This window comes from Haloplanus salinarum (genome assembly GCF_009762275.1).
GTDB classification, from domain to species: Archaea; Halobacteriota; Halobacteria; order Halobacteriales; family Haloferacaceae; genus Haloplanus; species Haloplanus salinarum.
On sequence record NZ_CP034345.1, the window covers coordinates 3,007,256 to 3,064,926 of the forward strand.

Sequence of the window (57,671 nt, forward strand, 5' to 3'; positions counted from 1 at the left end):
ACGTAGCCGCTTTGCTCGTTGATAATCCGCTCAACACGGCTCAACCCTCCGCCATCACCGCCTTCACCGCTTTCATCGTCTTCCTCAGTTTTCTCCTCGTCTCTACCTGCCTCGTCCTCACCTTCGTCGTCCTCGTCGGTTTCACCCGGCTCCGTCTCTTCATCCTCGGGCGGGATGTACTCGACACCGGGAATCTTCACGTGGTCATCCAGCAGTTCGATGTTTGCCGGGAGGTCGTCCGCTTCTGGGTTCTCGGGAAGCAGCCCGAATGCTTCGAGGAAGGCCCGGTCAACGGCGATGTACTTGTCGTATCGGTCGGTATCGCCGTACCATTTGGCGACGTGGGCGAAGACTTCGGCTTCCCGGTAGACGTCGTCATGGGCTGCGACCCGGTTAGTCACGTGATTCAACGGGCTGGCCGTGGCGGGACACGTTGCCGTCCCGTTGAAGTATTCGAGCACGGTCTCGAAGACGACGATGATCAGTTCACGGGGCGACTGTTCGCTCTCATCAATCCCGGTGTAGATCCGTTCGATAAACTGCTGGTTGAAGGGGTACAAGTCGCGGAAGCTGTCTTCGCACAAACCACACGACGCGCACAGTGAGCCCGGATCCGGGTCCAGCAAGGTGAAGTCGCCGGCGTCCCGGTCGTAGCGTACGCTGCCATCGTGGTGCTTGATGTAGCCGAGGTACGGCCGGATGAAGTCAACAGCCGTCTCGTCGTCGAGGAAGAGGACTTGGTTGGAGTTCTGTTTGTTCGTCCGGTAGAACCGGAACCGGTCCTCCGCGGTCCGTTTGTGGAGGACTGCCGTTGAATCACGGGTGCCAGCGACGATGAAATCCCAGTTATCACCGGGGTTGTCGCGTTCCATGAAGTTGCGGAGCTGCCGCGCCTGCATCCCGGTGATCGAGAAGTCCTCGAAGACAGCGACCGGCCGTTTGTCACCGTATTTCTCTTTGAACTTCTCACTGACTTCTTCCAGCAGATCAGTCAACGGCGGGGTATCGTACTGGTCGAGTAGTGCCTGCCAGAACCCGCTGCTCAGTTTCTCCGCTGGATGCCCCTCGAAGGCGTCGGCGTCCTCGTCGAAGACCTGGAGGAAGCTGTTCTGTTCGTATTCCTGCTCGGTCACCAAGTTCGGTTCTTCGCCGTACTGCCGAGGCTCAACCAACCGGTCGCGGATCCGTTCCGCCACGAACTCGACGATGGCGTCCTCTTGCTCCGGTGTCGTCGAGGTCTCGTAGCCGTCCCATCCAATCTCCAGCAACGCGGTGTAGGCGGCTTGGCTTGCGACCATCCGCGGCCGCTGTTTGATATCGTCTTCAAGCCGCTTGAACTGGGACGAGGTCTCCAACGTCTCGTCAAAGTGTTTCTGGTAGAAGTCAGGGATATCCTCCGTCAGCATCGACATCAAATCCGTGTCTTTGTCGACGCGGAGGATCGGACGGTCAGCGTCGTTCTCTAACCGATGGGTGAGCGCCACGCAGAGTTCCGATTTCCCGGTTCCGACCTCGCCCTCGATGACGACGGCGAAGTTCTTGTTGCGGCTTCCGGAGAAATCCTGGTAGACATCGTCCTCGGTGACGACTCGTTCCTCATCGGTTTCCAACGATGGGCCGTCGACACCGCCTTCAGTCTGGAAGAGTTCGATCGGGCGGTGCGTGAACCAGAACAGGTCCGGATTCTCGGCGCGGACGGCAGCAACCCGGCTGAACAGGCTGCGCAGGTCGGACTCATCCTTTTCGTGGAAGTGTGGGCAGAACAAATCGTCGGGAGGGGAGGATACAGTTTCGCTACTCATGACGTGATAACGATGGAGTTCGCTGATTGTTCGCGGCGGTCGTGCGTCGGCATCCGGTCGAAGGCGACAGCACCTTGATCACCGATCTCTGCTAGGCGGATCCGCTCCTCGTTCATCAGTTGGTAGAGGGAACGGCTGAGGATGGCGGGCACACCGCCAGTGTCGTCTGGAAGGTAGAGCAGGTTGTTCGACAGCCAGTCCAGATACGTCCGTACCTCGATGACGGGGTTGCCGTCGACCGTTCGGCCAGCGGCGTCATGTGCCCGTTTGATCGAGTGGGAGATGAGTGATGGGTCGGGGTAGACGGTGAACTCGTGTGTCTCATACTGGTGGAGCAGGCCAAGGTAGGTGGCAAGGCGGCCCCAGTTTTCCATCTTGTTCGGGTTCAGATCGATCCGGTCACCACGGTACGTCGGATAGTACTCCAAGGTGTCACGTTCCCAGCGGTCCATCTGCTTCCTGACTGCTTCGTCGTTGTCGTTGATCCGCTGGTAGTCTTTCTTGATGAGGTACGCGTAATTCAAGTGGAAGACGGCTTGCTTCCCCCAGTCAGGCGGTGTGAGAGATGACGCGAGATGTTCTAACGCGGTCAACTGGAAGTCTAGCGTCTCGTCGCCCGTGGACCACGTGTAGTCACGGACGGTGTACTCTTCGTCTTTGGAATCAAGCAGCCCTAACCGCTGTAACCCCTTTGCCCCTTCATCGACGGCAGCAGCACTCAGTCCGGTATCGTCGACAATTTCGTCGTCAGTCGTATTGCCGCGGTTGACTGATTCGTAGACCGGTTTGAGTGACCTGGGATTCTGGATGGTGTTGAGAAGATATCCTTGGCCAGGATCTGTCATTATGGGCTCCGTTGTAGCCACGCTTTGTAAGTTTGCCCTAGAGGAGTCGAATCGAGGTTACGTGCTTCGCGCCGCGCATCGCTCATCGACGCATCTTGGGCGACAGCAGCTGGATCGAACGCACGCGTGTTCTCCGCGACCGTAGAATTCAGGGAACGGACCACCGACATAGCCGTCGAGGAGTCCCATTCGATACGGCGACGCAGCCACGAGACCAAGTTCTGCAACGCGTGATCCTTCTTGGGACTGGTGCCAGGCCCGTCGTCGCTTCGGAACGCTGCTGCAATCGCGTCGTACAGTGGAAGGTACGGTGCATCGTTCAACAGGGAGAAGAGTTCGGTCGTCTGCGTCACGGTCTCACCGGCTACACGTTCATACAGGATAGCGTTGTCTTGGAGGAAGACGTTCCGTGTGTCGGTAAGCGGGAAATCGAATCCCTGGTCGTTGTACCACTGGCTCACGGCATCATACACATCGTCGTAAGGGCGTTGTGCGATGGCGAAGGGTTCGTGGTAGAGCGGGCGCAGCCCTTGCTGAGTTTGGAACTGTTTCTCGTCCGCAACGACGACCATCGTCCCTCTCTCCTGCCACCGGTTGATCAGGCCGCCGATCGAATGCTGCGTCTCATTCTCGTAGTACTGCGTCGTCAAAGCCGCTAACACTTGGTCCTCGTACTCGATGTTCTGGAGCAAGCTGTACTCATAGGAGAACAAGCCCCGTCCATCGCCGCTCTGAAGCTGCCGCCACCTCCAGGGATACGTGAACTCCTCGACACCGAGGCGATCGAGCGCGGGGAGACAGCGGAGCAGGCCGAACTGCGACCGTTGCTCGGTCGTGTCGTGGATGAGGAACACGCCCTGTTGGGAGAGGAACGATTGGATCGTCTCCCACTTCATCGATACTGCCTCATCATCTGTAACTGGGGAACGGCGGTCATGGTGTTTGTCCTAATGCCTCCGCGAGCAGCGTCCTGTTCAGCAAGTCGTTGTCGAGATAGGTGGCCGGTGTCCGCTCGATCAGGAGGCAGTTCTCACAATAGCCGCTACACTCGTCACAGTCAACCACGTTTCGGACCTCGTCGACGACAGCGTCCAAGTGCCGGTCAACCTGTGTCGCGATCCCGTTGCCACCCTGCCGGTTGTCGACGATGTAGACACGGACTTCGTCGCCGGTGGCCGTCACCTTCACGCGGAAATCGTCTTGGTCACTCTGGGTTTCGACGGCGACCGCTTTCGTCAACGCTTGTTCCAAGCTGATGAACAGTTGGGGCCACACCGCCTCGTCTTCCTGCTCCAACGCCTCATCCGGCAGGCGGTCAGCCACCGTTGCCTGGTCAAACGTGAGACAGATTCCCTGTGTGGCGTACTGTTTCCCGACAGGCGCGTACCGAGCATCACCGTCGTCGCTGTCAGGGATCCGTGCTTCAGACCTTTTGATCTCTTTCCCGGATCCCATCGTGTGCCGACGTTCGAACACTGGGATGAAGTCGATTACCTCGTAGCCGCCGACCGCGACGTCGCAGGGAAGGCCGAATATCGTGGCTTCTTCGCCTGCCGTTGTTTCGCCACGGCTCGTGATGTGGGTCGTCATAATGGGCGAGGTACTGTACTGGTCTTCGAACTGGCGGGCTTTCCGACAGTTGACTGCCTGGACACCGTGGACCGAAATCGCGTCTAACGGGCTGCCGCAGTGTGGGCACTGCTCTGCTGCTGTCCGGTAGCTTTCGAACGGCCGGGTACAGTCCTCGTTGGTACAGATCGCCACCGTCTGTAACGGTTCCTGCGTTCCTTCGACGTCCGACACTAGGTAGGTTGAGCCGTACAGGGTCATCACTGCCCCTCGCTCATTTTCCTCACCGGGGTAGAAGTCGTAGAGGCGGCCATCACCTTGGAATGAGATGCTTTCACTGCTGCCCTCGAACTGGACGGGGAACTGTTGGCCGAACTCGCGGTAGTTCGCTAAGTAGCCCAGCCGGTTGAGCCAGAAATCCAGGCGGTCATTCCCGTTACGCACGTCGTCGAGGTCGGTGCTGTCACTGAAGCTGCGGAGCTGGCCACAGGCTTGCTGTGTCCGTTTCCGGAAGCTCATCGGGCCGTCACTGGTGAAGACAGCGTCGAAGACCTCCAAGCCGCGTTGCCCGAACACTGGCTCGATATGGTCCCGCAACCGATCCGTCACGTCGTCGCGGACGAAGGTGCGTAGCTCGTCAAGATTCGCTTCCACCCGGTCGGCGAACTCGGCAACCGAGTCGACCGACTGATCAATCTGGTAGGTCTCCTCGAACGTGTCGCTGGGATGCAGGTTGCGGGCGAGATAGGCGATGACCTCGGTCACGACATGGCCGGCCAGGACTTCGTCGAAGTCGAACGGGTCCGGGACACGGACAGGGTCGAAGCTGCCGAAGAACCGGTCCAGGTCGTCGTAGTAGTGTGCGTCTACAGGATGGGTGCCGCGGACCGTGGTGGCTACCAGGGATTCGCTGCCGCGTGTCCGCCCGGTTCGGCCACTGCGTTGCACGTAGTTGGTCAAGGTTGGCGGTATCCCGACCTGTGCCACTGAATCCAGGGTGCCGATGTCCACGCCGAGTTCCATAGTTGGGGTCGCGCTGACGATGTTGACGTCCGGATCTGATTTCCGGAACCCTTCCTCGATGGCGCTCCGTAGTGTCGGTGGGACGTCCCCTTTATGGATTCCGACCGTGATGAAGTCCAACTCCATCGTCTCGACCTGGTCGCGCGGTACCGGCGGCCCTTCACTCGGGATGAGGGGTGCAAGGATGTCGTGGCCCCAGTGGTCGACCGGGTACTCCCAGTCTGTCTCGACGTCTGCCCAGCCGAGGAGGGTCATCGAGCCGTCGTCCTCGACACGGAACCGTTGGTGGACGTCGACCGTATTGGCGCAGGTCGGGCAGTGGGCAAGGCCGTCACCGTCACGGGGGACAGGTGACGCTGTGTAACAGTCGTCGCAGAACGTTACCTGGGGAACCAGTTGGAGGTCGGTCTTACTCGCGTAGTCGTGGACGATGAAGATGCCGCCGCCGCCATCACTGTAGCCGCCACGTGCTTCCAAATCGGCGATCTGGTCTTCTATGTACTCGAAGACGTCGTCCTCAGTTGCTTCATCCTTCCTCGCGTTGAGGATCGTGTTGCGGATGTCGTCCCACGTTTTAAGTTCAAGGACGTCGCCGTCCAGCAAGCCCTGCAACACGTCATCGACAACCTCGTCGATTTCCTGTTCGGTGAACCGGGTCTCGGACTCGAGTTTGTTGACCAACCGCTCCCGGGTGTACCCCTGGAACTTAATTCCGTGTTTCTGGAACTGAGGCGGGAACCGGCTGACGAAGAGATTGAACACCTCGTGGCCGATCGCTGCGGTCTTCGGATCGGGACAGGTATAGACCCAGGCAGGGGTGACAAGCGCTGCTTCACGGAGATGTTGGCACTGGGAGAGCCGTGCATTCGGCTCAATCACGTTCCACAGCTCAACGAGGATATCGTTTGCATCCGTTTCCCGGTCCGGTGTGTTCTGTCGCAGCGGCTGCCAGTATTTCTCCCGCAGTGTATCCAACACCGGGTAAAACAGTGACCGGGCCTCGGCTCGGCCACCTTCCTCGATCAACTGCTTCACGTACAGCGTCTCAGCGGTTAACCCGTACTCCGTCCCGATGATCTCGTTGCTGACCGATTCAGCTGTCGACCGTGAATCAGAGAAGACCAACGTCTTCTCGGACGGCATCGACCGGCACAACGACGTCAACATGAACGAGAGCAAGGTCGGCGTCGGCACCGTGATATCGGTCAACCGGAGCCGTGACGACGTACAGCCAGGACACGGCCCGTCCGTCCCGCCGCCGTAGACCGGTTGGAACACCTCGTCGTCCTCATCCCCATCCTCGTCTTCGTTGTCGGTGTCGGCTTCGACGAACGGGTGGTGGCAGGTCCGGCAGAACCGGAGTTCCCGTGTCTGGTGGCCCTCCGGACAGGACCGGCCACGGGTCACTTCCTCGCACGTCTGGCACCAGTAGACTTTCCGCGGCGGTTTGGCGAACATATGGTACTTCGCCGTCACCATCCCGGCTGCCCGGCCCAAGGCAAGCAGAGCTGACACCGCTTCTTCCGGGTTCGACGCACCTGCTTCCTCAAGCCGGTTCACGAGGTCAGCGTAGTGCTCGAACTCGACCTCGGTGGTCGACTCGTCCATGAACCACGATGCAACAGTCGCGACTTCCGGCACCGTATCACGGATAAACTGGAACCATCTGCCGCCGAGATCACCGTGCTCCACCACCTGTTCCGTCAAGGTATCCAGTTCCTCGGCGGCGATCCCGGGTGCTGTCCCACCGTTCTGGACAGCTCTCGCTGTATCGTCTTCCTGTTCGGTGTCGATGCAATCAGCGATCGGGGCGAACACCCAGTCTCGGTGCTGGTCCGGCACAGTCAACGGGTCTGGCCCTGCCAGGAGTCCGATCACTTCCAATGTAGTGACGGCACCGGTCAACTGGGGATAGCTGTCGCAGAACGTCTCTCGGTCGACGGCGTGGCGTTCGGTGAGGACGATTGTTTCCACGATGTCGCGGAGTGAGCACTCCGCAAACCGGTCGAAATCAGTCGTCCCGGTGACCGGGAAGTCGCGGGCGGTGAATCCGAGCTCGTTGACGTCGTCTCGATCCGTCCCGGTCAGGACGGATGCCAGGTCGCTGGGGTTCTCGATGGTGGCGGAGACCAGCGTGACCTGTGGGTCGTGCGCTGCGTAAAACTGTTTGAGGCGGCGAGTGAGCAGCCCGATACTTGATCCTGAGATCCCGCTCCATACGTGGGCTTCGTCGAAGACCAAGTGTTGGACCGGGCTTTTCTCCGGGCCTTGCCCCAGGATGTCACGGGTGGCCTCGTTGTTGCTGACGAACATGTAGTCGAGCGCTTCCGGGTTCGTCAGGAGGATGTCGACCCCGTCACGGATCTGCTCCCGGGTGATCTTGAGCCACGGATACGTCCAGTCCTCGCTGCCCGGTGTCCCATCGCTGGTCACCTGTAAATCGTCCTGCGTACGGGGGCACTCCAGACCGCGGACGTTGGCACCGATATCCAGGTCGAAGTCACGCGGTCCGACAGCTGCCGGCGTATCTCGGTCCCAGATCCCGATGGTGACGCGCTCTTCGCGTGGCAGTTCTTGGTTCACCGTGTCGATGTAGCGGAGGAACCGGTTGAGCTGGTCGACACCCAGCGTCTTCATCGGGTAGATGACAATCGATTTCAACCCGTCGTCGTCCGTCGCCACACAGTCATTGAGTACCGGGAGGAAGAACGACTCCGTTTTCCCGGTCGCTGTCGGCACAGCCAAGATATTGTCGTCGGGATCCGTCTCGATGGCCTCGATCGTGTCTGCCTGGTGCTGATAGAGCGACCCGGTACGGTCCCCACCGAACAACTCGTCGACGACCGCGTCGACAACCCGGTCATCGTAGCCGTACTGGTCCAGTAACTCGGTGGCTGGCCGCTCCGCTGTGGCTGGCGGTGAGACAAATTCGAGATACGGACCTTTGGTATCCACTAGTTCGTTGGAGACGAAGGAGGTAGCGTTGGTAACGCCTGAAATACGGTTGAGCTTGGTGAGTTTCCGATTCCACCACGTGATCTCGGAGGCACGATCCGTGGCGGTGGTAAACGCGTTCAACGGAGATGGCATTGACCGTATAAAGGTGGAGACGGCGACCCCTCAATAGACTTTGTGCTCATTCTTCGGATCCTCATCGACTGACGGGTCTTGTACCTGTACGCAGAGTGTTTAATAAACCAAAATTTATGCAATTGATATCTAAACTATCAGTCGACCCTCAAATGTCTGGAATGGTACCCCGTATTGAAGCCGAAGCAGATTGGTCTCAATGGCGGAAGGTAGTCAATCCAGACACATTGACAGATGTTCCTACTAAGCCAGGTATCTATAGAGTATCTCATCTACGATCAAACGCAATTTATCTATTTGCAAAAACCAATTCGAGTATCCGAGATAGGGTACGGAAATTAGGCTATGCTTTAGAAGAAAGCGAAAAACCGGACAACGAACCACACACTGCCGGACCAGCTCTATGGGAAATCCAGAGAGACATCGGAGACGAGTTTATCGTTTCATGGATGCTTTTGGATTCTCATTCATATGAAGATGTCATTGGGATATGGGCTGCATGTTTAGCACGCCATCATGCTATTACAGGACGGTCTCCAATAGCTAACTTTGGCAGTACAGCGAATATCAACGGTAAATATTCAGATTTGAATAATGATCAGTCAGTGAACTCTGGCTCCGACCAAGAATATCGAGAAGTCGATTACAATAAGATTACTTGGGAAAACTGGGACGACGTCACCTCAGACAATTGGATGGGACTGCCATGGAGTGAAGGATTCAACCCATCCGATATCCATAATGATCCTTTCCCCCGAAAACCTGGAGTCTTTCGAGTAAGAAGCGAAGATAGTAGTATACTATCATATATTGGAGCAGTAAGGAATATACACCAAAAAGTACAGTCAGATCAAGAGAATTTCCCACCGGACCCGAAGATCTCCTTTTTTGAGTTTAATATAGCGCCCACTTCGAAGAAAAATGAGATTCAAGCAATATTAATGGGTGCCAATTATCTTGCGGGGAAACCTCTACCGGATTCAGACTACGAAGGAATCTCGTTTGTCAACAAGGCTGCTAGGGATCTAATTGATCGATCCGAGGATGAACTTGTGGAACTGAAACAAGAACCATTAGACCATCAATCATTCACACAGGAAATGGTAGCAATAGCTAACGCAGGAGGGGGAGAAATATTTGTTGGGATATCAGATAATGTGGATCCAATAGGTGTAGAAGACATTGAAGATCTAGAGAGCCAAATTAGAAATTGGGCGACAGATACCATTAACCCGTCAATGCGGATCAAAACCCGAAGACCGACTATTGATGGGGAGACTATACTTTGGGTCAGAGTTCCGCCCGCTGAGAGAGCGATGTACAATGCAGGGGGTGTCTTCCGGCATCGACATGCGTCTGAAAAGGATGCTCTACATTGGAGGGACTTGGAGAAATTCTTAGTTGATAACCCTGACGTATTGCTAAGGATAATACAATCTTCGGACGTTAGCCTTCAAGACGTAGAATAAAAAGGTTCACTCTTGATCTACGCTCAGATGTGCAGTTGACGAGAACTCCACTGTTTTTAGCGCATCTACTGAAAACAACATTATGCGAGAATTTTGACATATCCTCTCCAAACAAATCCGGGTTCCGGTAACAGCTAGTCGATCAGCGGGCACCGACATCTCCAGAGCAAAGTTATTCAAATAGTCCTCTCTATCTCTTCAGCATACGAATCGATGACACGTTCTCTAACTGACTGGCGGATCGTCAACCTCGCCACTAATGCAATATAGCGACCATACAACGAACCCTGACCGGATCCCGGCTGAGGTCCGCCCCTTGATCCGCGGGATGTTGTTCAATCGCCAACTACTCGGCACCGATCACGACGGCGACTCGGTGACTGACGCAGTCAAATACACCAGCGAAGAGCAGAAACGCCGGCTGTCCACCCCGTACAACGGCGACGACCCGTTCGTAGACGACATCCTCGAGATTTTCGACTTCGACCCGCTCGATTTTCAGGTTGACAGCTGGCAGCTGATCAACGACTTCCACCAGCAACGGCACAACACGGGGCAGCCCCATGCCGCGATCCTGTCGGCTCCGACCGGGTTCGGGAAGACCGAGGCATTTCTCGGCCCGTTGTACCAACAGCTGCGGAACGGTGAGCAGGACACCACGGTCATCGTCTATCCGCGGCGGGCACTCCTCCAAGACCAGCTCGGCCGCATCCTGAAGCACGTCCACTCCATGCGTCCTGCCGGTGAGCAGGCACCGCTCTCCGTCGGTGTCTACATGGGTGGTATGCCCTACAGCGTGGATGAGGTCCGCGATGAGTACTTTGAATCCGAGAACGGACGGGAAACGTTCCAATTGGCGCACTGCTGGTGCGGCGATGAGAATACGACGAACGCGTTCACCTATGATGGGAGTTCGAGCTCCTACACCATTCGCTGCGAGGCGGACAACACCCACAGTTTCACCAACAACGAACTCGTCCTGAGCCGGCAGCGGATCAAGAATGGGGAAACCCCGGACATCCTGTTGACCACGTTGGAGTCGCTGGAACTCTTCGCGCTCAAACCGAACTACGACATCATCGACGACGTGGATACGTTCGTCCTGGACGAGGTCCACCTGTATACCCGGCTACGTGGTGCGCACGCGGCCAAGATCATCGACAACATCAACGACATCACGGACCAGCCCCTGCTCTGGATTGGGGCGAGCGCCACGATCGACAACGCTGACCGGTTCATCCGGAAACTGTTCGACTTCCCCTCCGGCCATTTAGCCACGGTCGACGTCCCTGAATCCGACCTCAAACAGGACCACGACGACAAGGAGCATTACTACTTCCTGTTATCACCGGAGGACGGGCCGGGTGCCTCCTCCATGATGATCCAGCAACTGCTGTTGATCGGGCATGGCCTCCTCCGCGACACCGACGGCAACGAGGGCAAAGCCCTGTCGTTCATCGACAGCATCAGCCAGGTCAACCAGAAGAAGGCCCAGCTCGACGACGCCGAACGCGGCAACGATAGCCAAGGCGAACCGCCTTTGTGGCACCACCATACCGATCGGTCGCCGCGCGGCCAGCAACCGGCGAATCCGGAAGCAGACTGGGCCGACATCGCCGACGCCATGGGCTACGACTTCATCGAGGACCGTGCCCTTGACTTCCTCCCGGTCTACTCCAAGATTGGGTTCGACGCGGAAGACGCCGCTGACAGCGATATCTTCCTCTCAACCTCGTTCCTCGAAGTCGGGATCGACATCGGCGAGATCAAGCACGTCACCCAGTACCGGACGCCGCAGAACCTGTCCTCCTTCGTCCAGCGGACCGGCCGCGCCGCTCGGGAGGAAGGGATGGATGCCCACATCTTCGTCTTCCTCTCCAACCTGACGAACGACGCCAACATGTTCTACCGAGCGGACCGCTTCCTCAGCTCCGAACTCCGCACCCCGCTCAAACCCGACAACGAGGTCATCGAGTGGATCCACACCACGCTCAACACCTACTACACCCGGGCCAGCGACATCGAAAACCGTCGCATCCGCCGCGGCGAAGAAGAAACCTTCCTCGAAGAGTTCCTTACCCAGGACAAGCAGTACCAGGAGTTCCACCAGTTACTGGTCAATCCCAGCGACTTCCTCCGCGCCGAATTCGACATCGACGAAACCGTTGAGCCGCTGACCACGGAGACGGGGATCGAGTCCTTCCGCGACATCCTCAACCAACGTGAAACCGAGCTGGAAGAGGAGTTTGCGGAGGTCGATGACCTGATCAATATCGACAGCGGTGAAATCACCCGCAGCGACAACGCCTTCGAACAGTACGTCGACGAAGTCCGGCAACGCACCCTCGAAGTCATCAGCCACTACGTCGACATCACCGACCAGTACCACGGCCACGTGGATGAGAGCGACGCCGCTGACCTTGTTGACGACCTGGACGAGCTCCGCGACGAGTTCGAGGAGCTACGTGAGGAGGCCCGTGACGGCTACCGCGGTGCTGAAACTGAACGCGTCGAACAGTACGAACAGCTCTTCGGCAGAATCATCTCGGCAGTCGGCGACCTCATCGGGCTCCGCGCCCAGGTCAACATCCACATCGATGACCGCCCCGAGGACGTCTCCCTTGACCGGATCACCGATCTCAGTGACGCCGTCGACATCCTGAGTTCGATCGCCGGTGATGGTCGACTTGAGGAGAATATCGACGAACGTTATCAGATATACTACCTACGCCGGGTCCTCGACCAACTCGGAGAGTACCGCGACCTCGAACGAGACCCTGAAGTCCGGGTGAACCGGCCGCATATGAGCCTTCACTACGTGAAGCATTTGCTCCGTGCGGCCTACTACCTCCACCGTTATCTCCAGATCACCGACCGCGCCTACCGCGATGAGATCTGGTACGTTCCGCCGTCGTACTTCGACAGTAGCGGCCAGTTCTTCACCGTGATCGGTCCCGACGGATTCGACGGCAACGAGGAAACCATCGACAGCCTCGTCCACTCCCACGCACCGTACCGCAGTGAATTCCAAAACGAATCCACCAATCTCCACGTCTTCCTCCCACCGACCAAAGTCGAGAACTACGGGGAACAGCCGACAGGCAATAAGGTCCGGTTCGACTTCAGTGACATCCCCGGCGACCGGCGGAACGGGATGCTGATTCCGGACTCCATCCAGCTCTCAGAGATTCCTGACGTCACCGGGCAACGCGCGCTCAACATCGTGGCCTACTGCCCGCAGTGCCTCACCCTGCTTGACGATCAACGGTGCGTCCGGCACAATGAGATTGCGTGGGGCAAAGTTCATGCCGAACCCCAGGTCCGGACCGTCGCCCGCGACACCGACGTTGAGGACGCGACCGGTAGCCTCGCGCTCGCCAGGCTCCGCGGCCAGGTCACCTTGGAAGGGGTTTCTCTCGACATCACACCGGCCCGGCCAATGGGTGATATGGGCATCCAGTTCACCGGTGACGACCGCATCCAACGCGAAATCGACAGTCCGGAGACGCCGCTGGGCTTCGACCTGAAGACACGCGGCCTCATCTACGACCTCACCGACTTCATCACCCACGTCGAGGATAACGAGGAACTCATCGCTGACGTCGCCCGGTACAAGAACCTGGAGGAAGTCCCAGTCGACGAATTAGCGTACCATACAGCTGCCCACTTCTTCCTCCACTTAGTCGCGGACGTCGGCGGTGTCAACCCGTCCATGCTGTTCTACGGCTTGGCTCCCGAGGAAGGCATCGTGTTCATCTTCGAACGGACGGAAGGCGGCCAAGGTATCGTCGACCTCGTCTACGATGAACTGGAGAACGACCCCGGCACTCTGCTCGAATCACTGATCCGCATCACCTACAACACACAGGTCATCAATGAAGAACTCTGGGCCGCCCCCGAGTTCGTCGACGATCTACCTAAGCACGGCGTCGATGAAGACGCTGTCCAACGCTGTGTCGACACGTATCTCGACGAGCAACTTGACATGGTCTTCCCCGAGATCAGGGATGAAGTGGTGCAGGAGGTTTTGTCGACCTGTGACCGGGCCGCCCAGCTCAGCGACGAGGAAACCATCCCTCTCCGCGACGCCTACACCGTGAAGCACACCGTGGCCGACGCCCAGCTGGAAGGCGCTGATGCCTTCCCCGAGGGACGCGTTGACGCACTGAACGTCGATCTGGCTGAGCTGTCCCGTGTCGAGTCACTGTTCTTTTCCCCGGATATCGACGGCTGTGTCGAAAATTTGCACACCGGGGAATGCATCTCTGGCCACGACCAAGAGGAAGTCCTGAGCCACGTCTTGTTGCAGGAACTCCGCCACCACCTCGTCGACTTCGTGGGCGCTGACGACGCCGTTGATGAAATGTTTGATCGTGAGCAAATCCCTGCAGGAGAAATCGATGACACGAGCATTTACTTTACCTTCTAACGAACTCGCCTACTTCATCGGGTATACCCTGATCCACGCAGACAGAGTCGTCCTCGTCTCCCCGTGGTTGAGTGATGTCGAACTTCGCTTCCCGGTGAACGACCAAACATCCAGCCGTGAACTCCTCCTCTCCGAAGCCGTTGCCGAACTCACCGATACCTCGATCACCTTCCTCATCAACGGCAATGAGGACCACAACGATTACATCAAATCCCGCGTCGAACGGAACGCTAAGGTTATTGATGTCTCTGATCTCCATGCAAAAGCCGTTATCACCGACGACTGGATCTATGCCGGCTCAGCTAACATTACTCGTCGCGGCCTCTTGGTCAATCGTGAACTCTGTAAGGTCGTTACCAACGCACATTCTGATGTCAACACCTACGTCAAGGAGGAACTTGACATCGACCTGTAGCACGTAGGGCAGGCAGCAAGATGTAACGTCTAAATCGGAGGTCGTAGATTCGTCGGGGTCAATATACCGTGGGCGGCGTAATATAGACATTATTGTCAACAATATTAGTATCTTGAAGAGTTTGTAGTCCCGGTGGAGAGCGTAGACGGAAGATAGTCAGCGTGCTATAAGAAACGATATACGTCCGTCAGCGCGCAGACGGCCGCCGCCCTGAGTTCGACTTCTGCCCGCATTCCTGCTTCGATCATAGTTCGTGTATGGACTAACTCGGCAAAATAATCCGAATACTCGAGTACACTATCGATGACTGTTCACCCTTTGAGGCAGGATTTTTCTAATTGGGGAAAGAGAGACAATCAAGGTGACTCGAATCGACAGCGACCTCCCTCGCACTCCTGTCCGAGAGTCCGTCTATAGAGCTCTTCCTCATTTGGAGCACATTACCATCCATTATGATCAGATAGATTTGACGACGAAGAATTGGAAGGATGAGGTCTTTGAGTTACCAGATTGGCGGGCTCCAGTGTTCCCTGACGAGCAAAAGAATAGCACTACCGTGAAGGATGTACTCGACTTCTTTTTTATAGGAAACAGTATTAATTTTGCTTTTAGGGATTTCGAAACTGGAGATAAATTTGTAGCCGAGTATAATGGCGTTGAATGGAGCGGCGCGTTTGGAATGTGGGCTTGCTTGAAGCGAGCTTATGACCGAGGGAAACCCGTTTTGTCAGGGAAGTATTTGATGAATCTAACTGAAGACGATGTCAGAGAACTCTTCCAATCGGCCAACGGTCGGCAGATACCACTTCTTGAGGAGCGACATCGAATTCTGCGATCAGTTGGTGAACAGCTGGTTAACCATTATGACGGGCGCTTTCATAATCTCCTAACAGAAGCACACCCGGTATTATTTGATGTTGAAAATGGAATTATAAATAAAATAACCCAAAACTTCCCTTCGTTTGATGATACTCATTCACTCAGTATCCGGGATAGTGTATTTCCCGTCCATTTTTATAAGCGAGCACAATTAGCCCTGGGAATGGCTTACGGACGATATAATGGGTCAGAGATATCTATTCTCGAAAATCCCTGCGAATTCACTGTTTTCCCTGACTACAATCTTCCAAATGTCCTACGGCATATGGACGTGATCTCGTATGATGACAGGCTAAGCCAACTTATCCACGACGGTGCTGTCTTACAGGGTGGTTCCCGGGAGGATATTGAGCTTCGGATTGCTACAGTTGTCTCAGCTGATCAATTAGTAACTAAACTGAACCAGCACCGAACTCGTTCCATCTCCTGCTTAGAAATGGACTTCAAACTATTCTCAATACGGGATGACGTGCAGGCCCCCGTTCACAAAACCAGAACTACAGATTACTAAATCAGGCTCGATAAATGGTCTTATCCTCGATCGTATCTGTTGTGTGGAAAATGTTATCGGCCTTGCTTGAAAACCTGAATCTGATGAGTGAGTCCACAGATGAGGAAGATCTCCCAGATGGCCTTTATTGGCTTGTGGATATTCCGCTGTTTATTGATGAAGAACGAATCGGCCAGTTCCACGATATTGTGGTACAGCCGCTAACAAGCAGTATATATCAGGAGCAGAAGGTAGAGTCGGAAGAGACAGAATCTTCCCAAACTGTCAAAAAAGGGGGCGCAAAGGGGGAAGGGAAAGCCAAAGGAAAAGTTGCGCCCCCAGGGCTATTGGAAATGCTAGCATCGGCGGATGTATCCCTCAAGACGACTCTCAAGGGACAGTATGAGAAACAAAGTTCGGAAAGTTATAGAACTGCGTACGAATTTACAGCAACCGCCCCACGCCAATTAGCAGAGATATCGATTCATTACGATAAATTTCGTCAAGATAGAATCCATATCAACCAGTTACCAAATGACCAAACTTGGAGGGCAAAAGAAGAGATCGACAAGACGCCTCGAGAACTTGTATATTTAGAATTGCCGAATGAAAAGGAGGCCAATCAAAACGAGGAGCTGGTTGAAACAAAGCTCGTACCAGTAGCCGCTGAATTTGAAGATGGAGCTGTTGAACCACTCTATGAAGAACTCATCGAGCATATTCACTCTGAAATTCTGGATCGTGCTAGCAGCGGCGACGACCAAGATATTGAATCGATCATGTCATATCCCGAGAGGACAGAGTTTGAAGATCCTCAAGAGCTTCAGGAACAACGACATGAATACTGGAACCAATTCCAGGAATTTTTCGAACCGAAGAAGGCAATGGAAGTGGTGGAATCCGCGGCTAAAGAGCATGGGCGAATTGACTGGATCGCATTTCGCCTTCCTCTGCAACAAAGCGGAGAAACTCTTCATTTACATCTTGAACCGAAGAAGCAGTATCCAAATGGGACCTTCGCGTACAATTTCATAAAGCGAGGTCAGAAACACGGGCTCCGTCTCGTTGGAACATTAAAATCGGAACCAGATATGAACGTCCTAGCTGTATATGAACGATGACTTATTTTCGATCTTTCGCTGCTGGCGACAGTACCTAAATCATTAGAGAGCACGAAGATCTTGCCATCCGCGAAACAGATCTCACAAAGTGGCTCTACGTGCATACCATCATCGGCGGGAAGGACAGCCCTCCTCATCGCGATTTGAACAGAATATCCCAGTTTCAACGGTTACACGGTCTTTTGTGTAGATGCTGTGCATCTCCTCTGTCCTTTCGCCGAAATTACCTTGTCTAGCACCACAGCCAGCGTAGCGACTGCCTCCCTGACCTATGATTTCACAATTCGATACTAAACGGATCACGAACTTCAAGGCAGCGTGACCTCATCCGTCTGAGGGAGTATAACAGTAGACTATGATATATGATTGAGTCGGTCCTGACTTGATCATCTGTCGCAGCCCGATAAGTCCACGTCGCTTAGATTCTGTTGCGGACCCATCAGCATCGTATTTCTGTATTTTCTGACGCCATTTTATATAGTCTATAATCAATTTTTGCCTGAGCAGCTGGAAATAGTGGTCTATTTTGTATTTTGGTATGGGGTTTTAAGTAGTAGCCGTCAAAAGTCTAGTATATGACATCCTCGGACGTTGGAAGTGATGGTCCCGACGACCGTCAATGGTCGTACGACACGCATGGCCGACTTGAACGGGTCAAGCGACACATCCGGGATAGCGACGAACTCTGTAAGAACGACCGAGAGGCCCTCCACTCATTTGAAGAGGCGATGCACTCGTACAATACCAAAGAATTCCGCTTTTCCGATGCGACAATTGGTGGCTATCTTGAACTTTGCTTCCGAATCGGCAAGGAAACAGACCTCCTCGCAGAAACAATCTATGGCGATGACGTCAGAGCGGCACTTGATGAGGTCACTATGGTCATTGAAGATATGGACGTCTCCGACGATTTTAAAGGATCCTTCCTGACTGCTCTACGCATCTACGGTGATATGATGACTGATGGTGATATGCCGGATCGGTTCAAAGAACTCACTCCGAGCAGCTACATCAATGATGATCCAACTCCCATGCGGACGAATATTCTCGAATGGCCGGACATCATCAAGATGGTTGAATCAACGGACAAGATCCGCGACAAAGCCCTTATTCTGACCGCGTGGAGTACAGGCCTTCGTCCAGAAGCCGAGTTGTGGAAGTTGCAATTCAAACAGATCAAGGACAAAGGAGATCATCTTATCATTTCTGTAACTGATGATACAAAAAATGATTACCACGGGACTCGAGACATCCACCTATACGCTGGATCAGCGATGCTGCGGAAGTGGTTATATCATAAACATCCGGCACACGAGAACGGCGGCCCAGATCCCGAAACCCGCGTCTGGACCTACCATAAGTCGGACAAGCCGATCCGATACCAAGCTATCTGGCGCGCAATCAAGGTCACTGGCGAAAGCGCGGGAATTGAAAAAGATTACAATCCCGAGCATATGCGCCGGTCTCGGGCCAGTTGCTTAGCCCGTCAACCGATGATCGATGAATATGATCTGCGGAATTTCTTCGGCTGGGGGATTCGCGGTAATTCAGCAGCACATTATATCGCAAAATTTGGCGAAGAAACCGCAAAGCACGTCGCGATGGCCGATGGACACAGCATAGAGAATTTTGAGGAACCGGACCCAATTGCCCCGCTCAACTGCCCAGAGTGCAGTCGATGGACGACAAGAAATCTCGATGTCTGTATCTGGTGTACGAATGAGATCCCTGAGGACCTACATGCGGTTCGGCACTCAGTCCAAGATCCGAAAGCTTCTGACGAGGATATCTTGGATATGTTGCTAGAGGACAAAATTAGTGTAGACGATCTTGAATCCCTTCGTCGTCTTGAGCCTGCAATTCGATCCCGACCAGATATCTTCGATGAACTTGATAGATTAATTAAGCTCGCAAAACGGGGAGTTGGAGATGATAAGAGTACAAAGTCGATTGCTGGACCACCGGGTTGGGTCGCTTGGATAGCTGGCAAAAGTGCTCACGCGGTTGAACGAACAGCGGCGAAGTGGGCAGCGGCAAAAGATCAGGCAATACGTCTTGATCCACAGTTTGCCTACTATCCACTTGCTCAGATGCCTACGCATCGAAAGGTCGGACTACTTGCAACATATCTCCTACTGGGTGGACTATGTTATCTGGTCATGCAACTAACCGGAGAGGCCACGGCGCTCCAGCATGGGGAACCAACGTCGCTACTCGCCGCGTTAGTCGCGCTTGTTATTGGAATAACTATTATCGATCGAAGCACTATGTCGGTTGACCAATCTGAATGCCCACGCTGAACCGGTGAGATTCAGAAGCGTTGCATCAAGTCAGTACGTCGCATTCAATTTGCCAATCTGAACAGAGATTGAACCCCTATTTCACGTGCTTCAGGTGGAGTTCGTAGAGTATCGAGGTATTTCGTGAGTTTATCGCTCTTAGGGACACTCCCTAAGGGGATATTCCCGGGTATCGGGAACGGCACCCGCGGCTCAATGGCGATCATGGTCGAACCACGTCAAAACGAGTTCCACCTGAAAGGAAGGTTAGGATGTGGTGTTTATAAACAACAGGGGCAAGAGATAGAGATGTCTCTCACAAACGGATTACCAGTGGATCTCGCGACGCACGAGACCGTCGTTTCGAGACCGTCCGAGAATTTCACGTGCCTCAAATCGGAGATTCGCGAACGCTTTAGGGTCTCGACCGGCACTGATCCACGCATCAAGACCCTCTTTAAGAACTTCTTGATAGTCGGGAGCACCGAACGAGGTGACAATTGCAAGTACAATATCAAAGCGGAGCGTACCATGGTCGGCCTCGCAAGCAGCCTCTTGGAACTCCACACCGTACTTATCCATCCATCGTTGAATAGCTGAGTCGGCCGATGAGCGAGTCTCGACATTTGCAAGACGGGCGATAGTATTGATTCCGTCAGCAACGAAGTTCTCGACTCGCTCGACGGTACCGGTAATCTCCTGTTTGATTTTCTCGGAGTAGAAGCGAACGAGCCCGTTGTCGTTGACAAAGAGATCACCTACCTCTTCTAGGGCACGATAGATTTGACTCACTGAATAATCTGTCTTATTTGCGATATCTTGGTAGTGAATCTCTCCACCGTCGGCAGCAACAGTCTTCATAAGGCTTCGAGCACTCGGAGAAATGTCTTGGAGAACGGTCATAATGAGATTTTCCTGCTCGGCTTCGAGTTGGGGTGTCGGGTCGGCAAAGAGACCGATCGAATCCTTGGACTCACGAATCTCAAAGTGGTCGTCCTCAACGAAGACTGTCGAGTCTGGAGAGGTTGGGATACCTGCCCACTGAAGCACATTAATCACCGTCTCGTCAAGTTCGCGTAGAAGGGTATCTCGGTTCGACCATGCGACGGATTCACCGTGGATCGAGGAGTGAAAAGCAACGCCGAACTTCGGCGAGGAAAGGGGATCATCATCGGACTCCTCACTGCGAACGTGTTTCGGATGATAGCACTTGGCGCGCTTGCCGTATTGGTGGTCGTTGATCAACTCCTTCGAAGAGGTAGTCGGGAGGTCAAAGGCGTGACGTTTCCCTACGACATCGGAGTTGTTACCCTTGTAGACCCACGCAGTACCCTTCTCCCTAGCGAGAAGGTGCATGATCTTGTAGAAGGCACCCGTCGATCGGACGAGTTTTTTGGCGAACTCTCGGTTCAATCGAACGTAGCGTTCGGCCGTGGCGATCTTCGAGTCAGGTCGAATCCGATTAAAATATCGACGAGAGATATTGAGACCGGCCTCGTTGGAGAGTATTTGAATGAACTTCTGCAAGAGGTAATGATATTCCTCGAATGAGAGGTATGATCCTTGGATATGAATATCGAGACCCTCGCCACCGCACCAAGGCCGGGACATGAGTTCGCCGTTCGGCTTCCTCTGCTCGTCCCACCGAGGCGAGAAGACGTAATCGGCGCTTTTCTCACCTGGACCTTCCGCATGAATCTGGTACTCGTAGGCGCGATCACCGCCAATTCCGTCGGACTCTCGAGGAGTCATACCTGTGTCGGAATTATAATCGAATCGCACGGTCCATGTGCCGTCGGAGAGGTTGGTTTCCGTCTCGACCCATCCGTTTTCAAATTCCTCCATAAGTTCACCGAGTGCCCGGTAGGGCGAGAGACCGTTATCAGTGAACCACCAGAACATATCAACCTCGTGGAATTTAGTCGCAACAAGACTCATGATGATCGCCCTCGACTCAGGAAATCAGTTCTCGTCCGATGAGAGTGAACACGTGGCGTAGAAGCACGTTCGTCGGACTCGCAGAGTACCTCCTCGCATTCGTCGAGCCACTTGCCTCCTTTATGCCGGTAGAGAGCTTTCACGGCTACAGGTACGACCCAAGGGGTACTGACTCCACCCTTGGGGCCCCGAGAAATCCAATTTGTATTTAAAGGTTGTCAACGACTACCATACACTCTCGCCCGATAAAATGAATTTAGTTTTACATTAGGTTCCATGTCTTTCACAAGGTATAGACGAAAGGAAAATGCCAGCACGTTGTATGGACGAAGACGAACATCCTAATCAAGAAAATACACGTGACTTTCATCTCGCACCGAAACAGAGAACCAGAATTGGTGACGACGTTGCATTTTCTAACGTATCTGCGCCCGGGAAGTATCTCAAAAATATTAGAAAAAACAAAGTCGAGAAATTACCCGAACGGATTGAACGGTTATTTACAGATATACGAATACTCGCTGGAGCTGATTTTTTTACAGAAGGATGGGAAGCAGAGATCTGGGAACGAGTAGATCTATCCGGTGATTGGAATTCTTGGGATTGGGAGTCAAACCTAGAAGAGTTGTTCTATGGGCAAGACCACGATTTCGAGCCTCGAGAACCTCCGATTGGCAACACTGACGAAAAAGATTTCAGCCAGACAACAGGGCCAATAAATTTTGGCATCGAACTAGGCCATTCACTACGACTTTTATCCAACTCATACCTATCCGAAGACGAACGGCTCGATCTGCTCGTTGGAATCTTCGTCGGGGTGATGCACCAGGATCCGATGCAACGCTATCCAGGTACAAAAAACACTATCGATGAACCAATAGAACTCGCTGATACGTTCAATCAAAAGCTAAAAGCGTGGGTTCTGATGGACAACCTATCGAGACAAAGCGCTGGATCACTCCAGTGGAATATTAAGACACGTGATAAGATTATTGCTGATTGTATTGATTCTGCGGGCCTTACACGGTCTTCTTCACTAGTTGACTATCTTCTTGACGAGGTTGATTTTTCTCCAGTTGAGGAAGAGCAAACGAATGAAGAGCGTAAACAGGAAATAAGAAAGGTTGAACAGCATCTTGAAGAACTAATTGAGAATACAGAAATCACTCGAATTGACGAACTTATTCAAGCAGTTTCCAAGAGTAAAGCCCTCCTAGCTGGTATGGACGCAAATGCCGAAAACATACTTGTAGAAATACATCTAAGTGAGGGAGCACAGTATCATGAAATCGATTACGATGGAAAAAATCTAAAGGTAATTACATCTTTGCTTGCCGGCGAGCATGAACACTCAGATGGCGGGAAGTATCAAGAATGGACACAGAGGCCACTCATACAGCGTATCTCGAAAGATTGGGAGCACACAAAGTGGAAGACAACCAAATTTGGAACACTAGTCGGATATATAACTGATGCAGACAAAGATCCGGGATTCCTCTACGACTATGCAATCGGAGAGAACGAACCGACTGCAGATGAGAGTGACATGATTGAGCAAGCTCTATCTGAATTGGAACTCTGATTATCGACAGCCTCGGTCTGTTCCGTTGTGATTAGCTTCACCTTGTCACTCGAGTCGTCGTAGGGATTAAACGTACCATCCGGTTCTGCCCCATCCACGACGGCGTGATTGAGTCATCCGAGGTAATCAGTAGCTATCGATGACTCTACCAGCGTAGAGCCGAAGCCGGACTCTCCGAGTGTTCAATCAAGCGACTCCTAGAGGCTCGTGACTACTGAAACGGAGGCTCACGATAATCAACTACGATCGTTTACCGCAGACTGATATGAGTCGCGTGCTGCATCCCAGTCCGTGTGTACGTACTGGAGTGTCGTTTCAAATTTCGCATGGCCTGCCATCATCCGCAAGTGATTGAGATCCATATCGGTCTGATTAGCCAAGTACGTGATTCGGGCATGTCGCAACCGATGTGCAGTCCAGAGATGCTGTTTGACATCCCCGCTTTCATCCCGGGTTAAGGGCTCTTGAATCCCCGCTCGACGTGCAGTATCTTTTACAATTCTGGACAAATACGACGGTGATAGGCTATTGCCTGATGAATCCACAAAGAAGAACTCTGAATCCTCAGTTGCATTGCTTCGAAGAGACCGCCATCGTTTGATTTGATAATCCAAGTCTTGGGACCACCACACACGCCGGTGATACAACTCTGGATGCTCCTTACGATTTAGCTTAGCCGATCGGACGGTGATCTCCCTATCGTCATCATCGACATTTCTGGTTTTCACCCTACTCATCTCATCGGAGCGGAGTGCAGTCTGCCAGAACAGCCGAAGAATGAGTTCGTTTCTAGTCTGTGTGAAATTCCGTTTTCCAGGGACGTGTTCAAACAACTTACGGACATCCGATGCACTTGGCGAAATGATGTCCATTTTGCCTTTCTGATCAAGAACCCGTACGTATTCAGAGAGATTCTGTATATTATAATCGCGTGGAAGTTTGATATTCTCTGTTGGATTATCGATCTCTGCTGTTTTCCGCGGATCGTTACGCTGGTAGATGTAGAATTTTGACACTGACGCTACCCGTCTTGTTATGGTCGTCTCAGCGTATTCTTCGCGAACTAATTCATCGATATAGATCCGAACATCGTTTTCGTCGACAGCTAGTGGATCTAATCCCTGCTTATCACAGAATCTCAACCACGCTTTGACACCCGCCTCAAGCCGCTCCTTTGTCCGGTCTTTATCAACATGAGTCGTAACCCATTGAGAATAATCTTCGAAATATTCGTGGTACTCATCTGAGAGCGTATCTTTGGTGCTGAATTGCCCCGAATCGTCCCTATTCATGGGTTAAATACTCCTCTACTTCCTCTCGCATTTCCACATCAGGATTCCGGATGTACCAGTGGCGGACACTGTCGATGATAACAGATTGAACGCGTGCTGATCCAACAGACTCTAAGTATTCTAATGCTTGCCAAACTTCGTGCTGATCTCGCTCGAAATAGTTCGAGATATCAACAACGATTCCAGACTTGTCCATATCCATCGGAATCTGATGTTCACGGATGAGTTCCAAGATGGCCCTGAGGTGTTCCTCACCTCGAACCTCTGGTAGCCTATCCTCACACTTCGCAGAGAGTTCTACAAGTTCATCCTGAGAGAGTTGATCGTCCTCAACACCCAACCCGTGGACGATCAATTCATCTATTTTCGAATTCACTGTCTCGATCTCGCCTTTCAATTCATCAAGCCCAAGCTCATCCAGATCAATATCTCTGGAACTTTCGCTCTGTAGTACCCACTCATCATCTATCGTGTTCTCAACGGATTCCCGAACTAAACCGCTGATAGTCCCATGATGGTGTTCTTCGGCGTATTCTCGCCACCGTTGCTTCTGTTCCGGCGGAAGACGCACACGTATGTATGGTGCCTCATCCTCGGTGTTGGCCATAGCGGCCGGTCGGCTTTGGGAGAAAAAAATGATGGGGTGATGCCCCCGATTAGTGTGATAACAACGTTGTTACTCTGAGCAGAACATCTGATTCGAGATTAGAAGAACAGCTATCCAAGCGGTGGCCAATCAAATCACTTCAGAGCTGTCGAACGTCTCGTCACGCTCGTACTCACAACTTTCAACAGAGCGTGAATTAGTCATTCAAACATACGCTCGATATACATTTCACCGCCCGCGACTGCATCGGCAGGGATTGTTGCAGAACCGTTTGATCGGTCCTCCAAGTCGAATCCACCTAATGCAGCACTTGGTGGATTCTCTTCGTTCAGGATGATCTCATCCACGATTCGTGTCTCATGCAGCCAGTTATCCGACTCAATCCCAGGGGTCGCAAATAATCGGATTACGTACTGGTACCCGGCAGAGACAAACGCCTGAGCTTGCCGGAGTTGATTCGTCGAAAAGCGGAAACTAACAGATTTAGATTCCGACGACAGGCCTGCAGCTTTGACTTCGACTGGGACGATATCCAGTGTCGGAGTAGCGTCTTGATCCTGTGTTGCAGTGGGCCCAAACGGGTCGATGAAATCGAACCCGAGCCCATACTCTTGTGTCGCGTTGAGGATCTGCACAAACGGATTATCCCACAGATTACTGTCTCCACTCCTGAACCGATCCAGGGACTGATACTCCTTCGCTGAAAACTCATGCTTGAAATACCGCTTTAGAGACCCATTCCAGCGGTTCTTGGTATGCCACTTGTACCCCGCGCTGTCTTGATCAGCTTCAAGCCCCGCAAGCTCGGTCAGCAAACAATCGAAGTCGTTTCTCTCTTCATCCAACCATCGACCGAGTCGCTGTAGAATATGGATAACCGCAGTTGCTTCAGCACGTTCTCCGCGTTCGCCGTAAATCTGGGGTGTATCCCCGTCACCACTCTTGTTACCGGAGCCACCACCGAACGTCGCTACTGTCGTGCGGCCTCGACCAGAGACCATCCCGTTGCTGAGGTCAAGATCGCCATCAAGTTGTGATTGCACCTCTCGAAACGCGTTTTGCTGGCGTTTTCGAGAGTCTACCTGTGAGGCCGGGACTTCCCCGTTGAGAATGAAGTCCCTGAGAGCAACCGCGACATCTTCTTTCCGACCCCCTGGAGCGTGCTCGCTCACAGTCTCAATAAGCGGTGTGAGTACTCGATCCTCGAAGGTTCCCTTTGCTGCGACGTCGAACCACCGATCAGCAGGCGAAAAATCAATATCTGATAGATTCGTCGACGCTGTCGGTGTATCTTCCCAAGCAATCGGATCATCCGTCTCGATGGACGGGAGTACGTCTTCAAGCGCTGCAATCGATGCCAAGTCGGCGTCTTCCCGCTCGTCACGAAGGATGCAGAACTGCTCGACTCTGGCACACCAGCGAGCGTGGTGGGACGGGATCCACCGCTCCGTGATAAGTCGTGAATTCGCAGCAATCCACTGGATGAACGAAGACACATCACCATCGTGTGCTGCAAGTGCATGCGACCACTCAACCCACTGCTCGTGATTGGTGTTTTGCTCTGCGATAACGGTCTCGAACAGCGGAGTAACGGTGTCGCTCTCTAGTTCCGATGGTAACCGGGTCCCTGCCTCAGACAAAAGGTCAATCGTCTCTGCCACCTGCGGAGACGGCGGTTCAGGCGTCTCCTCAATGTCAATCCCAATCAGGAACTGACTGCGGACCCATTGGATCGTGCCGGAATCTGTATCGGCTAAATTCGACCGGATCCGCTCCACGTTGTTTGGGGCGTCTCCACCGAGCACCTTGATTAATTCGTACAGTGCTTCGACGTCGCGGAGGAGTTCACGATGGTCCTGCACACCAAGTGCTGTCCGAACCAGATCGAGGTCGTGACCGCGTTGCTCCCACTCCCGTTCTAACTTCTCTGGACTCGGCAACGACGCCCTCAGTGCAGGCTGGATCTCCTCGTATCGACCTGGCATCTCGAAGAGGAATGCGATCCCCGCGGCAGTCGCTTCAACGATCTCCTGCGGATCAGAATCATGAATCTCGTCGTCGTTTAAGACGATCCCCAGCGGTGCGTCATCGTCATCTGAGACTCGATACAGCCGAGACCGGATATCGAAGAAGTCGTCCGTTTGCTCCTCGTGTAGCTGCGCACGAGCGAGATGGTCGATCGCCGTCTGGAATGTGTCTCGCGACTCACGGATTGTATCGGGGGCCGACCGATTCAGCGTTGCCAGAATCCATTCTGTCCGCCGCTCTAATTCCTGTTTCACTGGCTGTAACCCGTCTTCGGACAATCCGTTCAATTCACCAGCCTGTAGGATCGGCTGCTCAACGTCCAGTGACGAGACACCTAACGCATCTGCTAACGGCGTGAGGCCACCGCGGGTCGGCGGTTTCAGTAGATACAGATCTGAGTTCCTGACTTCTTGTTTCTCCCACTGTCGTAGCGACCGCTGCGTATGGTATTTGAACTTCAGCTCAGCCTCCCCTTCGTCCTGTATCTGCCCAATCGGAACAGCATACCACTCCTCGTTCCGGAACCGGAGTGGAAGATGCGTCAGTAACTCAGACTCCAAGACGCTCGGCACGTGTTCCACAGGATCAGCTAACGACTGCAGAATCGGATTCAGCAACTCAGTGTACACATACATCCACGCCGATTCCACACCGTCAGTCCGCATTCGAACAGGGTGCACATCGTCAAGCGAGTCCTCTGTAGCTAGCACTGCTTGGAGCTTCTGGAGCCTATCTGCCGCTTGAATCGCAGTTAGCTCATCAATCGGTTCGACACCGAGACACGAGAGCAGATCGTCGGATACCTGCGGGTCTGATTCCGAGTCACTCGGGACTGTCGGGAGAAGCTGTGTGACTTCACCGCGACCACCGTCTTGGACAGCCCACCGCAATCGCACAGCGTCTTCTTCCCACGCCTCGTCTACCCACCCTGAGAACTGATCATCGAACACCGGGTCCCAACACGCTGTGTTTCGAAGCTGCCAGTTGAAGACCGTCGGCATCGTTTCGGACCACGGCCGCTGAATGTGATTGTTCCCACCATCACAATACCAGCCAGTTTCCAGCACAGTTTCCCGTAACGTGCCCTCGTGTCGCTCTAACCACTGAATGAGCCCAGCGGGATCAGCAGTCACCCACTGCAGATCCGTGCTCCATACCCACGAACTAATACGCGATCCGTACCCTCGATCCACAGTATACGGCCGACCGTGACACTGGCTACTCGTGTGCTTCCCGGTCTGGACCGAGTGATTCCCAAATCCAGTGACGAACGAAAGGTACGCTGGAGAATTGAGGTCCTGACCGTCTTCAATAAGCTCTCGCTGTAACGCTACCACATCCGACCGGTACGAGTCTGCTTCAGGGAGCCTCCATTCGCGCGGGTCCCACGACGCTTTCGTCACACCTTCGTTCGGCCGTTGTAATCCAGGCCCGTGATGACATAGAGCACTCACGTTCGGCGTGACGCTAACACCGAAGAGGGACAGTGTCCTCGCAAGCCCCCTGGCTGCAGTCACCGGGTCTGCGGTCTCCATCTGCGCGTACACTGGTTCCCAAACCGGATCGAACGGCCCAGGGAGTGTTGTCTCCCCGGCTCCGAGCGGGGCACCGGACGGCTCTGAAAGGATGGACGACTTGGCATCATCCTCGCTCCGGGCAAGTACCGTATCAAGACTCAAGGACGGATTCTGTAGCACATCGGTCTCAGGGTCATCCAGTTCCTCATTCAGAAACGGCCACCACTGCGGGCCGAACTCACAGGCACCTAACGGCACGTCAGCTCGCTCCGCTTCTGACAGTGATGCCCACATGAGTGAAGCCTGTCGAAGCCGGAACCGCGTCCGCAACCGGTCGTACTCCCCGTTTTTCAATATGGTTTCTAACAACTCGTGCGCGACGTACCCATCGGGAAGTGCGTTCAGGTCTGCGGCGGTGAACTCATCGACACGCTCCGCGAGAAACCGAAGCGCAGTCGCAGATACCCGATTATTCTGTTCACGCTCGAAACTGGCAACGAGCGACCGGAAATACTCCTGCCGGTCAGTCTGGTACTTCCGGATTCCCCAAGACTCCCCTGCCTCATCGAGTAATGCGTTAATCCGGTCATCGGTCTCAGCGAGTTCAGCGAGGAAGAACACAGTGAACTGCCCGTCGTCCGGCGGAGCAATGACGTCCGTCGTGTCATTGGGAACGTTCCATAGAATCGTTCGAGACAGCGGCTGCCGCCGATCCCCTTCCGACCGAACCTGTTGATTCTCGATCTGCAGCAACATCCTCTTCTGAGACTCCTCCTCAACGCCCTCCGACTCATCCTCAGGTTCTGACTGCTTCAGTTGACACGGTAAGAGATACACACCGTCCAACGCACGCCGATTCGCTCCAAGTAAATCACTGATCTCTGAACTCGACACCGGCTCGAAATACCGAGCTGTCGCCCGAAGTATCGCGTCAGCTGGATCAGCCGCACACTGTACCCCTGACTCACCGTCACTGGCACGGTCACTCCGTGCGAGCGCCGCAGAAACCAACTCGACCCACCGATCTCGTAACCGCGCCGTCACAGTAGCCTCGTTCTCGTCAGTCACACGAAGTAAACTCTCAATGCGATTCACCAGTCGATCGCCTGACGCGTCCCGAAGCTGTGACAGCCCCCAGATTCGATCCGCGGCTGGCATTGCAACTGACACGCGGCCGTCCCCAAGACTTCCGAACGGCCGATCGTCCGTTTTCAACGCCGGCGCTCCCGCTACCGGCAACTGATCACTCAACAAGTACACCGCACGCATTCCATCCCACCCATCGCTCGACCAATCTAACAACAACGAATTCGAATCCGTAGCCCCAGCCTCGTCCGTGTCAGATTGAATCTGCGCCGGGGCCTCAGAAGGCCCACCGGCAATCGGAATACACTCGGCCTCCCACACCCTGTCCAACAGCTGCTGTCGAAGATAGCCGAGCAACTCATCAGCCTCGGTCGGTCGCGAGTCCGGTTCCCACTCGTCTTCCTGTGTCTGGTCTGGCAGCAACACCCACGGATACAGACTCAACCAGTCATACTCCGGTTCAGTGACTTCCGCCGTCTGCTCGGCAACGCGCCCGACAAGCTCCGTTGCCTCCTCGAATACACGGCGATTATAATCCACGTAGCGCTGGGACACGTCCTTGATATTCTGCCGATTCGGCGTCACCGAAAACTCGCCGTGTAACGAAAACGACAACCCGGGATTCCGCTGACTAATTGGGTAATATAGGTACAACGAGTAATTCTTCAGCGAATGCGACTTCCCGTCCCTAAACCGGTCCCTCTCGATAACAGGCCAATCGTCACTCGGACGTGGAACCAGAACCCGCGTCCCGTGATCCCGCTCGCCGGCCGGTAACCGGAACCCGTCGAACACATGGACTGTCTCCTCCTCTGTCCCATCTCGATCAACCTGCGTGACTCGCCATTCCGTATGTTGCACGGAATCGCCACTCAGAACACCGGGTTCCGGCTCTATCTCCCACGAAATGTGCTCGTCAACCTCGTTGTCCGAGACGCGGACTGCGTTCACCTCGTCGATCGTGCCGAAATGAACCAGCGTCTCCGGATCAAGCGATCCGGACCGCGTTCCGTCTACATACCACCAGACACGTTCCGGAGGCGTAGTGGCAATCCCCGACTCCTCAACAGCATCATCTGGCAATTCACTCACCGTGTCCACGTCGTAGAGTTCCGTCACGATCTCTCGCCAATTCTCGTCCGCAAACTCGACGAACACCGCAGTCGAAAACTCCCCACCGTACTCCGCTACGGTATCATTCGGGGCCGGAACTCGGTCATCCCCGTGGACTAAATAGTCGGCAAGACCAGCGAGTTCGCTTCGCCGCGCCGACAGCGACAACGGGATCGGATACGCGAACAGAAACAACTGCATCAATGCCCGCCGGTTATCCGCACTCAAATCGCCCGGAGACTTCCCGTTCCGGTTCCGACTCAAATCAATATCAACCGGGAATACATCAGTGTTGAATTCCTCATCCAGCCCGTCCACGCCGTGATCGTACCCGATCGTATTCAAAATCGCAGCCAGTAGATATGCCTTCGAAAACCGAACGCGAAGCGCTTGCTTCTCACCCGACGCGTCAGGCGTCTCCGTCCACACTTCGAACGATTCCCCTTTCCCGAGGATCGACTTGAGACCGATCCCCATCTTTCCAATCTCATCAGGCGTGTCCTTCGACGTCTTTCCGATACCGGTCGCCGCCTCTTCGACCGACCGGTTGTGGAAGTTAAAACTCCGCCCGTTATTCGCAATTAGTAACCCCTCATCCGTGACAGCGATAAACACCTGCCCATCATCCGCGTACTGCGCTTCGTCCCGTGCATTCTGCAGTAGCTCAAGAATCTCCCGATTCGGGTGATCCTCCGCAATCGTCCGCTCCGATTGCCCTAACGACGTATCTTTCCGAAACGCGCTCCGCAAATTCGGCTGCCCATCGAGGATTTCAAGCGAGTCATCACGAAGATCAGTAACCAAGTCCTCCCAATACCCTGCCCAGTGACTCCGCAACCCTTCGTTCGTCCTCGGATTTTTCCCCAACGAATCGAACGTCTCGCTCATTCCTTACGACGTAACAGGCATACCTGATTAGAGTGTTGCTGCCCGCCTCACTAAGCGATCTTCTTCCGTGGGCTTCTGGTGTAGAATCTACCTCGTCGGGTTTTGTTGAAATCTTCACTCAGTATAGGTTCTGGTGGTCGTGCTGGATACAGAGCGCGTATATAGCGGGTCAGACTCCGCGACAGAGGTGGCGCCCAGTACAACGTATTCATTGTAAACGAGGTTGGATTCCGGATCACTGGGCAGACCCGACGATGCGAGGCGACTACTCGCCCTCGGGTAACTGCTCTAAGCGCGATTTGACCCGTTCGGCGGCTGGATCCCGGAGTTCTCGAAAGAGTTCGAGACTCCGCTGGAAGTAGGCTCGGGCGTCCTTGTACTGGCCCAATTCTTCGACGACCACTCCAAGATTGTTGAGGTTCCAAGCTTCGCCTTGGCGGTCACCGGTGTCGCGGCAGATGTCGAGGCTCTGGTGGTGGTACCGGCGGGCCTCCTCGTACTCCTCCAGATGCCGGGCGACCGCCCCAAGGTTGTCGAGACTGTTGGCTTCGCCTTGGCGGTCACCGGTGTCGCGGCAGATGTCGAGGCTCTGGTGGTGGTACCGGCGGGCCTCCTCGTACTCCTCCAGATGCCGGGCGACCGCCCCAAGGTTGTCGAGACTGTTGGCTTCGCCTTGGCGGTCGCCGAGGTCACGGAAGATGTCGAGGCTCTGGTGGTGGTACTGACGGGCTTTCTCGTACTCCTCCAGATGCCGGGCGACCGCCCCAAGGTTGGTGAGACTGCCGGCTTCGCCTTGGCGGTCGCCGAGGTCACGGAAGATGTCGAGGCTCTGGTGGTGGTACTGACGGGCTTTCTCGTACTCCCTCAGATGCTTGGCGACCAGCCCGAGGCCTTCGAGACTCTTGGCTTCTCCCTGACGGTCACCGATGTCTCGGAAGATTTCGAGGCTCTGCTGAAAATAGTCCCAACTGTCCTCGGACTCGCCTAGTTTCACGGCAATCGACCCAAGGTGGCCGAGACTCATGGCTTCGCCTTGGCGGTTGCCGATGTTGCGGCAGATGTCGAGGCTCTGGTGGTGATACTGGCGGGCTTCCTCGTATTCTCCCAGATGCCGGGCGACTCGCCCGAGGCCGTTGAGACTGTTGGCTTCGCCTTGGCGATCGTCACTCTCCCTAGCCTCATCTAAGCGCTCTTCAAATTCTGTTCGTGCCTTTTGACATTCACCGCGACCAAGGTATGCATGACCGCGTGTATCCACAACCCACTGATATGTCGTCTCAGGACAGGTATCCGGCAGGTCGTACCGAGCGGTGTCAGTCGTCCCCGCTAGCGGGGCCAGCACCGGCCACCGTTCGAACAGTTCGAAAATCAACCGGACGTACTCGTTGGCCTTCGCTTGTGCATCATCGTCGATAGCAGCCAGCACCGAGGAGCTGCGGAACTCGCGGTCAAGCGCCTCGCGATGGTCTGCTTCGTCGAACAGCGCGAATAGCGCCTCTAGACACTTGCCGGTCCGTGGCTCGGATCGCTCGCGCCGCTGATTACTAACTCTTGCCCGCCGTTCCGCGTGATTTTGCGCCAGCACGCGCAGGTACAGCGTTGACCACAGCGGATGTGTCGAGCGCACCTGTTCGCTGTCGCCGGTCGGATACAGGAACCAATCCTCCAACGTCGCGCGAATCGCAGCGATCTCGTCATGGGCCTCGATGCTGTGCCCGTGTTCATACCCGAGGGTGTGGACCAGTTCTGGGTAGATGCCGATGCCACTGGCGTTTAGCAGGTTCACCATCACACCCACGTCCGCCAGAAGGTCGGGATCGAACCCCGAGAGGTCACGTAACGCCTCGTCACTCCCCGGGTTCTCGAGTGTCGCGTACCGCGCCCGGACGTGACTTTCTAGGCCACCCCTATTGTCGGCGGCATCAGCGGCGACGTTCCCGATGGGCAGGTGAAACGTCAGTATTAGAAAGTCACCAAACTCCTCGGGTACCTCGCTCCGGACTCGCTCGTAGAGATTCGCTGCCGACCGTGCGACGGTCTTGCCAGTGGCGTCCTCGAACGCAGCGACCACTCGCTGGATGTCGGTTTCGGTGATCGCTCGCAGGTGATACGCATCGATGTCTTGTCTGGCGATTGTGAGGTGACGCTGTGCGGTGCTGGAATCGAGCCTCTGGGCACTCTCGTTAGCCTCCAGTTCGGATTTTCGTGCGTCCAGCAGGAAAGTCGCGCTGTCGTCACGTTCGTACTCTGCGACCAGTTTGAGAATCGCATTCGAGCTTGACCGTACGGCGTCCTCAACGACCACAAGCGTGTGCCCGTCCGTCCGGTCGATGGTCTCTCGGAGGGCATCGCGGCTCTCAAAGGGGGCGGCGCTCGGATCGCTAACGCGGTAGAGCACCGGCCCACAATCGTTGCGGTACCACTCAATGGCGATCTGCTTGCAGAGGGTGCTCTTGCCGGCGCCGGCGCGTCCGAGGATGATCCGATCGGTCCCGTTCCGGAGGGTCGCCAATAGTTCCTCTTCGGCGGTTTCGGACTCGCGGCCGACTCTAGACGCTGGAATCCCGGCCTCAACCTCGGCAAGCGTGAACGATGTCCGCCACGCAGTCTCCGGATCGACCGGTGCCCCATCGAAGTACGCCGGCGAGAGCTGGCGGAAGCCCTCGTTTCTAGCGGCTTGGGTCAACAAGAGCGACACATCGTCGACGAGTCGGGTGAGCCGCTGTTGTAGCTCCCCGAGTTGCTCGAGAATATCCAATTGGAGTTCCTGCTGAAAGACATCACCGAGGTCGGTATCGGCGATACGTTTCTCGAACGCAGCGACGGCTTCGGTGTAGGCGTTGCCAACAGCCGTGATGAGTTCTTCGCGCAACTGGGGCGTGTTTTCGAGATTGAAGCCTTGGACGGTGGCGATGGCCTCAGCAATCTGGGCGGCAGCGTCTTCCTCGTCGGCAAAGAGGTGCCCGATTTGGTCGCGCTCACGGTCGCGCTGTGCACTGACGTCGTCGACTGAGAGGCCAGTCACTTCCTTGACGATGGCCTCCCAGTTGTTGGTAACGCCCGTGAGTACGTCCGTCTCCCGGCGGACATCCTCAGCCTTGATCGCGTCTTTGAGCTCCTTGGCAAACACCGTCGCGACGTGTTCAAGATCGTCGCTGTATTTCTCGCGGCGGAAGATCTCCCTGACCTTGCTCTTCGTGACACCCGCACCCGAAGCGATCCCCGTGGCAGTGAGATTAATACACAACGACGTCGTGAGCGGGTCCATCGATGCAGGAATATTGACGTGTCTGTTATATGTATATTTTTTGCAGGCTGAACAGGCGGTTCAGGCGGTGATAAAGCGCAGTGGTAACGCTCGTAGAATCTATGACCGAATGAATGCTCTGTATGCAGCACGTTGTTCGTGCGAGATGCTGAGGATTTCAACAGGCCCCTCGTCACCAAGCCTGTCGACTGAACTGGTTTTCTACTTTCTCTGTCCCATATTTTGAGAGGAGCTCATACATTTGTCTCTCTACGTACTCGTCGGAGTACACTAACAGAACAATCAAAAACCGATACGCGGACACGTTATTTGCTCACAGGATGTTCTCCCTCGGATCGTACGTGCCTCGTCTTCAGTGCTGGTCATAACGGCCGGTCGACTTAGGGAGAAAAAATGACGGGGAATACCCAACTCAGTGTGATAACGCTGTTATCACTCTGAGCCAAACATCTGGCGCATCATCGGATGCATCTCCATCAACTGCTCTTCGGCGATCTCCTCGTACAGCTTGTACGTGATGCTCACGGTGAGCAGGAGGCCGGTTCCGGAGACCTGTCCGATGGTACCGAGCATGTTGGCGCCGACCGCCAGGAGCCCGACGAGGGCCCCACCGATCACGGTCACCTGCGGGATATACCGCTCCATGACCTTCTCGATGACCTGCGGGTTACGCCGGAACCCGGGGATCTGCATCCCGGAGTTCTGGATCTGCTGAGCGGTCGCCTCCGGCCCCATGCCGGTCGTCTCCACCCAGAAGATGGCGAAGATGGCGCCGCCGATCACCATGATGGTGAGGTCGAGCCCCACCCGGATCATGATCTGCCAAGGTTCCGCGGAGGTGCCGGCCAGCCACCACATCCAGTCGTTCCGAGTCTGGATTGGCGCCAGGTAGTAGAACAGCCCGGAGACGGGCTGGCCGCTGCTGTACTGGCCGAGCCACGCCGGCATCGCATTCCACGTGCTGTTGAGGATGCGCCCGGCGAACTGGATGTTCGCCTGCAGGGCGCGCACGAGGATCATCGGCAGGACGCTCGCGTAGATGAGCTTTACCGGGAAGCGACCGCGGGCACCCTTGACGCGGGCGTGAGCCAGGGGGATCTCGACTCTGACGCTCTCGGCGTAGACGACGATGGAGAAGATGAGCACCGTCGTCACCAGCGCGAGGAGCTGCCCCTGTCCGAGCAGGAGCGCTTGCAGCCCCTCGGCGGTGAGCGGCGAGGCGATGTCCTGGGCGCCGGTCAGGATGGCGAACCAGGTCGGGAAGAAGCCGGGCGTGCCGCCGAGGCCCTCCCAGCTAAACAGGCCGCCGACGAGCTGTTGGCTCACGCCGGCGATGATGAAGAGGCCGACCCCGGAGCCGACGCCCCACTTGCTGACGATCTCGTCCATGAACAGGATGAGGATCCCGCCGACGGCGATCTGGACGAACAGGAGCGTCTGGACGCCCTGGAGGCCGATCCCCAGCGCCTGTCCGACCGCCTGATCGGCCGGCAGGAAGCTTCCCGCGAAGACCATCGGAAGGCCGGTCAGACAGATCATCACGACCACCAGGAGCTTCTGGAGGCCCTGGTACAGCACCTGGTCACGGGGGTCGTCCGTGTCGAGACCGAGCAGGTCCGCACCGCCCAACAGCTGCAAGACGATGCTCGCCGTGACGATGGGCCCGATCCCCAACTGGAGGATAGAGCCCTGCGACCCGGCGAGGATCGATCGGAAGCGGCCGAACAGGTCGCTCTGCGTGCCGGCGTCCAGCCCGAACAGCTGGATGTTCGTCAGGAAGAAATACAACACGAGGACGCCGGCAGTCCAGCCGAGTTTGCGCCGGAAGGGGACGTGCCCCTCCGGACGCCTGACTGACGGCATCCGCGTCAGCACCGGTTCGGCGGTCTCCTTCCATCCCATGGGTTACTCCTCGTCCGACTCCTCGGTGTCGCCATCGTCAGCGGCGTCCTCGGCCGCCTCCTCGGCTCGCTCCGAGAGGTCGGCGCTGCCGCCGGCGGATTCGAGCTTTTCGACCGCGCCCGCGGTGAACGCGTCGGCGACGACGGACAGTTCGTTGCGGACCTGCCCGTCACCGAGCACCTTCACTACGTCCGCGTCGTAGCCGTCTTCGGCGACGTCGCGGGCGTCGAGGCGGTAGCCACCGTCGGTCTCCTCGGCGAGGCCGTCCGCCGCGTACAGGGCGGCGTTCTCGTCGAGTTCCTGAACCGTCACCTCGCGCACCTCGTCTTGGACGGTTTCGGGGCGGGTGAAGCCGTGCTTGCCGAGCGGTTCGTAGTTGTGGAACTCGTGTTTGTCGCGGCCCGCACGCCCGCGGCCACCACGGTGCCCGGCGCCGCGCCGGTTCTTGTGGGTGCCGCCACCGTGGGTTCGCGACCCGCGTTGGCGCTTTTTCTTGTCGCTCATCGCATGGCCTCCAGCAGTCGATCGATCTCCTCGGTGGTGTGGTTGCCGATCTGGCCGCCCTCGACGGTCGGATGCTTCAGGCCGTCGTGTCCGCCTCGCGGCGGGTGAAGCCGGAGCGACGGGGCCAGACCCTGCTCGCGCAGCGTCGTCTCCTCGTCGACCAGCGCCGCGGCGAGTGCGTCGACGTCGGCGTAGTCGGTCTCCTCGGCGACCCACTCGTCGGTGACCTCGCCCGAACCGGTTTCGGGTTCGCCCCGCCGGCGGATCAGCGTCGCGACGACGTCGGCCGACGGTTCGCCGTGGGCGACGTAGTCGTTGACCTTCGTGATCATGCCGCGGTAGGCGTCGGTCTCCGGGACGAAGGTACACTGGTTGACGGCGTGCAGGTTGAGCATCTCCAGCGTGTCCTGCACGTCGCCCGAGATGTTCACCTCGCCGCGGATCTGGACGAGCGCCTCCATCACTCGGTCACCCCGGTTTCGCGCTGCTTGCGGCGCGCCCGCTCGGGCGTCCGCGACTGCGAGGCGTTCCGGAGCGCGTTGTACGTCGCCTTCGCGAGGTTGACCGTCGTCCGGGTGTTGCCCGTCGACTTCGTCCAGGCGTCCTGGACGCCCGCGAGTTCGAGGATGTTCCGCACCGTGGGTGCGGCCGCCAGCCCCAGCCCCTGCGGGGCGGGGATGATCTCGACCGTCACCGACCCGGCCTTGCCGGTCGCCTTCCGGGTCAGGGAGTTGACACCGCCCGCGCGGTCCTCCCAGGAGCCGGAGCCGCGGTCGACCTCGATGATGTTCAGCTTCGCCACGTCGATGGCCTTCTGGATGGCCGAGCCGACCTGGTCGTCGCGGGCCTCGGCGTAGCCGAGGTAGCCGTCGCGGTTACCGATCGCGACGACACACCGGAACTTCACCCGGCGCCCGGAGTCGGTCATGCGCTGGACCATGTTGATGTCGAGCACCTCGTCGTCCAGCCCCGGCAGGAGCTGATCGACGATTTCGGCCTCCTTCAGCGGGAGCCCGGACTCCAGCGCCTCCTTCATCGACGTCACGTCGCCGTCCTGTACCTTGCGGCCGAGCCGCGTGCGCGGTTCCCAGCCGTCGCCGTAATCGTTACTGCTCATGATCCTCCATCAGTCGTTCGCGCACTTCGTCGAAGTGCTCGGGGAGTTCCGTCGCGTCGAAGTCGCCGCCGTACAGCGGTTCGTCCAGCTGTTCGGCGTAGTCGGCGATATGCTCGCCGCGGTTGCGCGACCAGTCCGCGAGGACGCTCTCGCTGTGCGGGATTTCGAGTCCCGCGTCGATTGCGCCTTCCTGTACTGCGAACACCTTGTTGCCCGGCGTCGCGGTGTTGAGACCGATGTCGAGGACGGCCTCGGAGAGGCCGGCGTCGACCGCGCGGATCCCCGCGAGATACCCCGTGAGGTACGCGCTCGGGAGATTGCCCGTGGGGGCCTCCCAGCCGTACTCCGCGAGGTCCTCGGAGGACGCGGCCGCGTGGGTCTCGTCGCCGTCGGGACCGGGGGTGATCAGCTGCGCCCTGACGTGCCTGTTGCTCACGCGAGCGACCAGGCGCGGCTTGCCGGATTTCAGCAGGCGCAACCTCTGGTGGTAGTCGGTTCGGTCCTCGCGGCGACGCCGCATGGGGACCTTGTATCGTGGGCCTGTTGCCATCAGTCGTTCACCTCCACGTCGTAGTTGTTGCGGATGTACGCTTCGAGTCGCGCCACGCTCTCGAACTCCCCGCCGCCAGCCTTGTTGTAGAGCTCGCGGTACTGGGAGGCGTCGAGCGGGCCGTCGTCGCGCAACTCGCGCAGGCGACGCCGCTGGGCGCGGATGCGACTCGTCCAATCCTCCTTCTCGTTTTTCCGTGCGCCGGCGGTCCCGCGACGGGAGCCGGCGCCGGTTCGGTGGCCGTAGGCTCGCTTGTCCGCCCGCTCGCGGGCGCGACCGCGCGAGTTGTTCGACGTGTCCTTCTCCTGGATCGTGCCCTGTTCGATCAGGTCACGGATGTCCTCGCGGGTGATCGCCTCCGCGATTTCGCTCTGGGATTCGGGGTCGAACCAAAGGCGGTCCTCGCCGACGTCGAGCACGTCGGACGCGAGCCGTTTCTGTGCACTCAGATCCGTCATTCGGCTTCCTCCACTTCGACTTCGATGTACGTCGGGTTGAGGACGCGGATCCCGCGGTCCTCACAGACGTCTTCGATGCGTTCGCGCTTGCGCGCGCCGACACCGCTCGCGATGCGAACGGCCTCGGTGTCCGAGTCGACGCCCTCGAGGTCGTCCGTGTTGTGGACACGGACCTCCTCGAAGCCGCTGGGGTGCAGGCCGCGTGCCGCCGTCGGCGAGCGGTAGCCCGCATCGACGGTGGCGCCCTTGCCCTTGATGCCCCGGCGCTGTTTCGAGAGGTTCCCGCGCGGCTTGCGCCACGAGGGGTCGACGCGCTTTTTCTTGTGGTGGTCCTGGCGGTTGAACTGCGGATTGCTCTCCCGGCGCTTCTGGACGAGCGCGCGGGCGGCCTCCGCGTCCAGGTCCGGCGTCTTGTCGGCGTGACCGCGGGGACGGAGTTCCGTCTCCGTCTCCTCGGTCTCCGCTTCCTCGGTCTCCTCTTCGACCTCGGCCTCGGTCTCCTCGCTGACTTCGAGGCCACCGACGTCGGCCTTGATCCGGGCGGCCAGGGCGTTACCGACGCCCTCGATGTCGGCCAGTTCCGACTGGCTCGCCGCCTTGAGGTCCTCGATCGACTCGTAGCCGGCGTCGGTGAGCGCCTCGGCCTTCGAGGGCCCGACGCCGCCGATGTCCTCGACCTCCTCGATCTCGGTGTCGTCGTCTGCGCTCATCTACGCCCCACCTGCCTGCGGTTTCTGGGTGATGTAGACACCGTCTTGGAAGACGCGGGTGTCCTTGTCGGGCACGCGCGTCAACTGTTCGATGTCGGCGGCGGTCTGTCCGACGGCCTCCTTGTCGGGGCCGGAGAGGGTGATCTCCTCGCCGTCGACCTGTACCTCGGTGTCGCCGCGGATCGGAACTTTCCGCGGCGCTCGCTCGCCGAGGAAGTTCTCGATGACGACCTCGTCGCCCTCGACGGTGACCTGCATCGGGAAGTGGGCGTAGAAGATCTCCATCTCGTACGTCCAGCCCTCGGTCACGCCGTGGAACATGTTCTCGACGTGGCTCTCGAAGGTGCCGACCGTCGAGCGCGTGTTGGCGTCGTCGGCCTCACTTTCGATCACCACGTGGTCGTCCTCGACCGTCACCGACACGTCGGGGTACCAGAGGCGTCGCGTGACGCTCCCGTTGGGACCCTCGACGGTCAGATCCAGGTGGTCGACCTCGGCGGATACGTCGTCCGGAATCTCGATTTCTGTTCGGTTCATGGTTTAGTAGACGTATGCGATCACCTGGCCACCGATACCCTGTTCGCGGGCCTCGTAGTGGCTCATGACGCCGTGACTCGTCGTGACGACGAGTGCCCCGTAGTCGCGGGCCGGGAGATACCGCTTCTCCCACTTTTCGAACTCGTCCGCACCCGCGGAGTAGCGGGGCTTGACGACGCCACAGTGGTTGATCGCGCCTTTCAGTTCGATCTCGAAGCGACCGGATTTGCCGTCGTCGACGAACTCGAATCCGTCGATGTACCCGCGGTCGTAGAAGACCTCGAGTACGGAGCCGATCACGTTCGAGGCGGGCTGTACCGTGTGGGACAGATGTCCCACGCTCTCGGCGTTGTCGAGCCCCGAGAGCGCGTTCGAGAGGGGATCGTTCCCTGCCATTGTTATCGATACTTCTTGAATCCCATATCTCGGGCGACCTCGCGGAAGCACTGCCGGCAGAGGAAGATGTCGTACTTGCCGACGAGTCCCTGCTTGCGCCCGCACCGACGACACTGGTGGCGGTCGTCGGTGCGCGGCGTGGCGTGCTCTCCGGTCACGTCGCGCCCGTCCTGGGTTCCTGATTCACTTTCGCTTTCGCTCATTCCGTTACCTCCACGTCGAATGTGGCTTCGACGAAGTCGACCGCGTCCGATGCGTCGAGTCGGTGGTTCGACGGGATCGACCGGGACATCTTGTCGCGCTTCGCGACGCGGTACCCCGGACGGACCATGTTGACCGTCACGTCGAGCCCGTAGATGCCGACGTTCGGGTCGTACTCCTGGCTCGGGAACGCCGTGTGTTCCTCGACGCCGAAGCTGACGTTGCCCGTATCGTCGAACTGCGAGGCCGAGAGATCGACCAGCGGCAGCGCCGTCTCGAGGAAGTCGACCGCGCTCTCGCCGCGAAGGGTGACCTTCGCGCCGATGGGGTCGCCCTCGCGGACGTTGAAGTTCTGGACCGTCCCGCGGGCCGTCGTCCGGACGCTCTGCTGTCCGGTGACGTCCTCGAGGATGTCCTCGGCGTCCGCGAGTTCGCGACCGCCCTCGCCGACGCCCATGTGGACGACGACCTTCTCGATCCGCGGTTCGCGCATCTCGTGGAAGTCCGCCGTGTCGCTCTCGCTCATTCGTCGTCACCTCCGTCGGACTCCGTCCGATTTGCTGCCGACTCGTCGTCGGCATCTCCGGTGAAGTTCTCGTCGATCACGACGACGTAGTCCTCGATCGTCTCGAAGCCCTCGCCGTCGTCCTGGCTGACGGTGACGGCGTTGTCGCCGCTGCCCGGCGTGACGGTGATCGTGTCGATCTCGCCGATCTCGCCGGCGTGGCTGCCGGCGACGGCCGTCACCAGGGCGCCCTCCTCGTAGACGAAGTGGGCGACGATCTCCTTGGTCTCGTTGTCGACGACCAGGGAGTCACCGGTGGCGTACTCGCCGGCCTCGTCGGCCGGGACGCGCACGTTCGTTCCGTCGTGCAGGGTGAACTGGAAGTCGCCGCCAGTCACCTGCGTCTTGCGGACGACCTTGCCGAGGCGGCTACCGGCCGCGTCGGCGTCGATGGGGGTCAGCGCCAGCCGACCGCCCTCGTCCGGGAACACGCGGTAGAACTCCTCGCGTTCCGTGAACGCCAGGATGTCGAACATCCCGATCGGGCGTTCGACGTCGGAGACGGCGTCCCCGTTGACGAGGACGCTCCCCTGGTTCAGCGCGTAGTTGGCTTCCTTGCGCGAGTCGACGTAGCCGAGCACGTCCCGCAGGACGATCAGCAGGGGAACCCCCGCCTCGCCGTGCGGACCGGCACCGGCCTTGACCGTCCAGGTCGCGGTCTTCCGCTCGACCGGCCAGGACTTCGGAACCGAGAGTCGTTTCTGATGTCGCGTCATTCGCTATCCTCCTCTAGGCGCGCCTGCCGGCGCTCGTCTTCCAGGTCCAGTTCCGTCACGCGGAGGTTGCTCGCGTCCAGGGGCCGAGGCACTTCCTCGCCGTCGGCCTTCTCGACGGTGACGTCCTCGACGTGAACGACCTCGTCGCTCAGATCCACCGCGATCACTTCGGCTTCCGTGCCGGCGTGGTCGCCGCGGAGCACCTCGACGGTGTCGCCCGCGTTGACGCGGACGCTCCGCTGGTCGTACTCCTCGCGGAGGTCCGCGGCCAGCGTGGAGCGAACCTGATCGTGACGCTCGTGCAGGGGCGCGTTTCGCTTCCGTGTGCGCTCTTTGTGTGGCTGTCGAGTCATACGATCATCGTCGCTGTCGATGCGATGCTCCCGAAGCGTTCGGCGACTTCGCGTGCGACGGGACCCTTGATCTCGGTCCCGCGAGGCTCCTCCATGTCGTCGATGACGACGGCGGCGTTGTCCTCGAACTTTACGCGCGTGCCGCTGGGGCGCCGGATGGGCTTGCGCTGGCGGACGACGACCGCCTCCAGCACCTGCCGACGCATCTCCGGCGTGCCCTTGGTGACCGAGACGGTCACCTTGTCGCCGATGCCCGCTTTGGGGTGTCGATTCTTGGTTCCGGAGTAGCCCGCGACGCTGATGATCTTCAGCTCGCGCGCCCCCGTGTTGTCCGCACAGTTGACGAGCGACCCCTTGGCGAGGCCACGCGTGACGTCGGCCTTCAGCGCCTCCATCACTCGTCACCTCCCAGTCGCTCGACGACCACGTGTGATTTGGTCTTCGAGAGGGGTCGCGTCTCCGCGATGCGGACCCGGTCGCCTTCCGCGAGGCCCAGACACGGGGGTGCGTGGGCCGGAATGCGACTCCGGCGTTTCATGTATCGGTCGTACTTGGGAACGCGAACGTCGTATTCGCGTTCCACGACGACCGTCTTTTCCATCGCTGTGGAGGCGACCGTGCCCTCCAGCGTCTGTCCGCGGACGGCAAGCGAGCCGTGGAACGGACAGTTCTGGTCGGAGCAAGGCTCCTCCGGTTCGGTTACGTTCAGTCCTATCGCCATGTGGATACACCTGCCTTCTCGGTTCGCAAGGCGGGTCGTGAGAGCAGTCGTGCGCCATCCACCGTAACGTAGGCCACGTCCTCGCAACCGTCCGACTGACCGGTTCGACCGGCAGTTTCCGACGGAAGTTCGGGCGCGGTCCCCGACGTCTTCTCGGCGTCGGCGGCTTCATCTGTGCGCTGGGGGAGGGCGAATTCGAAGGTCGTCCCCCGTTTGGGGACGCGCCGCACCCGATCCCCCTCGATCACGAGCGTCCGCATCGTCTCGTCGACGACGCGGCCGACGATCCCGACGCTGTCGGGGTTCGTCGACTCGACGACCCGCGTCCGCAGGCCGACGAGTTCGTGTCGTGTGAGGGTCTCGGGTGTGAGTGGCATTATTCGAGGTCGCCTTCTTCGCGCTGGATCGTCTTGATCTGCGCGATCGTCTTCTTCAGTTCGCCGACTCGCGAAGGGTTGTCGGGCATCCCGCCGGCCGCCTGCACCGCCTTCGCGTTCAGCAGTTCCGTCTCGAGATCCTCGAGTTCCGCCTCGCGTTCCGCCGGCGTCATGTCGCGGATCTCATCGACGTGCAGGATCGCCATTATGCGTCCTCCTCCTCGTCGACGTCTTCCATCTCCTCGACGAGGTCCGCCGCCTCGTCCATCGTCTCCTCGTCGACGTCCTCGTCGACGGTGTCGGTGTCGTCGGACTCGGCCGCGTCGGCGTCGGCGGACGCCTCGTCGTCCTCGTCCTCACTCGGCAGTTCCTCCTCGACGACTTCCTCGACGATCTCCTCGTCGAGGCCCTCGTCGAGGTCGTCGGGCGTCTCGGTCGGTACCTCGACGTCCTCGTCCTCGCCGACGTCGGGGACCTCCTCGGGCTCTTCCTCGAGGAGTTCCTCGACGCCGCCGCCGGTCTCCGCGGCCTGCTCGACCGGTTCGACGTCGGCGTCCTCGGCGATCTCGAAGTCGTCGGGGAGCTCGGCGCCCGGCGGGATGATCTTCACCGTCACGCCGATGGTCCCGAGTTTCATCACGGCGACGCCCTGGCCCTCGTCCACGATGGACTCGGCGGGCTCGCCGTTGTGCTTGATGTAGCCGCGGTTGAACTTCTCGACGCGCGAGCGGGCGCCGGTGACCTTCCCGGAGAGGACGATCTCGGCGCCCAGGGCACCGGCTTCCATGATCCGGTCGATGGTCGTGTGACCCGCCTTGCGGAAGTACCAGCCACGCTCGAGGGCGTTGGCCAGGCGGTCCGCGACGATGCGGGCGTTGAGGTCCGGCTCGTCGACCTCCTGGACGTCGATCTGGGGGTCGTCGAGGTCGAACCGTTCCTCGAGTTCGGTGGTCACCTTGCGGATGTTCTTCCCACCCTTGCCGATGACCATGCCGGGCTTCTCGGCCTTGAGGACGATCTGGGTCCCCATCGGGGTCTTGGCGACGTCCATGCCGCCGTAGCCCGCGCGGCCGAGTTCGTCCGCGAAGAACTCGTCGATCTGGGAGCGCTGCAGCCCGTTCTCGATGAACTGGTGTTCGTCAGCCATCAGTCCTCGACCTCCTCGATGATCAGTTCGACGTCACAGAGCGTGGTGTTCCAGGGGTCCGCACGACCGAACGCGCGGGGCTTGCGACCCTGCCGTTCGCCGACCTTGTGGGCGGCGACGTGCTTGATCGTCATCGACTCGCCGTCGAATCCCTGCTCGTCCGCGTTGTTGCTCGCGTTCGTGAGCAGTTTCTGGAAGTCCTTGCTGGCCTTCTCGGGGTAGCGACCGGCGTCCCAGCCGTCGATGTCGCTCCGGTGACCGACACCGGTGTTGTGCTGTTTGAACGGAACCGACCGCTCCTCGTCGATGACGGCCTGGAGGTACTCCTGGGCGTCGGCGACGGTCATCCCCTTGATCTGGCGGGCGATGGCCTTGCTGTGCTTGATGCTGATGGGCCGCTCTCGGAGCATCGCCTTGGCGGTCGTCTCCGGGTCGGCCTCGACGCTGTAGTTGATTCCCATGTGTTACTTGAGTGGCACGAACTTCGAGGACCGGGTCGCGCCGATACCGGCCTGCCCGTGCTCGACCGACGTCCGGGTGAGCTGGAACTCGCCGAGGTAATGCCCGATCATCTCGGGTTCGACCGCGACGCGCTGGAACGCCTGGCCGTTGTACACCTCGAAGGTCAGCCCGACCATCTCGGGGACGATCGGCATGTCCCGTCGGTGGGTCCGAATCGGGTCGTTGGCCGTCTCCTCCTCGCCGGCCTCGCGGGCGCTGTCGAGGAGCTTCTGGTGTTCGAGCGACAGGCCTCGGGTGATGGTTCGCCGCTGTCGAGCGGGGAGCAGTTCCGCGACCTCGTCGAGCGACATGGACTGCAGCTCGTCGAGCGTGTGACCGCGGTAGGTGAACTCACCCTCGCGGCCGGTTCGGTAATCGGAACTCATTATTTGTTACCTCCGCGTCCGGTTCGCTTCGAGGCGATGTCGCCCACCTTCCGTCCCGGCGGCGCGTTCCGCGAGACGGACTTGGGCTTCCCGGGATGCTGGCGGCCGCCGCCACCGAACGGGTGGTCGACGGCGTTCATCGCGACCCCGCGAACGCGCGGCCACTTCGTGCCGCGCGATTTCATCTTGTGGTGTTTGTTGCCGGCCTTGACGAACGGCTTCTCCGTCCGCCCACCGCCCGCGACCACGCCGACCGTGGCGCGACACTGCGGGTTGAGGCGCTTGACCTGGCCGCTCGGTAGCTTCACGACCGCGACGCGCTTGTCGTGGGTCATGAGCTGGGCGCTCGTCCCGGAGGCTCGGGCGAACTTGCCGCCGTCGCCCGGGCTGCTCTCGACGTTACAGACCGGGACGCCCTCGGGGATCTCCGCCAGCGGGAGCGTGTTCCCGGGCTTGATCTCCGCGGAGACGCCGACCTGGATCGTCTCGCCGACCGTCACACCCTCGGGGGCGAGGACGAGCCGTCGGTCCCCGTCCTCGAACTCGACGGCCGCGATCGGCGCCGAGCGGGCCGGGTCGTGTTCGATGTCGACGATCTCTCCCGAGATCGTGTCGCGCTCTTCGTCCTTCTTGTGTTCGAGATCGGCCTTGTAGCGGTGGCTGGGGGCACGGAACGTCGGCCCACCGCGACCACGCCGCTGGCCTTGAATGCGTCGTCCCATCTTAGAACACCCCGATTCGCGAGGCGATTTCCTGCGCGTCGTCGTCCTCGGAGAGGGAGACGACGGCCTTCTTCTCGCCCTGTGCGGTGATCTGCGTGTTCACCTTCGTGATCGTCACTTCGTAGCGGGACTCGATCGCCTCGGCGACCTCGCCTTTCGTCGCGTCGATGTCGACGATGAACTGGAGCTTGTTGTCGAAGTCCATCTTGTCCATCGCCTTCTCGGTCACCAGCGGGTGCTTGATGACCGAGCTCATCGGTCCGCCACCTCCGCGACGGCGCTCTCGGTCCAGAGCGTGAGGCGACCGGCGTCCGTCCCCGGCGCTAGGTCCTCGGCGTTGACTTCCCGAGCGGTCGTCACGTCCGCGCCGGCGAGGTTCCGGGCCGCCTTCGACGGCTCCTCGCTCGTCACGAACAGGACCGACTTCGGCTCGCGGTACTTGCGCCCGCGGGCCTTGCCCTGTCCGGCCTTGACCGATCGGCCGTCGTCGGCGCGTTCGACGTCGGCGTGGACGCCGAGCGTCTCCAGCAGGTCGACGACATCGCGGGTCTTGACCAGATCCTCGAAGTCGTCGCTGACGACCAGCGGGAGCGAGAGGTCCGTGTCGAACTCGTGGCCGCGCTCGGCCACGCGCTCGGCGTCGGCCGTCGCGGCGATGGCCGAACGGACCGCCAGTTTTCGCTCCTTGTCGTTGATTCCTTTCCCCTGATCCTTCTCGGCTTTCGGCGGGTGCGCCTTGCGCCCGCCGACCGTCTGGGGCACGCGGGCGCCCTGCCCGTTCTCTCGGGGCACGTGGGCCATCCCGCGGCCGCTCCCGAAGGACTCCGCCGGGGTTCGCAGCCCGGCGTAGGGGTCGGCACCGTACGCCTGTTTTCGGTTCGCCTGTGCGGCCAGGACGGCACGCTTGATGAGGTCCGGCCGGTAGGCCGTCTCGAAGACCTCGGGGAGGTCCACCGTGCCCGCATCCTCGCCGCTCAGATCGCGTACTGTTGCTTGCATATGTTATCCCTGGTTGGATGCGGTCGAAACGTACCGCACCTCGGGGTCGAGGCGCGGCTGGTCGTTCGGTCGGACGGCCGGACGGAAGCGCAGGAGGCGCTGGTCCGGCCCCGGCAGCGAGCCCTTCACGAGCGCGTACGGCCCGTCGACCTCGCCGTAGTTGACGAAGCCGCCGTCGACGGACGGCTCGTCGCCGTCACCCATGTCGATCAGGCGCTTGTTGAGTTCCGTCCGCTGGTGGTACCCCGTCTGTCCCTGCTGGGGCACCGTCGAGCGCACGCGGGACGGGTTCCACGGACCGAGGTTGCCGATCCGTCGGCGCCATCCCTGGCGGGCGTGTTTGCCCTTCCGCTTCTGGACGCCCCAGCGCTTGACCGGGCCCTGGGTACCCTTCCCCTTCGTGATGCCGCTCGCGTCCATGAACTCGCCGGCGCGGAACACGTCGGACATGTCGTGTTCGCCGCCGTCCTCGAGCAGTTCGAGCCCGAAGTCGAGGCGTTCGTGGACCGAGCCGCCGCCGACGCGCGTCTCCATCACGTCGGGCTTTTTCTTCGGGACGTTCGCCAGTTCGCTCGGCACCGTGTGCGTGATCATCCGGAGGTCGTCGACCGCACCGCTCTCGACGGCCTCGCGGAGCGCGTCGGCGTCCGCCTCGAAGCTGTCTTCGGCCGGCAGGTCGAGCGTGCGGTCGAGTTCCGGGTGGAACTCGTCGGTCCACACTTCGGTTGTCGGCTTCAGTCCGTACGACGTGTCTTCGTAGGCTCGCAGGGCGACTGCCCGCATCGGTGGCGTCTCGACGACGGTCACCGGGACCGACTCTTCCATCCCCTCGCGGGGGGAGTTGGCCTCGTCGTTGACCATGACGACGTGGGTCATGCCGGCCTTGTAGCCGGCGAAGCCCTGCAGCGCGGGGGCGCCGTCGTCGTCGGGCCACGAGCGAATACGCGGGACTTCACTGGTCGCGCGCTTGCGCGGACCGAATCCCATCGAGCCTTTTCGTGGTCTGCTTGGTTGTGGCATGGATTTACTCCGTGAGTGTCAGGGGCGCGAGCGACGCGAACATCGCCTCCTCGGTTCGCACCGTCTCGCTCCCCTGCCGCGGAATCGTATTCAGCCAGAGGTCGAACCCCGGTCCGGGTTCGACGTCCGTGTCGCCGGCGGCGGACTCCGCCGCACCGGCGACGTCCTCGACCGATACGTCGAGGATGCTCGGAAGCCCTCGCCCGGGCGCGCCGAAGGCGACGGTCATGTCGCCCCGGCGCCCGGCCATGTCGGCCAATCGGTCGACCGACAGCGCCGTCCCGTGGCGGGACGTCGCGATGCGAAGTCCCGCGTCGGGACGGGCCAGCGCTTCCGACAGGTCCGCGCGCCGAACCGCGAACCCCGGCGGGGGTTCGTCGACGATTCGGGCGCGGACCGGTTCTCTCGAAGAGATCCTGATGGCGACGCGCTCTCCTTCGCTCGCCTCCATCCCGTCAGGGAGGAGGAGGGAGATCGGGTGTTGCAGTGCGCAATTGACCCGAACGCGGCCGTCAGGTCCGACCTCGGTCACGATTCCTTCTTGCAACGACCCCGGACGGTCAGGTCCGGAGCCGGTCCGTGACGAGACGCGGAGGGGCGGCAACACGCCGGCGTACTCCAGTTCGTCCCGACGCCCCCACGCCTCCTTTCGGAGGTACGGGGGCGTGGCGGCGTACCGAAGCACGACCTCGACGAACCCGCTTCCCCATCGGCGCTCGCCGTCCCCGTCGGGGAAGACGACCAGCCGATCCGCCCGGAACACCGTCGCCGCACGGGCGACGTAACCGAGTTTGCGAGTTGCCTCGCGTTTGTCCTCGGCTTCCCGGACGAGGGAAGACGGCACGAGCACGCTGAGCGTCATGCCGGGCCTTTCCGCGTCACGTCACTAGACTGTGCAGTTCGTACCGCATCCTCCGGTAAAAGGGTAGCGAAAGCTCGAGCGGGCTGTGACGGCGTCACACGCCCCGAAACGGCGATTCGTGGCACCCTCTCACGTGCGGACGATCACCACGCCCGCCCTCGGTTGGGCGCGATTTCGGAACCCTTAATAATCCGTCCCCGGTTCGTACAAATGCGAAGGGCGCTGGTAGTGTAGTGGTATCACGTGACCTTGCCATGGTCACAACCTGGGTTCAAATCCCAGCCAGCGCATTTTCGGACTCCAACGAAACGACGAGCGAAGCGAGTCGTTTCCGCAGTCCGAAAACTCCTCCTGCGGATTCGAATCAGGGAGTGGAGCGAGCGTCGCGAGCGAAACGACCGTGGTTCAAATCCCAGCCAGCGCATTTCCGTCGACGCCGACCGGTGAGCGTCTCGGGATGGCGAACGCCGTCGCCGTGAGCCAGCCAGCCGCGTTGCGAGGCGAAAGCGTCTCCTGCGGATTTGAGGTAGAGAACCGCGAGCATAGCGAGCGGTTCGGGGAGTTCGAACCCCCCCAGCGAACCTCCGTGGGTGCGGGGGAACGACGACCTCTCGGCCCCGCCGCCGGCTCCGACGGTGACGAACGCTTATACCGATCACTCCACGAACGGGGGGCATGGATCGGCGTGCGTTTCTCGTTGCCGCGGGGGCGGGACTGGCCGGATGTGGATCGACAGGGACGGCGCCCGACACCGGGACGCCGACGGGGACGGCGTCGTCGACGGCGACGGGGACACCGACCGCCACGCCGACGGCGACGCCCACGCGCACGCCGCCGGAGCAGCGCTATCGGCCCCAGTTGCTCGACGTGGCCCTGGTCTCGACGTGGAGCGAACCCGGCGACCTGGCGGCGAACCGGATCGCCCGGCTCCCCCGGGGGCAGCCCGCCGTCGTCGCCTTTCGCTACCGCCTCCGCGTCCCCTCGGGGACGATCAACCTCAAGGAGGGCGTCGACGTCCTCGCGGACGACGACCTGGTCGTCCGTCGCAACCGGGACATGGACCGGACGGTCGACACGGCGGGACTCTACACCTGGGAGGACGCGATGACCTTCGAGACGGACGACTGGCCGGCCGGCCGCCTGACCGCGTCGGTGGCCATCGGCGAACTCCAGTTACACCGGACGTCCGATCCCCGCACCGCGACGTTCGACCTCGTCGCGTGACGCGGACGGGACCACCGCTGGGCCTTTTTTGCCGGTGGCGCCTACCAACGGCGATGGAACAGTCGGTCGTGATCGACGATGAGTGACGGCGCGGACCGGGCGTCCACGGTCGGCGGGGACGAGCGGTTCGAGCAGGTGCTCGACCGGATACTCGACGGGGTGTTCGCCCTCGACACCGAGTGGCGGTTCACGTATCTGAACGAGTGGGCCCGCGAACTCGTCCACGACGCCGTCGGCGAGGCGGACGCGGCCGAAGAACTCGTTGGACGGACCCTCTGGGAGGTGTTTCCGGACGCCCGCGGCACGACCTTCGAGGAGCGATACCGGAAGGCGATGCGGACGGGCGAGTCCGTCACCTTCGACGAGTATTACGCCCCGCTCGACGTCTGGTTCGAGGTCCGCGCGTACCCCTCGGCGACGGGACTCACGGTCTGCTTTCGCGACGTCACGGAGCGTCGCCGCCGCCGCGAGGAACTCGAGTTCCGCGAGACGGCCCTCCGGGAGATGTACGACGTCGTCGCCGACCGGGAGTCGTCGTTCGAGGCGCGGGTGGACGACCTCCTGCGGATCGGTCAGCGGGTCTTCGGAACCGACTACGCCACCCTCTCGCGCGTGCAGACTCGTCGTTAGCGTAGCTCGGTGAACCAAATTCGTCTCGCCGACGGAAAAGGAGGGATTTATCAATCGTGCATCCGTCGAATTAGTCGCAGGCAAGATGCCACCCGGCGCGTGGTCGGGTCGGGCGTTGAGTATAAACGAAGCTCGGTTGGTGTAGTCCGGCCAATCATGTTGGCCTTTCGAGCCGACGACCAGGGTTCGAATCCCTGACCGAGCATGATTCTGAACGAAGTGAGTGACGACGCACGCGCAGGAACGGAATTTGAACCACGCGAGAGTGCGATAGCGAGTCTCGCAATCGGGTTCGGATCCCCCACCGAGCATTACCTGAATTGAGGCGCTAAGGCCCCTTCCTCAACGAGCGACCGAAGGGAGCGAGTAGGGAGGGGATACAGCGCCGCACGGCTCTCAAACACGTTCGTCGCTCGGCCCACAGGCCCACACAATCGCAACGATTTAGTACGTTTTTTGCATAACTTATGGTGTGGCAACGCGCAAGACCATCTCTATCCGCGACGACCAAGAGGAGTGGATTCAGGAGAACCACCTGAGTCTGTCCTCGTTCGTCCAAGAGAAACTTGACGAACTCATCGAAGAACGCTCGTGAACTACAACTACAGGTATCGACTCCGACCGTCCGACGCTCTCGAAGAGCAGTTATCGTGGACTGTCGATACCTGTAGACAGGTCTACAACCACTTCCTTCACCGACTCAACCGAACCGACGATACTTCGGCATACAGCGAGCAAAAACTCTTGCCAAGTCTCAAGAAGTGGTGGAACGACCTGAAACAAGTTCACTCAAAGGTCCTTCAGAAAGTCGTGCAACGGCTGTACGACAACCTCTCGACGCTTCGCGGTCGCAAAGAGAACGGCTACCGCGTCGGGACGCTCAAGTGGAAAGCGCCGGGCGAGTACCGCAGTTTCACCTACAGTCAATCCGGCTTCAAGCTCAAGAACACGAGCGGTCGGACAAAACTGTGGCTCTCGAAACTCGGAGAAATCCCGCTCACCTTCCACCGCGACCTCCCCGACGGCGCCGAGATTAAGACCGTCACCGTCAAGCAAGAACCGACCGGAAAGTGGCACGCTATCCTCGGCGTCGAAACCCCGGACGACCCGCCTGCGAAACCGGAGAATCCCGAGAAGTGCGTCGGTATCGACGTGGGGATTCTCAAGTACGCCCACGACACAGACGGAACCGCCGTTGAATCACTTGACCTCTCAGACGAGCGTGAACGGTTGGAACGCGCACAGCGCGGCCTCTCGCGGAAGGAACACGGTTCCTCGAATTGGGAGCAACAGCGCCGTGTCGTGGCTGAACGCCACGCCGAATTGAAGAACAAGCGCCGCGACTTCTTGCACAAACTCTCGACCTACTACGCCCGAGAGTACGACCTCGTGGCGGTTGAGGACTTGGACGCGAAGGGGTTGGTCGAACTGCCGGGCAACTCTCGAAACCGCGCAGGAGCGGCGTGGGGGACGTTCCTTCGGATGCTCGAATACAAGTGCGAACGCGAGGGAACGCACTTCGTCGCCGTGAATCCACGCGGAACGACGAAAGAGTGCGCGTCCTGCGGCGTTTCGACCGAGAAACCGCTGTGGGTGCGCGAACACTCCTGTCCTGCCTGCGGGTTTGAGGCAGATAGAGATGCGAACGCGGCGTGGAACATTCTTTCTCGCGGCAGGAAGCGGTTAGGAGCGGGGCGCTCCGAATCAACGCCTGTGGAGACTGCGCTCCCTGTGGATACGTCCGTATCTGCAAAGCGCGTCGTGGAAACAGGAAGCCCCTCCCTCAAGCGCGAGCCGTCAGGCGAGCGGTAGGGTGGGGTAGTTCACTGCGAGCGAACGTACGTGCGCCCGGTTCCGCATGGACGCCGACGAGCGTCGGCGAGCGCGTCGTCCGGGGACCGGACCGATCGCCACGGGGAGTGAATTTATCAATCAACCGGTACAGTATACGGTACGCGACCGCCACGGTGCGTTCGGTCGGAATCCTGTGCCGGAGCGACCGCCGCTGGGTCGGACCACTCATGTCCATACAGAAGCCCCAACGCCGCGAACGCCGACGTCCCGATCGGCTGTCGAGAGACACCGTCTTCTCGATCCTGAGCAACCAGCGACGGCGGCACGTGCTCCGCTATCTCGACCGGAACCGGGGATCGGCGTCGCTCCGTGACCTCGCCGAGCGGATCGCCGCGTGGGAGAACGACGTGCCGGTGTCCGAGGTCGACTACAAACAGCGCAAGCGCGTCTACACGTCGCTCCACCAGACCCACCTGCCGAAACTCGACGAGGCCGGGATCGTCGAGTACGACCGGAACCGGGGGACGATCACTCTCGCCGACCGGGCCGCCGACCTGGAGCCATATCTGGCGACCCCGGACGAGCGGGACGTCCCGTGGTGGGCGTGCTATCTCGGCCTCTCGGCGCTCGCCGCCTGCCTCGTCGCGGCGGCGTGGCTCGGCGTCGTGTCGGGGCTGACCGCCGCGGGTCTGATCGTGGCCCTCTTTGCCGTCGTCGCCGGCGCCAACGCGTATCTCGCGCGCCGTGACCGGATCGACGGGGACGCGGTGGCGGACGCCGACTAGTTCAGCCAGTCGTCGGGTTTCGTGTCGTAGTCGATGTCGTTGGCGGCGATGCGCTCCTCGAGGTCCGGGTCGAGGTCGTGGGTCTCGAACCGCTCCCCGTCGTATCGGATGCGCTTGCCCACCTCCGTCGGCGTCGGTTCGCGGTTGCGCCGCCGGGCGATCTCGAGTTCGTGCTCGTCGTACCGCTTGACGATGGTCATCAGGTTCACCGGCCGTCCCCACAGTTCGTAGGTGCGTTCGAGCACGCGCTTTGCCTGTTCGACGTCGAGGTCGATGCCGTTGTACCGGTGGCCGAGGAGCAGTTCGTTGCGGTTGTCGAAGTTGCCGTCGTAGACGGCGACGGTCGGTTTCCCGAAGTTGGTGAACTGCAGGAGGAGTTTCTTTTTCACGTCCTCGGGATCGTCCGAGGCGACGCGGAAGTCGTCGGTCGCCCGCGAGTACTCGTAGGTGAAGTAGTCGTTCTCGGCCACGAACTCCTCGGAGAGGAACGCGTCGATGAAGGTCACGTCGTTGTGGCTCTCCCGGAGTTCGCGCATCCGCCGCCAGCCTGCCTCGTAATCGACGTCGTCGAGGGCCGCCTCGACGTCGTCGTACTTCGCGTCGTCGAACATGTACCGCGCCAGCCGTTCGAGTTCCGACCGCCGAATCCGGCCGAGGAACCCCCTGTTCTGCGGTTTCGACAGCGAGAAGTGACGCTCGGCCAGCCCCGCGGTCGTGAGCACCTTCCAGGGGTATCGCTCCACGTCGACTTCGCCCGCTCGTGCCCGTTCCAGGGCCTCGGCGTCGATCCGCGGATCGTCGGGATCGAGGTCGGCGAGCGAGTCGGCCGTGATCGAGGCGACGGCCGGGTCCGGCGCCAGCAGCGATTCGACCGCTTCGAAGTCGATCACGTCGTGGAAGTTCCGCCAGGTGATCCCCTCGACGCGGAGGAGGTGATCGACCACCTCGCGGCGGTTGGTCACGTTCTCGACGAACTCCCAGAGTTCCTTCCCGAGTTTGTAGGGGTTGAGTCCGGGCGCCCCGAGGACGCGGGCCATGTGGTCGGCGTAGGTGACGAACTCGTCGTCGGCGGCGAAGCCCTCGTCGCTCATCATCAGCGACTCCCAGAAGCTGGCCCACCCCTCGTTGAGCACCTTCGTCATCTTCTGGCCGGCGAAGTAGTACGCCTCCGTCCGGAGGATGTCGAGGACGTCCGTCTGCCAGGGTTCGAACGGCTCGGCCTTGCCCGACTCCTCGTCGAACCGCTGGCCGTGTTCGAGGAGGTAGGCGAGCACGTCCGTGTGGGGGTCTTCGAGTCGGGCGTCCGTCCGTTCGGACTCGGCCAGGTCGTCCAGCCACTCCTCGTCGAAGGCGTGGCGGCGCACGTCCTCGGAGACGTCGAGGTCGTCGAGGCGCTCCCTGAGATCGGGCGGGGCGTCGCTCTCGCGGCGCTCGTCGGCGCGCGCGAACGCGCGGTGTTGGTCGATGGTGTCCTCCAGACAGAGGACCGCGTCGATGAACCGCTCGACCTCGTCGCGGTCGATCGCGGGGTCCTCGACGTAGCCGGCGATGGTCTCGGCGTGGCGTTCGAGCATGGCCGCGGCGTCGGGATCGGCGTGCTCGTCGTCCCGGTCCTGGCCGTCGCCGAACAGCCCGAACCACTCGTTGTTCGCGAAGAAGTCGGCGTGAGCCTCGACGTGCGTGATGACCGCCTTCTGGTCGGCCAGCGAGTTCGACTCCTGCAGGAAGGCGTGAGCGGGATTGTCGTTGTTGACGATCTCGAAGGCCTTCCCCATGCCGAACTGGTCTTGCTTGCGCTGGCGGTCGTAGGCCATCCCCCACCGCCAGTGGGGGTAACGTCGCTGGAACCCGCCGTAGGCGATGAGTTCGTTCATCTCGTCGTGGTCGACGATCCAGTAGTTGACCGGATACGGATCGAGGCCGAGTTTCCGCGCCAGCGCCGCGGCTTCCTCGACCGGTTCCGCGAGTCGGCTCGCCTCCCGTCGTGCGTCGATGCGGTCGTCTCTCATTGGTCCTCCGAGCTCAGGATCTCGTAGATGGCGTCGGTCACGTCCGCCGCGTCGGCGACGTACGTGACGACGACGCCGTCGTGGTCCTCGAACGCGCGTTCGACCTCCTCGGCGTGGGTAGCGTTGATCGCCGTCCCGCCCGGCTGGGTCTCGACGTACGCGTGCAGGTTCGCCGGAATCCCCTCCATCAGGGGGACGACGTTCTCCCGGGTGTCGTTGCTGGAGTTCTCCGAGTCGCCGGCGGCGAAGACGTAGCGGTTCCACTCCGCCCAGGGGTACCGCTCCTCTAAGATCTCCGCGGCGAGTTCGTACGCCGAGGAGATGCGGGTTCCCCCGCCCGACCGGATGCCGAAGAAGTCCCCTCGGTCCACTTCCCACGCCTCCGCGTCGTGGGCGATGTAGACGAACTCCGCGCGGTCGTACTTGCCGGTGAGATACCAGTCCAGCGGCGTGAACGTCCGCTCGACGAGTTCGCGTTTCCCCTCGCGCATGCTCCCCGACACGTCGCGGATGTTCACCACGACCACGTTCTTCTCCGTCTGCTCGATCACCTCGGGGTGGCGGTAGCGCTCGTCCTCGCGGCGGAAGGGCACCTCCCGGAGCCCCTCACGACGGATGCGTTCGAGGGTCGTGGTCCGCTCGACGTTCTCGGCCATCTCCTCGAAACTCTCCCATCGCCCGCGCTCGTCGTCGGGGATCGAGTCCCACCGGTCCCCGATCCAGGCCCGCGAGACGAGGACGTTCTCCTCGCGACACCACCGGAACACCTCGTCGGGGGTGGCCCCGTCGACGCGCATGGCCTCGCGGACGAACTCCTCGTCGAAGTCCATCGCCAGCTTTCGCTTCAACCCCCGCTTGAACAGGCGCTCGAAGTCGAGCGTGCTGTTCGGCCCCGCGCGGGTGAGTTCGGTGAAGTCGCCCTCGACTTCCTCGATCACTTCCTTGCCCTTCGGCTCCAGGTCGAGGCCGAGCTCCTCGTCGAGTTCTTGGGCGAACTCCTCGGGGTCCATCTCGTAGTACTCGTGGTCGGCGCCCTCCTCGCCGGGGTCGCCGTCCTCGTCGCCCTCGCCGTCAGCGTCGTCCGGCGTCGGTCCCTCGACCGGCTGGCCGACGTCGGGCGTGCCGTCCTGCCCCTGCCCGACACCGCCGCGGTCCCGGGGATCGTAGGCGAACTCCGGCAGGTCGACCACCTTGATCGGCACCCGGATGCTCTCCGGGCCGCTCCCCCCCAGGTCGCCGTAGCGGATGAACTCCTCTAGGTCCTCCCGGCGCCGTTCGCCGACCTCGCGGAACCGTTCGAGGTCCTCCCTCAGTCCCATCGGTAGCCCACCTCCCGCATCACCTTCCGCCCCGTCAGCTCCGCCGAGGCGGCCGAGTAGCCGTGATCCTGCAGGTGAGTCAGGGTGCGCTCCTTGAGCCGCTCGGTCTCGGTGCCCGACGGCGGGTCCGTCCACTGCGCGGGATCGAAGTCGTCGAACAGCCGCTTCACGTCGCTCCAGTCGTGGGCGTCGAGCACCGCCCGGATGACCGGGATGTCGGCCACGTCGACGTTCTCGATGGCGAAGTCCTCGTCCCGGTTCTCCCAGGCGTAGCGGTTGATCGCCGTGATGACCTTCTCGCGACGGAACTCCTCGACCCGGTCGGCCGGTCGGTCGCCGTCGTACGCGCTCGCGCCGAACCGCCCCAGATGCTCGGTCTCGAACACCTTCATCAACAGGGGGTCGGGATCGACGGGGCCGCGTTCGGTCTCGACCT

Annotated in this window: 49 protein-coding genes and 2 tRNA genes (2 of these 51 running past the window's edge); 14 read left to right on the plus strand and 37 right to left on the minus strand. The window is 59.3% G+C overall.

All coding sequences use genetic code 11. The features are described 5' to 3' along the window. The 4 genes in view from EI982_RS16800 to EI982_RS16815 are tightly spaced (at most 37 nt apart) and all read right to left on the minus strand, a layout consistent with a single transcriptional unit that may run on beyond the window. Window positions 1-1,802: the 5' portion of a hypothetical protein gene (locus EI982_RS16800; protein WP_157690782.1), read on the minus strand. It extends 1,219 nt beyond the left edge of the window; 1,802 of the gene's 3,021 nt are visible here — the first part of the coding sequence; it begins with the start codon at window positions 1,800-1,802; its stop codon lies beyond the left edge, outside the window. After that, window positions 1,799-2,647, minus strand: coding sequence for a hypothetical protein (locus tag EI982_RS16805; RefSeq protein WP_157690783.1), 849 nt, complete (start codon window positions 2,645-2,647; stop codon window positions 1,799-1,801). The genes EI982_RS16800 and EI982_RS16805 overlap by 4 nt, the downstream gene beginning before the upstream one ends. Continuing rightward, window positions 2,647-3,543, minus strand: a complete 897-nt coding sequence (locus EI982_RS16810; RefSeq protein ID WP_157690784.1) for a hypothetical protein — start codon at window positions 3,541-3,543, stop codon at window positions 2,647-2,649. The genes EI982_RS16805 and EI982_RS16810 overlap by 1 nt, the downstream gene beginning before the upstream one ends. 37 nt (window positions 3,544-3,580) lie before the next feature. Continuing rightward, window positions 3,581-8,329, minus strand: a complete 4,749-nt coding sequence (locus EI982_RS16815; protein WP_157690785.1) for a DEAD/DEAH box helicase family protein — start codon at window positions 8,327-8,329, stop codon at window positions 3,581-3,583. A 152-nt stretch (window positions 8,330-8,481) separates the two neighbouring features. Between EI982_RS16815 and EI982_RS16820 the strand changes: the two genes are divergently transcribed. The 6 genes from EI982_RS16820 (at window position 8,482) to EI982_RS16850 (ending at window position 19,432) form a co-directional block, all read left to right on the plus strand. Beyond that, window positions 8,482-9,798: an AlbA family DNA-binding domain-containing protein gene (locus tag EI982_RS16820; RefSeq protein ID WP_157690786.1), complete on the plus strand. Its 1,317-nt coding sequence runs from the start codon at window positions 8,482-8,484 to the stop codon at window positions 9,796-9,798. Between the two features lie 376 nt (window positions 9,799-10,174). Continuing rightward, window positions 10,175-14,227: a DEAD/DEAH box helicase gene (locus tag EI982_RS16825; protein ID WP_199243679.1), complete on the plus strand. Its 4,053-nt coding sequence runs from the start codon at window positions 10,175-10,177 to the stop codon at window positions 14,225-14,227. After that, entirely contained in the window at window positions 14,172-14,642 is a 471-nt protein-coding gene (locus EI982_RS16830) for a phospholipase D-like domain-containing protein (RefSeq protein ID WP_233255253.1), read from the plus strand. The genes EI982_RS16825 and EI982_RS16830 overlap by 56 nt, the downstream gene beginning before the upstream one ends. A 523-nt stretch (window positions 14,643-15,165) precedes the next feature. Further along, window positions 15,166-16,032 (plus strand): queuosine salvage family protein, encoded by an 867-nt coding sequence (locus EI982_RS16840; protein WP_157690788.1) that lies wholly within the window; start codon window positions 15,166-15,168, stop codon window positions 16,030-16,032. An 83-nt stretch (window positions 16,033-16,115) separates the two neighbouring features. After that, complete coding sequence (locus EI982_RS16845; RefSeq protein ID WP_157690789.1) at window positions 16,116-17,132, plus strand: hypothetical protein; 1,017 nt, start codon at window positions 16,116-16,118, stop codon at window positions 17,130-17,132. A gap of 575 nt (window positions 17,133-17,707) precedes the next feature. Then, window positions 17,708-19,432, plus strand: coding sequence for a site-specific integrase (locus tag EI982_RS16850; RefSeq protein WP_157690790.1), 1,725 nt, complete (start codon window positions 17,708-17,710; stop codon window positions 19,430-19,432). A gap of 306 nt (window positions 19,433-19,738) precedes the next feature. Here the strand turns inward: EI982_RS16850 and EI982_RS16855 are convergent, their stop codons facing one another. Further along, the gene (locus EI982_RS16855) at window positions 19,739-21,349 is read right to left on the minus strand and encodes a DUF7845 domain-containing protein (RefSeq protein ID WP_157690791.1); all 1,611 of its coding nucleotides are present in this window, start codon (window positions 21,347-21,349) and stop codon (window positions 19,739-19,741) included. A gap of 322 nt (window positions 21,350-21,671) precedes the next feature. Between EI982_RS16855 and EI982_RS16860 the strand changes: the two genes are divergently transcribed. Further along, a complete protein-coding gene (locus tag EI982_RS16860; RefSeq protein ID WP_157690792.1) occupies window positions 21,672-22,931 on the plus strand; it encodes a hypothetical protein in 1,260 nt (419 codons plus the stop codon). Between the two features lie 236 nt (window positions 22,932-23,167). Here EI982_RS16860 and EI982_RS16865 read toward each other — a convergent pair whose 3' ends face one another. From EI982_RS16865 to EI982_RS17005, 29 genes are all read right to left on the minus strand, one after another. Beyond that, window positions 23,168-24,223 (minus strand): tyrosine-type recombinase/integrase, encoded by a 1,056-nt coding sequence (locus EI982_RS16865; protein WP_157690793.1) that lies wholly within the window; start codon window positions 24,221-24,223, stop codon window positions 23,168-23,170. Next, on the minus strand, window positions 24,216-24,830 hold the full coding sequence (locus tag EI982_RS16870; RefSeq protein WP_157690794.1) for a hypothetical protein: 615 nt from the start codon (window positions 24,828-24,830) through the stop codon (window positions 24,216-24,218). Before EI982_RS16870 ends, EI982_RS16865 begins: the two co-directional genes overlap by 8 nt. Before the next feature lie 200 nt (window positions 24,831-25,030). Continuing rightward, window positions 25,031-31,462, minus strand: coding sequence for a sacsin N-terminal ATP-binding-like domain-containing protein (locus EI982_RS16875; protein WP_157690795.1), 6,432 nt, complete (start codon window positions 31,460-31,462; stop codon window positions 25,031-25,033). Between the two features lie 265 nt (window positions 31,463-31,727). After that, the gene (locus EI982_RS16880) at window positions 31,728-34,730 is read right to left on the minus strand and encodes a tetratricopeptide repeat protein (RefSeq protein ID WP_157690796.1); all 3,003 of its coding nucleotides are present in this window, start codon (window positions 34,728-34,730) and stop codon (window positions 31,728-31,730) included. Window positions 34,731-35,162: 432 nt separating this feature from the next. After that, window positions 35,163-36,632, minus strand: coding sequence for a preprotein translocase subunit SecY (gene secY / locus EI982_RS16885; RefSeq protein WP_157690797.1), 1,470 nt, complete (start codon window positions 36,630-36,632; stop codon window positions 35,163-35,165). 3 nt (window positions 36,633-36,635) lie between these two features. Beyond that, window positions 36,636-37,136 carry an uL15m family ribosomal protein gene (locus EI982_RS16890; protein ID WP_157690798.1) on the minus strand — a complete coding sequence of 167 codons (501 nt, stop codon included), beginning with the start codon at window positions 37,134-37,136 and terminating at the stop codon, window positions 36,636-36,638. Further along, entirely contained in the window at window positions 37,133-37,597 is a 465-nt protein-coding gene (gene rpmD / locus EI982_RS16895) for a 50S ribosomal protein L30 (protein WP_157690799.1), read from the minus strand. Before rpmD ends, EI982_RS16890 begins: the two co-directional genes overlap by 4 nt. Next, entirely contained in the window at window positions 37,597-38,253 is a 657-nt protein-coding gene (locus EI982_RS16900) for a 30S ribosomal protein S5 (RefSeq protein WP_157690800.1), read from the minus strand. The genes rpmD and EI982_RS16900 overlap by 1 nt, the downstream gene beginning before the upstream one ends. Continuing rightward, entirely contained in the window at window positions 38,243-38,803 is a 561-nt protein-coding gene (locus tag EI982_RS16905) for a 50S ribosomal protein L18 (protein WP_157690801.1), read from the minus strand. Before EI982_RS16905 ends, EI982_RS16900 begins: the two co-directional genes overlap by 11 nt. Continuing rightward, window positions 38,803-39,261 carry a 50S ribosomal protein L19e gene (locus tag EI982_RS16910; RefSeq protein WP_157690802.1) on the minus strand — a complete coding sequence of 153 codons (459 nt, stop codon included), beginning with the start codon at window positions 39,259-39,261 and terminating at the stop codon, window positions 38,803-38,805. Before EI982_RS16910 ends, EI982_RS16905 begins: the two co-directional genes overlap by 1 nt. Next, window positions 39,258-39,971, minus strand: coding sequence for a 50S ribosomal protein L32e (locus EI982_RS16915; RefSeq protein WP_157690803.1), 714 nt, complete (start codon window positions 39,969-39,971; stop codon window positions 39,258-39,260). The genes EI982_RS16910 and EI982_RS16915 overlap by 4 nt, the downstream gene beginning before the upstream one ends. Continuing rightward, window positions 39,972-40,508, minus strand: coding sequence for a 50S ribosomal protein L6 (locus EI982_RS16920; protein ID WP_157690804.1), 537 nt, complete (start codon window positions 40,506-40,508; stop codon window positions 39,972-39,974). Window positions 40,509-40,511: 3 nt separating this feature from the next. Beyond that, window positions 40,512-40,904: a 30S ribosomal protein S8 gene (locus EI982_RS16925; RefSeq protein ID WP_157690805.1), complete on the minus strand. Its 393-nt coding sequence runs from the start codon at window positions 40,902-40,904 to the stop codon at window positions 40,512-40,514. A 2-nt stretch (window positions 40,905-40,906) separates the two neighbouring features. After that, entirely contained in the window at window positions 40,907-41,107 is a 201-nt protein-coding gene (locus EI982_RS16930; RefSeq protein WP_157690806.1) for a 30S ribosomal protein S14, read from the minus strand. Further along, window positions 41,104-41,631 carry a 50S ribosomal protein L5 gene (locus tag EI982_RS16935; RefSeq protein WP_157690807.1) on the minus strand — a complete coding sequence of 176 codons (528 nt, stop codon included), beginning with the start codon at window positions 41,629-41,631 and terminating at the stop codon, window positions 41,104-41,106. The genes EI982_RS16930 and EI982_RS16935 overlap by 4 nt, the downstream gene beginning before the upstream one ends. Next, a complete protein-coding gene (locus EI982_RS16940; protein WP_157690808.1) occupies window positions 41,628-42,386 on the minus strand; it encodes a 30S ribosomal protein S4e in 759 nt (252 codons plus the stop codon). Before EI982_RS16940 ends, EI982_RS16935 begins: the two co-directional genes overlap by 4 nt. Next, window positions 42,383-42,739, minus strand: a complete 357-nt coding sequence (rplX, locus tag EI982_RS16945) for a 50S ribosomal protein L24 (protein WP_157690809.1) — start codon at window positions 42,737-42,739, stop codon at window positions 42,383-42,385. The genes EI982_RS16940 and rplX overlap by 4 nt, the downstream gene beginning before the upstream one ends. After that, window positions 42,736-43,134, minus strand: coding sequence for a 50S ribosomal protein L14 (locus EI982_RS16950; RefSeq protein ID WP_157690810.1), 399 nt, complete (start codon window positions 43,132-43,134; stop codon window positions 42,736-42,738). The genes rplX and EI982_RS16950 overlap by 4 nt, the downstream gene beginning before the upstream one ends. Then, window positions 43,134-43,460, minus strand: a complete 327-nt coding sequence (locus tag EI982_RS16955) for a 30S ribosomal protein S17 (RefSeq protein WP_157690811.1) — start codon at window positions 43,458-43,460, stop codon at window positions 43,134-43,136. Before EI982_RS16955 ends, EI982_RS16950 begins: the two co-directional genes overlap by 1 nt. Continuing rightward, the gene (locus EI982_RS16960; RefSeq protein WP_157690812.1) at window positions 43,451-43,837 is read right to left on the minus strand and encodes a ribonuclease P protein component 1; all 387 of its coding nucleotides are present in this window, start codon (window positions 43,835-43,837) and stop codon (window positions 43,451-43,453) included. The genes EI982_RS16955 and EI982_RS16960 overlap by 10 nt, the downstream gene beginning before the upstream one ends. Next, window positions 43,837-44,043, minus strand: a complete 207-nt coding sequence (gene rpmC / locus EI982_RS16965) for a 50S ribosomal protein L29 (protein ID WP_157690813.1) — start codon at window positions 44,041-44,043, stop codon at window positions 43,837-43,839. Before rpmC ends, EI982_RS16960 begins: the two co-directional genes overlap by 1 nt. Beyond that, the gene (locus EI982_RS16970) at window positions 44,043-44,984 is read right to left on the minus strand and encodes a 30S ribosomal protein S3 (RefSeq protein ID WP_157690814.1); all 942 of its coding nucleotides are present in this window, start codon (window positions 44,982-44,984) and stop codon (window positions 44,043-44,045) included. The genes rpmC and EI982_RS16970 overlap by 1 nt, the downstream gene beginning before the upstream one ends. Further along, the gene (locus EI982_RS16975; RefSeq protein ID WP_157690815.1) at window positions 44,984-45,445 is read right to left on the minus strand and encodes a 50S ribosomal protein L22; all 462 of its coding nucleotides are present in this window, start codon (window positions 45,443-45,445) and stop codon (window positions 44,984-44,986) included. The genes EI982_RS16970 and EI982_RS16975 overlap by 1 nt, the downstream gene beginning before the upstream one ends. A gap of 3 nt (window positions 45,446-45,448) precedes the next feature. Then, window positions 45,449-45,871, minus strand: coding sequence for a 30S ribosomal protein S19 (locus EI982_RS16980; protein ID WP_157690816.1), 423 nt, complete (start codon window positions 45,869-45,871; stop codon window positions 45,449-45,451). After that, window positions 45,871-46,593 (minus strand): 50S ribosomal protein L2, encoded by a 723-nt coding sequence (locus EI982_RS16985; protein WP_157690817.1) that lies wholly within the window; start codon window positions 46,591-46,593, stop codon window positions 45,871-45,873. The genes EI982_RS16980 and EI982_RS16985 overlap by 1 nt, the downstream gene beginning before the upstream one ends. Window position 46,594: 1 nt before the next feature. After that, entirely contained in the window at window positions 46,595-46,849 is a 255-nt protein-coding gene (locus EI982_RS16990; RefSeq protein WP_157690818.1) for a 50S ribosomal protein L23, read from the minus strand. Next, complete coding sequence (gene rpl4p / locus EI982_RS16995) at window positions 46,846-47,592, minus strand: 50S ribosomal protein L4 (RefSeq protein ID WP_157690819.1); 747 nt, start codon at window positions 47,590-47,592, stop codon at window positions 46,846-46,848. Before rpl4p ends, EI982_RS16990 begins: the two co-directional genes overlap by 4 nt. Before the next feature lie 3 nt (window positions 47,593-47,595). After that, window positions 47,596-48,612: a 50S ribosomal protein L3 gene (locus tag EI982_RS17000; RefSeq protein ID WP_157690820.1), complete on the minus strand. Its 1,017-nt coding sequence runs from the start codon at window positions 48,610-48,612 to the stop codon at window positions 47,596-47,598. A gap of 4 nt (window positions 48,613-48,616) precedes the next feature. Beyond that, window positions 48,617-49,474: a putative RNA uridine N3 methyltransferase gene (locus EI982_RS17005; RefSeq protein WP_157690821.1), complete on the minus strand. Its 858-nt coding sequence runs from the start codon at window positions 49,472-49,474 to the stop codon at window positions 48,617-48,619. A gap of 219 nt (window positions 49,475-49,693) precedes the next feature. On the opposite strand from EI982_RS17005, the gene EI982_RS17010 reads away from it, so the two are divergent. The 7 genes from EI982_RS17010 (at window position 49,694) to EI982_RS17035 (ending at window position 53,907) form a co-directional block, all read left to right on the plus strand. Beyond that, window positions 49,694-49,764: transfer RNA gene (locus tag EI982_RS17010), tRNA-Gly, on the plus strand. Between the two features lie 385 nt (window positions 49,765-50,149). Beyond that, window positions 50,150-50,698: a hypothetical protein gene (locus tag EI982_RS17015; RefSeq protein WP_157690822.1), complete on the plus strand. Its 549-nt coding sequence runs from the start codon at window positions 50,150-50,152 to the stop codon at window positions 50,696-50,698. A gap of 78 nt (window positions 50,699-50,776) precedes the next feature. Continuing rightward, window positions 50,777-51,328 (plus strand): PAS domain-containing protein, encoded by a 552-nt coding sequence (locus EI982_RS17020; protein ID WP_157690823.1) that lies wholly within the window; start codon window positions 50,777-50,779, stop codon window positions 51,326-51,328. A 130-nt stretch (window positions 51,329-51,458) separates the two neighbouring features. Next, window positions 51,459-51,533 (plus strand) — tRNA-Glu (locus EI982_RS17025). Between the two features lie 267 nt (window positions 51,534-51,800). Beyond that, window positions 51,801-51,923: a hypothetical protein gene (locus EI982_RS18965; protein ID WP_255594979.1), complete on the plus strand. Its 123-nt coding sequence runs from the start codon at window positions 51,801-51,803 to the stop codon at window positions 51,921-51,923. Next, window positions 51,920-53,140: an RNA-guided endonuclease InsQ/TnpB family protein gene (locus EI982_RS17030; protein WP_157690824.1), complete on the plus strand. Its 1,221-nt coding sequence runs from the start codon at window positions 51,920-51,922 to the stop codon at window positions 53,138-53,140. The genes EI982_RS18965 and EI982_RS17030 overlap by 4 nt, the downstream gene beginning before the upstream one ends. Window positions 53,141-53,349: 209 nt before the next feature. Beyond that, window positions 53,350-53,907 (plus strand): DUF7344 domain-containing protein, encoded by a 558-nt coding sequence (locus EI982_RS17035; protein WP_157690825.1) that lies wholly within the window; start codon window positions 53,350-53,352, stop codon window positions 53,905-53,907. Here the strand turns inward: EI982_RS17035 and EI982_RS17040 are convergent. The 3 genes in view from EI982_RS17040 to EI982_RS17050 are tightly spaced (each overlapping or abutting the next) and all read right to left on the minus strand, a layout consistent with a single transcriptional unit that may run on beyond the window. Continuing rightward, window positions 53,904-55,916: a SpoVR family protein gene (locus EI982_RS17040; protein WP_157690826.1), complete on the minus strand. Its 2,013-nt coding sequence runs from the start codon at window positions 55,914-55,916 to the stop codon at window positions 53,904-53,906. The genes EI982_RS17035 and EI982_RS17040 overlap by 4 nt on opposite strands. Continuing rightward, window positions 55,913-57,235, minus strand: a complete 1,323-nt coding sequence (locus EI982_RS17045) for a YeaH/YhbH family protein (protein WP_157690827.1) — start codon at window positions 57,233-57,235, stop codon at window positions 55,913-55,915. Before EI982_RS17045 ends, EI982_RS17040 begins: the two co-directional genes overlap by 4 nt. Continuing rightward, window positions 57,226-57,671: the 3' portion of a PrkA family serine protein kinase gene (locus tag EI982_RS17050; RefSeq protein ID WP_157690828.1), read on the minus strand. Its footprint extends 1,807 nt past the window's final position; 446 of the gene's 2,253 nt are visible here — the last part of the coding sequence; the start codon falls outside the window, past its right edge — the gene reads right to left on this strand; it ends in the stop codon at window positions 57,226-57,228. The genes EI982_RS17045 and EI982_RS17050 overlap by 10 nt, the downstream gene beginning before the upstream one ends.

Bases quoted from the DNA above. Each gene is read 5' to 3' on its own strand.
- EI982_RS16805 (WP_157690783.1), bottom strand. From the start codon at position 2,647: ATGACAGATCCTGGCCAAGGATATCTTCTCAACACCATCCAGAATCCC.
- EI982_RS16900 (WP_157690800.1), bottom strand. From the start codon at position 38,253: ATGAGCAGTAACGATTACGGCGACGGCTGGGAACCGCGCACGCGGCTC.
- EI982_RS17035 (WP_157690825.1), top strand. From the start codon at position 53,350: ATGTCCATACAGAAGCCCCAACGCCGCGAACGCCGACGTCCCGATCGG.
- EI982_RS16865 (WP_157690793.1), bottom strand. From the start codon at position 24,223: ATGAATAGGGACGATTCGGGGCAATTCAGCACCAAAGATACGCTCTCA.
- EI982_RS16990 (WP_157690818.1), bottom strand. From the start codon at position 46,849: ATGAGCTCGGTCATCAAGCACCCGCTGGTGACCGAGAAGGCGATGGAC.
- EI982_RS16925 (WP_157690805.1), bottom strand. From the start codon at position 40,904: ATGGCAGGGAACGATCCCCTCTCGAACGCGCTCTCGGGGCTCGACAAC.
- EI982_RS16820 (WP_157690786.1), top strand. From the start codon at position 8,482: ATGTCTGGAATGGTACCCCGTATTGAAGCCGAAGCAGATTGGTCTCAA.
- EI982_RS16935 (WP_157690807.1), bottom strand. From the start codon at position 41,631: ATGAGCGAGAGCGACACGGCGGACTTCCACGAGATGCGCGAACCGCGG.
- EI982_RS17040 (WP_157690826.1), bottom strand. From the start codon at position 55,916: ATGAGAGACGACCGCATCGACGCACGACGGGAGGCGAGCCGACTCGCG.
- EI982_RS16920 (WP_157690804.1), bottom strand. From the start codon at position 40,508: ATGAACCGAACAGAAATCGAGATTCCGGACGACGTATCCGCCGAGGTC.
- EI982_RS16905 (WP_157690801.1), bottom strand. From the start codon at position 38,803: ATGGCAACAGGCCCACGATACAAGGTCCCCATGCGGCGTCGCCGCGAG.
- EI982_RS17005 (WP_157690821.1), bottom strand. From the start codon at position 49,474: ATGACGCTCAGCGTGCTCGTGCCGTCTTCCCTCGTCCGGGAAGCCGAG.
- EI982_RS16890 (WP_157690798.1), bottom strand. From the start codon at position 37,136: ATGAGCGACAAGAAAAAGCGCCAACGCGGGTCGCGAACCCACGGTGGC.
- EI982_RS17000 (WP_157690820.1), bottom strand. From the start codon at position 48,612: ATGCCACAACCAAGCAGACCACGAAAAGGCTCGATGGGATTCGGTCCG.
- EI982_RS16910 (WP_157690802.1), bottom strand. From the start codon at position 39,261: ATGACGGATCTGAGTGCACAGAAACGGCTCGCGTCCGACGTGCTCGAC.
- rpmC (WP_157690813.1), bottom strand. From the start codon at position 44,043: ATGGCGATCCTGCACGTCGATGAGATCCGCGACATGACGCCGGCGGAA.
- EI982_RS16845 (WP_157690789.1), top strand. From the start codon at position 16,116: ATGAGTGAGTCCACAGATGAGGAAGATCTCCCAGATGGCCTTTATTGG.
- EI982_RS16855 (WP_157690791.1), bottom strand. From the start codon at position 21,349: ATGAGTCTTGTTGCGACTAAATTCCACGAGGTTGATATGTTCTGGTGG.
- EI982_RS16860 (WP_157690792.1), top strand. From the start codon at position 21,672: ATGGACGAAGACGAACATCCTAATCAAGAAAATACACGTGACTTTCAT.
- EI982_RS16815 (WP_157690785.1), bottom strand. From the start codon at position 8,329: ATGCCATCTCCGTTGAACGCGTTTACCACCGCCACGGATCGTGCCTCC.
- EI982_RS17015 (WP_157690822.1), top strand. From the start codon at position 50,150: ATGGATCGGCGTGCGTTTCTCGTTGCCGCGGGGGCGGGACTGGCCGGA.
- EI982_RS16955 (WP_157690811.1), bottom strand. From the start codon at position 43,460: ATGGCGATAGGACTGAACGTAACCGAACCGGAGGAGCCTTGCTCCGAC.
- rpl4p (WP_157690819.1), bottom strand. From the start codon at position 47,592: ATGCAAGCAACAGTACGCGATCTGAGCGGCGAGGATGCGGGCACGGTG.
- EI982_RS16980 (WP_157690816.1), bottom strand. From the start codon at position 45,871: ATGAGTTCCGATTACCGAACCGGCCGCGAGGGTGAGTTCACCTACCGC.
- EI982_RS16810 (WP_157690784.1), bottom strand. From the start codon at position 3,543: ATGAAGTGGGAGACGATCCAATCGTTCCTCTCCCAACAGGGCGTGTTC.
- secY (WP_157690797.1), bottom strand. From the start codon at position 36,632: ATGGGATGGAAGGAGACCGCCGAACCGGTGCTGACGCGGATGCCGTCA.
- EI982_RS16915 (WP_157690803.1), bottom strand. From the start codon at position 39,971: ATGAGCGCAGACGACGACACCGAGATCGAGGAGGTCGAGGACATCGGC.
- EI982_RS16960 (WP_157690812.1), bottom strand. From the start codon at position 43,837: ATGCCACTCACACCCGAGACCCTCACACGACACGAACTCGTCGGCCTG.
- EI982_RS16940 (WP_157690808.1), bottom strand. From the start codon at position 42,386: ATGACGCGACATCAGAAACGACTCTCGGTTCCGAAGTCCTGGCCGGTC.
- EI982_RS16870 (WP_157690794.1), bottom strand. From the start codon at position 24,830: ATGGCCAACACCGAGGATGAGGCACCATACATACGTGTGCGTCTTCCG.
- EI982_RS17045 (WP_157690827.1), bottom strand. From the start codon at position 57,235: ATGGGACTGAGGGAGGACCTCGAACGGTTCCGCGAGGTCGGCGAACGG.
- EI982_RS16975 (WP_157690815.1), bottom strand. From the start codon at position 45,445: ATGGGAATCAACTACAGCGTCGAGGCCGACCCGGAGACGACCGCCAAG.
- EI982_RS16970 (WP_157690814.1), bottom strand. From the start codon at position 44,984: ATGGCTGACGAACACCAGTTCATCGAGAACGGGCTGCAGCGCTCCCAG.
- EI982_RS16850 (WP_157690790.1), top strand. From the start codon at position 17,708: ATGACATCCTCGGACGTTGGAAGTGATGGTCCCGACGACCGTCAATGG.
- rplX (WP_157690809.1), bottom strand. From the start codon at position 42,739: ATGACTCGACAGCCACACAAAGAGCGCACACGGAAGCGAAACGCGCCC.
- EI982_RS16875 (WP_157690795.1), bottom strand. From the start codon at position 31,462: ATGAGCGAGACGTTCGATTCGTTGGGGAAAAATCCGAGGACGAACGAA.
- EI982_RS16950 (WP_157690810.1), bottom strand. From the start codon at position 43,134: ATGGAGGCGCTGAAGGCCGACGTCACGCGTGGCCTCGCCAAGGGGTCG.
- EI982_RS16930 (WP_157690806.1), bottom strand. From the start codon at position 41,107: ATGAGCGAAAGCGAAAGTGAATCAGGAACCCAGGACGGGCGCGACGTG.
- rpmD (WP_157690799.1), bottom strand. From the start codon at position 37,597: ATGGAGGCGCTCGTCCAGATCCGCGGCGAGGTGAACATCTCGGGCGAC.
- EI982_RS16985 (WP_157690817.1), bottom strand. From the start codon at position 46,593: ATGGGACGACGCATTCAAGGCCAGCGGCGTGGTCGCGGTGGGCCGACG.
- EI982_RS16880 (WP_157690796.1), bottom strand. From the start codon at position 34,730: ATGGACCCGCTCACGACGTCGTTGTGTATTAATCTCACTGCCACGGGG.
- EI982_RS17020 (WP_157690823.1), top strand. From the start codon at position 50,777: ATGAGTGACGGCGCGGACCGGGCGTCCACGGTCGGCGGGGACGAGCGG.